General features: G+C 52.0%; 52 protein-coding genes (2 of these 52 running past the window's edge). 40 read left to right on the top strand and 12 right to left on the bottom strand.

The features are described 5' to 3' along the window. The 6 genes from thrS to CKV68_RS01720 all read left to right on the top strand — a co-directional run. On the top strand, positions 1 to 1,061 hold the 3' portion of the coding sequence (gene thrS, locus CKV68_RS01745) for a threonine--tRNA ligase (RefSeq protein ID WP_013911659.1). 1,009 nt of this gene lie to the left of the window's left edge; only the last 1,061 of its 2,070 coding nucleotides appear in the window; its start codon lies beyond the left edge, outside the window; it ends in the stop codon at positions 1,059 to 1,061. A 170-nt stretch (positions 1,062 to 1,231) separates the two neighbouring features. Beyond that, positions 1,232 to 1,825 (top strand): ATP adenylyltransferase, encoded by a 594-nt coding sequence (locus tag CKV68_RS01740; protein ID WP_013911658.1) that lies wholly within the window; start codon positions 1,232 to 1,234, stop codon positions 1,823 to 1,825. Further along, on the top strand, positions 1,818 to 2,507 hold the full coding sequence (gene pgsA / locus CKV68_RS01735; RefSeq protein WP_013911657.1) for a phosphatidylinositol phosphate synthase: 690 nt from the start codon (positions 1,818 to 1,820) through the stop codon (positions 2,505 to 2,507). Before CKV68_RS01740 ends, pgsA begins: the two co-directional genes overlap by 8 nt. Further along, positions 2,504 to 3,421, top strand: a complete 918-nt coding sequence (locus CKV68_RS01730; RefSeq protein ID WP_014836485.1) for a phosphatidylinositol mannoside acyltransferase — start codon at positions 2,504 to 2,506, stop codon at positions 3,419 to 3,421. Before pgsA ends, CKV68_RS01730 begins: the two co-directional genes overlap by 4 nt. Positions 3,422 to 3,516: 95 nt before the next feature. Next, positions 3,517 to 4,617, top strand: coding sequence for a glycosyltransferase family 4 protein (locus CKV68_RS01725; protein ID WP_013911655.1), 1,101 nt, complete (start codon positions 3,517 to 3,519; stop codon positions 4,615 to 4,617). Between the two features lie 5 nt (positions 4,618 to 4,622). Continuing rightward, a complete protein-coding gene (locus CKV68_RS01720; RefSeq protein ID WP_013911654.1) occupies positions 4,623 to 5,081 on the top strand; it encodes a LemA family protein in 459 nt (152 codons plus the stop codon). Positions 5,082 to 5,092: 11 nt separating this feature from the next. Here CKV68_RS01720 and CKV68_RS01715 read toward each other — a convergent pair whose 3' ends face one another. The 3 genes from CKV68_RS01715 to CKV68_RS01705 are packed head-to-tail and all read right to left on the bottom strand — an operon-like array spanning position 5,093 to position 8,563. Then, positions 5,093 to 6,304: an aminotransferase class I/II-fold pyridoxal phosphate-dependent enzyme gene (locus CKV68_RS01715; RefSeq protein WP_095075481.1), complete on the bottom strand. Its 1,212-nt coding sequence runs from the start codon at positions 6,302 to 6,304 to the stop codon at positions 5,093 to 5,095. After that, entirely contained in the window at positions 6,301 to 7,035 is a 735-nt protein-coding gene (locus CKV68_RS01710; RefSeq protein ID WP_013911652.1) for a 6-carboxyhexanoate--CoA ligase, read from the bottom strand. The genes CKV68_RS01715 and CKV68_RS01710 overlap by 4 nt, the downstream gene beginning before the upstream one ends. 40 nt (positions 7,036 to 7,075) lie before the next feature. Next, positions 7,076 to 8,563 (bottom strand): hypothetical protein, encoded by a 1,488-nt coding sequence (locus CKV68_RS01705; RefSeq protein ID WP_095075480.1) that lies wholly within the window; start codon positions 8,561 to 8,563, stop codon positions 7,076 to 7,078. A 212-nt stretch (positions 8,564 to 8,775) separates the two neighbouring features. On the opposite strand from CKV68_RS01705, the gene CKV68_RS01700 reads away from it, so the two are divergent. From CKV68_RS01700 to CKV68_RS01650, 11 genes are all read left to right on the top strand, one after another. Further along, positions 8,776 to 9,636, top strand: a complete 861-nt coding sequence (locus CKV68_RS01700; RefSeq protein WP_014836480.1) for an acyl-CoA thioesterase — start codon at positions 8,776 to 8,778, stop codon at positions 9,634 to 9,636. A 279-nt stretch (positions 9,637 to 9,915) separates the two neighbouring features. After that, complete coding sequence (locus CKV68_RS01695) at positions 9,916 to 10,668, top strand: YebC/PmpR family DNA-binding transcriptional regulator (RefSeq protein ID WP_013911649.1); 753 nt, start codon at positions 9,916 to 9,918, stop codon at positions 10,666 to 10,668. A 354-nt stretch (positions 10,669 to 11,022) separates the two neighbouring features. Continuing rightward, on the top strand, positions 11,023 to 11,604 hold the full coding sequence (ruvC, locus tag CKV68_RS01690) for a crossover junction endodeoxyribonuclease RuvC (RefSeq protein ID WP_095075479.1): 582 nt from the start codon (positions 11,023 to 11,025) through the stop codon (positions 11,602 to 11,604). A gap of 150 nt (positions 11,605 to 11,754) precedes the next feature. Continuing rightward, positions 11,755 to 12,369 (top strand): Holliday junction branch migration protein RuvA, encoded by a 615-nt coding sequence (gene ruvA, locus CKV68_RS01685; RefSeq protein WP_029975561.1) that lies wholly within the window; start codon positions 11,755 to 11,757, stop codon positions 12,367 to 12,369. 21 nt (positions 12,370 to 12,390) lie between these two features. Next, positions 12,391 to 13,488: a Holliday junction branch migration DNA helicase RuvB gene (gene ruvB, locus CKV68_RS01680; protein WP_013911646.1), complete on the top strand. Its 1,098-nt coding sequence runs from the start codon at positions 12,391 to 12,393 to the stop codon at positions 13,486 to 13,488. A 45-nt stretch (positions 13,489 to 13,533) separates the two neighbouring features. Beyond that, the gene (gene yajC / locus CKV68_RS01675; protein ID WP_038621971.1) at positions 13,534 to 13,869 is read left to right on the top strand and encodes a preprotein translocase subunit YajC; all 336 of its coding nucleotides are present in this window, start codon (positions 13,534 to 13,536) and stop codon (positions 13,867 to 13,869) included. Positions 13,870 to 14,206: 337 nt separating this feature from the next. Continuing rightward, on the top strand, positions 14,207 to 16,075 hold the full coding sequence (gene secD / locus CKV68_RS01670; RefSeq protein ID WP_038621968.1) for a protein translocase subunit SecD: 1,869 nt from the start codon (positions 14,207 to 14,209) through the stop codon (positions 16,073 to 16,075). Continuing rightward, the gene (secF, locus tag CKV68_RS01665; RefSeq protein ID WP_013911643.1) at positions 16,072 to 17,193 is read left to right on the top strand and encodes a protein translocase subunit SecF; all 1,122 of its coding nucleotides are present in this window, start codon (positions 16,072 to 16,074) and stop codon (positions 17,191 to 17,193) included. The genes secD and secF overlap by 4 nt, the downstream gene beginning before the upstream one ends. A gap of 191 nt (positions 17,194 to 17,384) precedes the next feature. Then, a complete protein-coding gene (locus tag CKV68_RS01660) occupies positions 17,385 to 19,058 on the top strand; it encodes an ABC transporter substrate-binding protein (protein WP_414017489.1) in 1,674 nt (557 codons plus the stop codon). A gap of 158 nt (positions 19,059 to 19,216) precedes the next feature. Further along, on the top strand, positions 19,217 to 19,774 hold the full coding sequence (locus tag CKV68_RS01655) for an adenine phosphoribosyltransferase (RefSeq protein WP_014836475.1): 558 nt from the start codon (positions 19,217 to 19,219) through the stop codon (positions 19,772 to 19,774). Between the two features lie 75 nt (positions 19,775 to 19,849). Beyond that, on the top strand, positions 19,850 to 22,129 hold the full coding sequence (locus CKV68_RS01650) for a RelA/SpoT family protein (RefSeq protein WP_014525862.1): 2,280 nt from the start codon (positions 19,850 to 19,852) through the stop codon (positions 22,127 to 22,129). A 160-nt stretch (positions 22,130 to 22,289) separates the two neighbouring features. Here the strand turns inward: CKV68_RS01650 and CKV68_RS01645 are convergent, their stop codons facing one another. Continuing rightward, positions 22,290 to 22,550: a hypothetical protein gene (locus CKV68_RS01645; protein WP_095075477.1), complete on the bottom strand. Its 261-nt coding sequence runs from the start codon at positions 22,548 to 22,550 to the stop codon at positions 22,290 to 22,292. Between the two features lie 396 nt (positions 22,551 to 22,946). Then, positions 22,947 to 23,801: a peptidylprolyl isomerase gene (locus CKV68_RS01640; RefSeq protein WP_014525860.1), complete on the bottom strand. Its 855-nt coding sequence runs from the start codon at positions 23,799 to 23,801 to the stop codon at positions 22,947 to 22,949. Between the two features lie 211 nt (positions 23,802 to 24,012). Between CKV68_RS01640 and tpx the strand changes: the two genes are divergently transcribed. The 3 genes from tpx to hisS all read left to right on the top strand — a co-directional run bounded on the left by tpx (position 24,013) and on the right by hisS (position 26,562). Next, positions 24,013 to 24,510 carry a thiol peroxidase gene (gene tpx / locus CKV68_RS01635; RefSeq protein ID WP_014525859.1) on the top strand — a complete coding sequence of 166 codons (498 nt, stop codon included), beginning with the start codon at positions 24,013 to 24,015 and terminating at the stop codon, positions 24,508 to 24,510. 59 nt (positions 24,511 to 24,569) lie between these two features. Continuing rightward, positions 24,570 to 25,208, top strand: coding sequence for an MBL fold metallo-hydrolase (locus tag CKV68_RS01630; protein ID WP_095075476.1), 639 nt, complete (start codon positions 24,570 to 24,572; stop codon positions 25,206 to 25,208). An 82-nt stretch (positions 25,209 to 25,290) separates the two neighbouring features. Next, entirely contained in the window at positions 25,291 to 26,562 is a 1,272-nt protein-coding gene (gene hisS / locus CKV68_RS01625; protein WP_013911635.1) for a histidine--tRNA ligase, read from the top strand. A gap of 66 nt (positions 26,563 to 26,628) precedes the next feature. Here the strand turns inward: hisS and CKV68_RS01620 are convergent, their stop codons facing one another. From CKV68_RS01620 to CKV68_RS01610, 3 genes are all read right to left on the bottom strand, one after another. After that, positions 26,629 to 28,035 carry an L-serine ammonia-lyase gene (locus tag CKV68_RS01620; RefSeq protein WP_095075475.1) on the bottom strand — a complete coding sequence of 469 codons (1,407 nt, stop codon included), beginning with the start codon at positions 28,033 to 28,035 and terminating at the stop codon, positions 26,629 to 26,631. Between the two features lie 229 nt (positions 28,036 to 28,264). After that, positions 28,265 to 28,801, bottom strand: a complete 537-nt coding sequence (locus CKV68_RS01615) for a CE1759 family FMN reductase (RefSeq protein ID WP_014525855.1) — start codon at positions 28,799 to 28,801, stop codon at positions 28,265 to 28,267. Then, on the bottom strand, positions 28,789 to 29,391 hold the full coding sequence (locus tag CKV68_RS01610; protein WP_014836469.1) for a TetR/AcrR family transcriptional regulator: 603 nt from the start codon (positions 29,389 to 29,391) through the stop codon (positions 28,789 to 28,791). Before CKV68_RS01610 ends, CKV68_RS01615 begins: the two co-directional genes overlap by 13 nt. 182 nt (positions 29,392 to 29,573) lie before the next feature. Between CKV68_RS01610 and CKV68_RS01605 the strand changes: the two genes are divergently transcribed. From CKV68_RS01605 to CKV68_RS01595, 3 genes are read left to right on the top strand one after another with little or no spacing between them, the layout of a single operon-like run. Beyond that, on the top strand, positions 29,574 to 30,341 hold the full coding sequence (locus tag CKV68_RS01605; protein WP_029975435.1) for an ATP-binding cassette domain-containing protein: 768 nt from the start codon (positions 29,574 to 29,576) through the stop codon (positions 30,339 to 30,341). Positions 30,342 to 30,383: 42 nt separating this feature from the next. After that, positions 30,384 to 32,405, top strand: a complete 2,022-nt coding sequence (locus tag CKV68_RS01600) for a YhgE/Pip domain-containing protein (protein WP_014525853.1) — start codon at positions 30,384 to 30,386, stop codon at positions 32,403 to 32,405. 35 nt (positions 32,406 to 32,440) lie between these two features. Next, the gene (locus CKV68_RS01595; RefSeq protein ID WP_095075474.1) at positions 32,441 to 35,200 is read left to right on the top strand and encodes a DEAD/DEAH box helicase; all 2,760 of its coding nucleotides are present in this window, start codon (positions 32,441 to 32,443) and stop codon (positions 35,198 to 35,200) included. A gap of 43 nt (positions 35,201 to 35,243) precedes the next feature. Here CKV68_RS01595 and ypfJ read toward each other — a convergent pair whose 3' ends face one another. Then, the gene (ypfJ, locus tag CKV68_RS01590) at positions 35,244 to 36,119 is read right to left on the bottom strand and encodes a KPN_02809 family neutral zinc metallopeptidase (protein ID WP_041477360.1); all 876 of its coding nucleotides are present in this window, start codon (positions 36,117 to 36,119) and stop codon (positions 35,244 to 35,246) included. A gap of 318 nt (positions 36,120 to 36,437) precedes the next feature. On the opposite strand from ypfJ, the gene aspS reads away from it, so the two are divergent. The 15 genes from aspS (at position 36,438) to nusB (ending at position 53,840) form a co-directional block, all read left to right on the top strand. Further along, a complete protein-coding gene (gene aspS / locus CKV68_RS01585; protein WP_180956314.1) occupies positions 36,438 to 38,231 on the top strand; it encodes an aspartate--tRNA ligase in 1,794 nt (597 codons plus the stop codon). A 136-nt stretch (positions 38,232 to 38,367) separates the two neighbouring features. Beyond that, positions 38,368 to 39,699, top strand: a complete 1,332-nt coding sequence (locus CKV68_RS01580) for a phosphotransferase family protein (RefSeq protein ID WP_013911626.1) — start codon at positions 38,368 to 38,370, stop codon at positions 39,697 to 39,699. A gap of 186 nt (positions 39,700 to 39,885) precedes the next feature. Further along, entirely contained in the window at positions 39,886 to 41,223 is a 1,338-nt protein-coding gene (locus CKV68_RS01575) for a replication-associated recombination protein A (RefSeq protein WP_014525848.1), read from the top strand. Between the two features lie 232 nt (positions 41,224 to 41,455). After that, positions 41,456 to 44,128 carry an alanine--tRNA ligase gene (gene alaS, locus CKV68_RS01570; RefSeq protein ID WP_095075473.1) on the top strand — a complete coding sequence of 891 codons (2,673 nt, stop codon included), beginning with the start codon at positions 41,456 to 41,458 and terminating at the stop codon, positions 44,126 to 44,128. A gap of 365 nt (positions 44,129 to 44,493) precedes the next feature. Continuing rightward, positions 44,494 to 45,087: a Holliday junction resolvase RuvX gene (gene ruvX, locus CKV68_RS01565; protein WP_014525846.1), complete on the top strand. Its 594-nt coding sequence runs from the start codon at positions 44,494 to 44,496 to the stop codon at positions 45,085 to 45,087. A 3-nt stretch (positions 45,088 to 45,090) separates the two neighbouring features. Further along, positions 45,091 to 46,239, top strand: a complete 1,149-nt coding sequence (gene mltG / locus CKV68_RS01560; protein ID WP_095075472.1) for an endolytic transglycosylase MltG — start codon at positions 45,091 to 45,093, stop codon at positions 46,237 to 46,239. Between the two features lie 114 nt (positions 46,240 to 46,353). Next, a complete protein-coding gene (locus CKV68_RS01555; protein ID WP_032802994.1) occupies positions 46,354 to 47,229 on the top strand; it encodes a shikimate dehydrogenase in 876 nt (291 codons plus the stop codon). Between the two features lie 59 nt (positions 47,230 to 47,288). After that, entirely contained in the window at positions 47,289 to 47,819 is a 531-nt protein-coding gene (locus CKV68_RS01550) for a prepilin peptidase (protein WP_095075471.1), read from the top strand. Between the two features lie 82 nt (positions 47,820 to 47,901). Continuing rightward, positions 47,902 to 49,116, top strand: coding sequence for a chorismate synthase (gene aroC / locus CKV68_RS01545; protein WP_197697115.1), 1,215 nt, complete (start codon positions 47,902 to 47,904; stop codon positions 49,114 to 49,116). A gap of 8 nt (positions 49,117 to 49,124) precedes the next feature. Continuing rightward, positions 49,125 to 49,721 carry a shikimate kinase gene (locus tag CKV68_RS01540; protein WP_095075469.1) on the top strand — a complete coding sequence of 199 codons (597 nt, stop codon included), beginning with the start codon at positions 49,125 to 49,127 and terminating at the stop codon, positions 49,719 to 49,721. A gap of 50 nt (positions 49,722 to 49,771) precedes the next feature. After that, complete coding sequence (gene aroB, locus CKV68_RS01535) at positions 49,772 to 50,851, top strand: 3-dehydroquinate synthase (RefSeq protein ID WP_013911617.1); 1,080 nt, start codon at positions 49,772 to 49,774, stop codon at positions 50,849 to 50,851. Between the two features lie 2 nt (positions 50,852 to 50,853). Further along, positions 50,854 to 51,294, top strand: coding sequence for a type II 3-dehydroquinate dehydratase (gene aroQ / locus CKV68_RS01530; RefSeq protein WP_095075468.1), 441 nt, complete (start codon positions 50,854 to 50,856; stop codon positions 51,292 to 51,294). Positions 51,295 to 51,371: 77 nt separating this feature from the next. Beyond that, on the top strand, positions 51,372 to 52,466 hold the full coding sequence (locus CKV68_RS01525; protein WP_095075467.1) for a M24 family metallopeptidase: 1,095 nt from the start codon (positions 51,372 to 51,374) through the stop codon (positions 52,464 to 52,466). A gap of 160 nt (positions 52,467 to 52,626) precedes the next feature. Further along, positions 52,627 to 53,190 carry an elongation factor P gene (gene efp, locus CKV68_RS01520; RefSeq protein WP_013911614.1) on the top strand — a complete coding sequence of 188 codons (564 nt, stop codon included), beginning with the start codon at positions 52,627 to 52,629 and terminating at the stop codon, positions 53,188 to 53,190. Positions 53,191 to 53,198: 8 nt separating this feature from the next. Beyond that, positions 53,199 to 53,840, top strand: a complete 642-nt coding sequence (gene nusB / locus CKV68_RS01515) for a transcription antitermination factor NusB (protein ID WP_013911613.1) — start codon at positions 53,199 to 53,201, stop codon at positions 53,838 to 53,840. A gap of 86 nt (positions 53,841 to 53,926) precedes the next feature. Here nusB and CKV68_RS01510 read toward each other — a convergent pair whose 3' ends face one another. From CKV68_RS01510 to CKV68_RS01500, 3 genes are read right to left on the bottom strand one after another with little or no spacing between them, the layout of a single operon-like run. Beyond that, positions 53,927 to 54,352: a YbjN domain-containing protein gene (locus CKV68_RS01510; protein ID WP_029975426.1), complete on the bottom strand. Its 426-nt coding sequence runs from the start codon at positions 54,350 to 54,352 to the stop codon at positions 53,927 to 53,929. Then, positions 54,345 to 54,818 (bottom strand): YbjN domain-containing protein, encoded by a 474-nt coding sequence (locus tag CKV68_RS01505; protein WP_013911611.1) that lies wholly within the window; start codon positions 54,816 to 54,818, stop codon positions 54,345 to 54,347. Before CKV68_RS01505 ends, CKV68_RS01510 begins: the two co-directional genes overlap by 8 nt. A gap of 4 nt (positions 54,819 to 54,822) precedes the next feature. Beyond that, on the bottom strand, positions 54,823 to 56,202 hold the full coding sequence (locus CKV68_RS01500) for a TIGR01777 family oxidoreductase (protein WP_095075466.1): 1,380 nt from the start codon (positions 56,200 to 56,202) through the stop codon (positions 54,823 to 54,825). A 578-nt stretch (positions 56,203 to 56,780) separates the two neighbouring features. Here CKV68_RS01500 and pyrR point away from each other — a divergent pair. Continuing rightward, positions 56,781 to 57,353, top strand: a complete 573-nt coding sequence (gene pyrR / locus CKV68_RS01495; RefSeq protein WP_095075465.1) for a bifunctional pyr operon transcriptional regulator/uracil phosphoribosyltransferase PyrR — start codon at positions 56,781 to 56,783, stop codon at positions 57,351 to 57,353. Positions 57,354 to 57,355: 2 nt separating this feature from the next. After that, positions 57,356 to 57,671, top strand: partial view of an aspartate carbamoyltransferase catalytic subunit gene (locus CKV68_RS01490; protein WP_013911608.1) — the 5' portion only. It continues 626 nt past the right edge of the window; 316 of the gene's 942 nt are visible here — the first part of the coding sequence; its start codon is at positions 57,356 to 57,358; the stop codon falls past the right edge of the window.

Raw genomic sequence — 57,671 nt, 5'->3', positions numbered from 1 at the left:
ACGCGGACGGAATGTTCCCTCCCATGCAGCTCGACGGTGAAGTCGATGAGGACGGCAACGTTACCAAGCAGGCGCAGGATTACTACGCTAAACCGATGAACTGCCCGATGCACAATCTCATTTTTGCGTCGCGGGGACGGTCGTACCGTGAATTGCCTCTCCGACTTTTTGAGTTTGGAACGGTTTATCGTTATGAGAAGTCGGGAGTTATTCACGGCTTGACCCGTGCCCGTGGGTTCACGCAGGATGACGCCCACATCTACTGCACGGAAGATCAACTGGAAGCAGAGCTCACGTCGGTTCTTGACTTCATTATCTCGTTGCTCAAGGACTATGGTCTTGATGATTTCTACCTGGAATTGTCTACCAAGGATCCAAACAAGTTCGTCGGATCGGATGAGATTTGGGAACGTTCCACCTCGATCTTGGAGCGTGTGGCCACGCAGTCGGGTCTTGAGCTGGTTCCTGATCCAGCAGGTGCGGCATTCTACGGACCAAAGATCTCTGTCCAGGCTCGTGACGCGATTGGCCGTACGTGGCAGATGTCCACGGTGCAATTGGACTTCAACCTGCCGGATCGCTTCAACTTGGAGTACACGGCTCCTGATGGCAGCAAGCGCCAGCCGATTATGATTCACCGAGCTCTGTTTGGTTCCATCGAGCGGTTCTTTGGCGTGCTCTTAGAGCATTATGCGGGTGCTTTCCCCGCATGGTTGGCTCCGCACCAAGTTATTGGTATTCCTGTGGCTGATGCTTTTGTGGGACACCTTGAAGACATGATGGCGCAGCTGCGTCAACGAGGCATTCGTGCAGACGTGGATACTTCTGATGACCGTATGCAGAAGAAGATCCGCAATCACACCACAGGCAAGGTTCCTTTTATGGTTCTTGCGGGTGCTCGTGACGTTGAGGCCGGTGCTGTGAGCTTCCGATTCCTTGACGGAACTCAGGTTAACGGGGTTCCAGTAGAAAAAGCTGTAGAGATTATCGACCAGTGGATTCGTTCGCGGAACAATGACCAGCCAACAGAAGAATCAGTGAGCGCTCTGGTTCTTGATTAAAAAATCAAGCTACTGATATTAGATGGTTTTATCAGAAACACCGTAGCTGCCGAGCCCATTCTGTAGGGTAAGCGACTACGGTGTTTCTGTAGGTCGTAAAGCCGTTGTTATATACAGCATTGTATGGCACCAGCTTACGTAGTTTGTGAATGCTGAAGGAGTTCGCGGATATGCCCTCGTATGGGGAAAACGAGACGTACACGGATCAAGGTGTTGGTATATCCGACGGCCTAGAACGACTGTGGGCACCGTACCGGATGTCCTACATCCGTAACGATGGGTCTCGCAACCAACGTGACGTCAACGAGCGGCCAGCTAATCCGTTTATCCGAATCCCTGAACTTAGCGACGAAGAAGGTTTAATCGTCGCGCGCGGTGAACTTGTTTATTGCGTGCTTAATTTGTTCCCATACAACGCCGGACACATGATGGTTGTGCCTTATAGACAAGAGCGGAATCTAGAAGACCTTACCGTGGAAGAATCCGCAGAGCTTTTTTCTTTTGCTCAGGCCGCAATTAAAGTGCTTAAGAAGGTCTCTGCTCCTGACGCTATCAACCTCGGTTTTAACCTGGGTAAGGCGTCGGGAGGCTCAGTAGGAGAGCACTTGCATATGCACATTGTTCCGCGGTGGACGGGTGATGCAAACTTTATGACGATCATTGACGGAACAAAGGTACTGCCTCAGCTTTTGCGGGACACTCGCTCGCTTCTCGCACAAGCATGGGATGAGATGGAAGGTATTCCAGGAGTCGCACATGCTTAGTGTTCATGGTAGAAAACCTGCAGCTGTCATTGTTGAGCCAGTGGCGCAGTGTTTCAGCAAAATGGGTTTATCTCCTAACAGCGTTACTGTGTTGGGCACAGTCATCACCGTAGCTATTGCAGTCTTTCTGATCCCTACTGGGCATTTAGTAGCTGCTGCATTATTGTCAGGCCTTTTTGCAGCCTTTGACATGGTCGACGGAACTATGGCCCGTATGCGAGGCGGCGGAACAAAGTTTGGTGCGACTCTCGATGCTTCATGTGATCGCATTACTGATGGTGCGCTTTTTGGCGCCATCACGTGGTGGCTCGTATATAGCTATGACGCTCACAAAGCATTAGTGGCGGCGTCTTTTGTTGTACTCATCTGCTCTCAGGTGATCTCTTATGTCAAGGCCAGGGGAGAAGCCAGCGGATTCTCTATGGTCGGTGGGCTCGTGGAGCGCCCCGAACGCCTTATCATTGGCCTTATTGGAATCGGATTGACAGGTTTTGGAGTTCCGTTCGCCATAGATGTTGCCTTGTGGATTCTTGCTGCAGGAAGCATTTTTACGGTGGCGCAAAGGCTGTTTATCGCATCCCGATCAGAATATGCTCAAGACAAGATAGCTCCTCCAGCTGGGGCACATGAGCATCCGCGTGGGCAGGCCGTTGATGCCAGAGTTGCGCAGGAAGACGCATGAGTCGCCATGTATCCTGGCGTGTGAACGCAGTAGAACAGGTGACATCGTGGGGATATCGCGCTGGTTGGGCTGTTGTTCGAATGTTACCCAGTCGGGTGGCTGACTCGATTTTTGCTTTTGGCGCTGACGTAGTTTCTCAGCGCGGTGCGGGGATGGAACAGCTGAGGAAAAACTTGGCGAGGGTGGTAGGCACTGAGAATGTGACTAAAGACCTAGTCCGGGCATCCATGCGCTCTTATGCGCGATACTGGAAAGAGGCTTTTTGTCTTCCTAGTATGGTCGGTGACCCTAGAGTGATGCGCCGGTTGGACAACTGTATGCGCGGTAAAGAGAATTTAGAAGCTTCTGTGCGCTCGGGTCGAGGGGCGATAGTGGTACTGCCGCATTCTGGTAACTGGGATATGGCTGGAATGTACGTGGTCCATACATTTGGTCCTTTTACTACTGTGGCTGAACGGCTAAAACCTGAAAGCCTTTACCGGGCATTCGTAGCTTTTCGAGAGACCTTGGGGTTTGAGGTTTTACCGTTAACCGGTGGTTCGGCGCCTTTTCCTGAGTTGAAAAGCCGGCTGAATGATGGCGGTATCGTTTGCTTGCTTGGAGAGCGTGACCTGAAGAAAACAGGCATTGACGTGGAATTTTTTGGCGAGCTTACACGCATGCCTGCAGGTCCTGTGAAACTAGCTATGGAGACTACTGCAGCTCTTCACGTTGGGCATGTGTGGTTTGAAGGAGATGGCTGGGGGATAAGCATTTCTCCAGAAGTGCGGGTCACTGATGTGAGTTCGACAGTGCAACGCGTTGCTGACATAATGCAGGAGAATATTGCGGCTCATCCAGAAGACTGGCATGTGCTGCAGCCGTTGTGGATTGCGGATCTGGATCAGAATCGTTTTCAGGCGGGACTGTCTTAGCCCATCAGTCAGTAGGGACCGTCGTTTGCCTCGGTGCTTTCTGTTTCGGATGACCGCCTGACATGACCAATGCCTAGTGGAACAAAGGAAGATACATGCGTATAGGAATCGTGTGCCCCTATTCCTTTGACGAACCCGGCGGGGTTCAAGCCCATATCCTTGATCTTGCTCGTAAACTCATCGATATGGGGCACCATGTCGGCGTCATTGGCCCCTGTACAGAATCAACAGAGGTACCTGATTTTGTCACCAAAGGCGGACGCTCGTGGCCAATTCCCTATAACGGATCAGTGGCACGGCTGGCTTTTAGCCCAAAGACTTTTAGGCAAGTCCGTGAGTTTATCCAGCAGGGGAAGTTTGATGTACTCCATATCCATGAGCCGAATTCTCCGAGTTTTTCTTTAGCAGCCTTAAAAGTAGCGCGGGGGCCGATCGTGGCCACCTATCATGCGTCGAGTAGCAAGTCGACTCTTTTGACGCTTGCTTTGCCGTTTTTGCGTGGTTCGCTGGAGAAGATTCGCGGCGGGATTGCTGTCTCTGAAATGGCGCGTCGATGGCAAGTGCAGATGCTAGGTGGCGACCCTGTGTCTATTCCCAACGGCGTGGACACATCGCTTTTTGCACAGGCTCGTAAAAGTGCCTCTTTGAAAAGCCTGAACGATCCAGTGGAGATCGTGTTTTTGGGGCGTATCGACGAGCCACGAAAAGGCTTGGACATCCTTTTGCGGGCTGTAGAGCAGCTTGATTGCGGCGTCCATGTCACAGTTATCGGTGGTGGAACGCAACGCCATAACACTGAATCCGTGGAGTTCGTGGGAAGGGTCTCGGAGGAACGCAAAGCTGAGATTTTGGGTGCTGCTGACATCTATGTGGCGCCAAACACCGGAGGCGAGAGCTTTGGCATTGTGTTAGTCGAAGCTATGGCGGCCGGTTGTGCGGTGGTAGCAAGCGATCTGGAGGCTTTTCACGCAGTGTGCGATGCGGATTCTCCGGCACCGGCTGGATTATTGTTCCGCAACGGAGATGCGTCTGCGCTGGCGTCTGCGCTGCGCCTGCTTATCGACGCCCCAGATCGTCGCGAACAGCTAGCGAAATCCGGTGAAGCTCGGGCCCAACAATATGACTGGGAACGAGTTGCCTCCGAAATAGTTCGGGTTTATGAGACTGTTGCTGATGGCACGAAAGTGGAGGTGTGATTGCTATGAGTACCGTGTTGATGACGGTTATCGCAGTCCTACTCACATTTATCGTGGTATGGGCATGGATGATGGCGCAGCGACTGAACCGACTACACATTCGCACAGATTCGGCGTTGCAGGCGTTGCAGGCAGCGCTTGATCGTCGTGCTGCGTTGGTGGCTGCATTACACCCTGAAGCTATTGGGGATGCCCAGGCAGCGCAGAAGATTCAGTTGGGTTATGAGACGTTTGCTGATAGAGCGGAAAAGGAGCGGGCAATTTCTGCCCGTATTGCTGCGATTGGCGAGTCCGCAGAGCCGATGATTGTTGATGCGGAAGTACGGCTTTCTTTAGCGCATCGCTTTTATAATGACGCGGTTGCAGATACCCGTGCGTTACGGACACGAACGCTCGTGCGCTGGCTGCGCTTGGGCGGCACAGCGAAGTTACCCGAGTTTTTCGAGTTCGCCGATTACGTATAGTGCAGGAGCACTCATCGAGTGATTGTAGGGAGCAACCGCTGGATGGCTTCCGCAAGTCGCCTGAGCTGCTGAGTTGTGTGGGCTGCGGTGAGCGTGACCCTCAGGAGAGCTGAGTGGTGCGCCACAGTGGGATACCTGATAGCAGGAACAAAGAATCCTTCATCGGCAAGTGATTGAGAAATACGTACAGCGCGCACGGAATCACCCACGTGAATAGGGATGATTGGTGTCTGGGGTGCGGGTATACCAAGGAGCCGGCTGAAATACGCGATGTTGTTTTGTAAAGCTTCTAAGCGTTCAGGTTCATCTTCGATCACCGAAAGGGCAGCGGCCACACCGGCAACGGTTGCAGGCGTCGGAGACGTAGAAAAGACATAGCTTCGGGCCCTATTGCGTAGCAGCGTTGCAACCTCATGATTGCACAGAACAAAACCACCTTCGGATCCTAGGGCTTTGCTTGCGGTGCCGATGAGAATTTCACGAGTGAGATCAATGCCGGTGTGTTCGGTGCTACCTTTTCCCGTGGGGCCTAGCGCGCCGATCCCGTGAGCGTCGTCAAGCAAAAGCCAAGCTTTATATTTGCTGCAGAGAGCTCGTAGGGCGCTAATATGTGCGACTTCACCGGTCATGGAAAAAACAGCGTCGCTGATAACCAGGGCATGAGGAGTTGTGTGCTCTTTGAGCAGGTGTTCGAGCGCTTCCATGTCGTTGTGAGGATACACGTGTACCTGAGCCTTGGACATGCGGCATCCGTCAATAATGGATGCGTGGTTGAGCTCATCTGAGTATATGGTGGTTGAGGCCGTGGCAATTGTGGATATTGTCGAGAGATTAGCTTGGTAGCCTGTAGCAAAGAAGACGGCATCTTCAACTTCAAAAAACGCTGCAAGCTGTTGCTCTAGCCCCGAGTGAAGATTGGTGCCCGTGGTCAGTCTGCTACCTCCGGATCCTGTGCCAAAGTCATGGATGGCCTGGATCGCAGCTTCTTGTACTGCGGGGTGGACTGACAAACCAAGATAATCTGAGGAGGCAAACAAACACATCTCGGCGCCTTCAATAAGGGTCATTGGTGTTTGTGGGCCATCGAATCGCGCGGGAGTCCGTAGCAGTCCTTGCTCAGCCCAACGGCGGTTTTTCTCTTCTGCAAAGTCCCCGAGGGAGGATGCTGATGTGGAATGCGGGCAGGAAGACGCTGCGGGAGATGGAGAATCTGGAAGAGTCATAAAATTAAAACCGGGGTGTTTTCTATGTAATCGATTGCTGCGGCAACGCTTGCTTTCTTCGACTCTAGGATGAATACCCTTCCACCCAGGGGAGAACCCAAACGCTTCATAGTGTGTACCCGAGTATAAACGCCGTTGAGGGAAACATACCCAGTGGTGTAATCGGGATCGTCTGAGATGCAGATCTCGGCGATGATTCCCGGCGCGCTCATAACTTTAGAGGATAAGGTGAGGGCCTCGTGGTAGTGGTTTTTCTTTGTTTCTGATTCTGTGCTGTGCGGAGCTGCTGGTGTTGGTGATGGTGCAGCGCCGAAGTTGGAGGCACGGACACCTCTTTTATGGTCAGGCTCTAATCGACGCGCAGAATGAGCATCTAGTAGCACAGCCCCGCGCATGTTACGGATACTGAGAAGCAGTTTTAGGGCTTTGTACGCAACTTCAGAGGAGCACACTGTTGCAAGCTGTTGGTGTACAAAGCTATGAGCATCGTTGCAGTTCGCCGCTTGATATTCTCGTGTGAGAAGCCGGGGTACACGTTGAATGTCGGAGTCTGCAATATGCGTTATTTTTGTGGTGATTGAGTCTGGGGTGCCTTTTGCATGGTTCATTGCGCGTTGGATGAACTGCTCGGTGATGCGGGGGACATCTGTGGGGCAAGAAACAAGAGTTTCGGCCCCGGAGATGTGTTGACCTTGGAGGCTCGCCCGCATCCTAACGCTGTAAAAGGTCATAGTTGTGTAAGTATAAAGCACCGATTTGAACGATGTTCAATCATTTTCCTGTGTTCTGACGCGGTGTCTGCGGCGTATTAGGGGGAAAAGTAACGGGCCTGCCGGAATATGATGACTGATCGGACACTATGCGTGGTGCCTGTGCGGCCCAGTCCGTAGCTTGCTGTACAGCATGTGAGTGCGTGCCTACGGGGAGATGCGCCTGGGGAGAAGGCTTTTCTGTTGCCGGAAGCGGTGCGATCTCTGTAGTGGGACTTTCTTCTGCGCGCTCTGGCGATGGTGGCAGTGCTTCGGCAGCCTTTGTAGTTGCTAGCGTGGGGTCGCGATCTACCACGGAAGCCCATATCGCCCACACGAGAGCAATGACAGTAGCCACGAGGTACAAGACATTGCGGATTACCAGCGCATTAACGCCGTTGGTGTGGTCAAAGGGGACCTGCATAATGCTGGGATAGTTTTGCGGGTATACCTGCCAACTGAAATAAGCCAGCGCTATCATGAACAGGGCCTCGATAACCGCAAAGACGGACTTAGGTTTAACCAATAAGGCAATAGCGACGAGCGGACCCACCCAGATAATGTACTGAGGTGACAACACCTTATTGGTCACGATTAACAGCAGGACAACCGCAATCGACCAGCATAGCGTGGGATATGCCCGCCACGTGCCAAAAAGAAAATGCTTGAGTGCCCACAAGAAAGCAAAAACAACGGTAGCTCCCATAAGCCATGTGCTTATAGTCGCCGCGGTGTCCACCCCAGGGCCTACAATTTCAAAGCTTTTCGACGTCGCGTAGAAGACCTCATACTCTTCAGGCGAGGCTATTGCCCGATACATAAAGAGGGTGGCTGGCAAAGACTCGATCTGTAATCCGCGATCGCTCTGATATGTCAGCGGTGAAAGAAGGCGTTCCCATCCACCTTGGATATAAACGATAGAACCGAAGGCTACGAGGGCAACCGCAAAGGAAAGGAGACGCAACCAACTTTTGCCTGAGGAGAATTTTCCTACCAGGCCAGCGGCAAGGACTCCAGGCCACAGCTTCATGCTTGTTGCGAAGGCCAGCACCCAGGAGGCCACATACGGATGCGAAAACAGTGATAACGCGGCCAAGCCCACAAGTACGCCAGGCACGATATCCAGTCTGAGAATGAATACCTGCATAGTCGCCAGGCCAAAGAGGCACCAATAAAGAGCGGCTATGATACGGCCTCGCCACCGCGAGGTGACCAGAAAGGCGTAGAAGAGAGCGTCGACAAGCAAACACATGATGACAAAACCAATGATGAAATGCTCTAGATTGCTGCCGGTAATCCATCCGAGCAGGTTAATGGGCCATGTGCCAACTTCGGGATACTCTTTTAACGCGCCGGGAACGAGGCGGAACACGCCGACAAAATAGTATTTTACGTCGCCTACGGGGCTGGTCTCTTGTAAAACGAGCCGCACTAGCGTCACTCGCGAAGCCACCCACAACAACCACAACACAAGACTCACCAAGGCGGTACTTGGTATCAGTTTTTTCACTACGTGCACCCTACGACCAACGGACAGCATACGTAAGAAAACATACCGCACCCCCAATAGTATTAGGCGACCGGACACAATGAGGGGGGATAAAAGTTAGCTAGGGGTACCCATGTCTAACCATATGAATATAGCCCTGAAATTGGGTCGGGGTGCGGGTAAATTTGGCGAAAAGGGTTAGAGAAAATACGCGGATAACGACGAGGTTTTCTATGAGCAAAATATATGAAGTGTTAAATCTGGAAAATATTGATAGAGATATTTTCCGTGGTCCCGCGGTAGCGTCTTCACTTACTCGAACTTTTGGTGGTCAAGTAGCTGCACAAGCATTGGTAGCGGCTACTCGGACGGTTCCTACGGATGCCTTTATTGTGCATTCCCTTCACGCATATTTTGTCAGCGCCGGAGATTCTTCGCAGCCCACGATTTTTCAGGTTGATCGGGTAAAAGACGGTAGGAGTTTTATTGCTCGTCATGTGACTGCAATCCAGGACGGACGCCCTATATTTAGCATGCAGTCGAGCTTTCATCGGCGAGACGACGCCGGGCCGGAACACTCCGACCTCATGCGCCGGGTCCCTCATCCAGAAGACGTTCATGTAGACAGAGAAGCTCTCCCCGCCAGCTCTAGGGCCCTCCTGGATGAGTGGGGGGATTGGGACATTCGAAAAGTATCCGACACTGACTTTGACCACAACCCCTATACCGCAAGTCAGCAGGTGATCTGGTTCAAGTCAAAAGAAGTACTGCCTGACGATGAAACCTTTCATATCTGCACACTCGCCTATATGTCTGATATGACGTTATTGCATTCTTCGTTGGTTCCGCATCCAAACGAACGCGTCAAATTAGCATCACTAGATCATGCGATGTGGTTTCTTCGCCCGTTTAGGGCAGACGAATGGCTTCTTTATGATCAGGTTTCTCCTTCGGCGCATGCAGGTCGCGCACTCACTCAAGGACGGATTTTTAATAGCTCTGGTGATCTTGTTGCTATGACTACCCAAGAGGGACTAACAAGAACTATCTCGGCTGCCGAAGACCCGCTTCCTTTTGTTGTTCCTGAGGCATAAAGAGAGCCACGCGGATGGCCGGGAAGGTCTGCGTGGAGGCGAATGCGGACCAAAACCTAGGTCGAACACTAAAAAATTACGGATTCTGCCGTATAATGGCGCCGTTGCGTTACATGACGACGTCGTACGTTCGGTTTTATGGCATTGCGGTTATGAGTTTGCTGTCTATAAAAATGCAACTCGTTTAGGCAAAGCTAGTAATGGCATCGGAACCAACATATCAGTGCTCACCTTGTAAGAAGTGGGGATTGTACGGCGCACCACTATGAAAGGGAGTCAATGTCAGGCCACTCCAAATGGGCTACCACCAAGCATAAGAAAGCTGCTAACGATGCTAAGCGTGGTAAAGAATTCGCCAAGCTGATCAAGAACATCGAGGTTGCTGCACGTACCGGTGGCGGAGACCCCTCTGCGAATCCAACCTTGGATGACATGATCAAGAAGGCTAAGAAGGCCTCTGTTCCCAACGATAATATCGAGCGTGCTCGTAAGCGCGGATCCGGCGAAGAAGCCGGTGGCGCTGATTGGCAGAACATCATGTATGAAGGCTATGGCCCCAACGGAGTCGCAGTACTTATCGAGTGCCTTACCGATAATCGCAATCGGGCGGCCTCTGAAGTTCGTACCGCTATGAGCAAAAACGGTGGAAACATGGCGGAATCCGGTGCGGTTTCCTACATGTTTAAACGCCGCGGCGTTGTCATAGTAAACAAGGGTGAGCTTACTGAGGACGACGTGCTCATGGCCGTGCTGGACGCTGGAGCGGAAGAAGTTAACGAGATCGGCGATAAATTTGAGGTGCTATCCGCGCCGGGCGATACTCCTGCTATCCGCGATGCGCTCACGGAAAACGATATTGAGGTAGAGGACGCAGACTCTGATTTCCGTGCAGACGTCCTGGTTCCTCTTGAGGCGAACGATGCTCGGAAGATTTTCCGCTTGATCGATGCTCTTGAAGATTCTGATGATGTTCAGAATGTGTTTACCAACATGGATCTCAGCGATGAGGTTCTTGCAGAGCTTGATATCTGATAGATAACTCACCAGTTATTAGCCCACCGCAGTCAGTGCTATGGATACTGTGGTGGGCTTTGCTCTTGCCTTAGTTGGTGGCTGAGAGCGGACTCGCTGTGTCTTTCAGGACCTATAAAACGAAGAGTTTCGCAATTATGTGCTAAATTTAGGGGAAGTGTGGAATCCGTGGCTTGCTAGGAAAACGGAAAGCGTCGGAAAGCAATCGTGTTCTAAGCGGACTGTTATTTTTTAAATAACCACGGACAGCCATGCAGGAAAGTATCGTCTTTCCACTGTGGTGATGCATACGAATATTTGGCAACAATGGCCTTAGGTGTGAATCCCTAAGCGCACTGATAGGGGAACATGGGAATGAGCGCCGAGGGCTTACGCGTGATGGGAATAGATCCTGGCCTTACTCGGTGCGGCCTATCTGTGGTGCAAGCTGGGCGAGGTCGGCAAGTGATGCCCATTGCTGTGGGAGTTGTACGGACACCGCCTCAGGCTGACCTCACTGTGCGCCTGCTAGAACTTAGCGATGCGGTGAACGAATGGATGGATGAATATCAACCTGACGTCGTGGCCATTGAGCGGATTTTTGAGAGGGGCAACGTTTCCACTGTTATGCACACCGCCCATGGCGTTGGTGTGCTGGTGTTGGCAGCAGCTCAACGTGGAATCGATGTACACATGTACACGCCTAGTGAAGCTAAAAAAGCTATCTCAGGAAATGGGCGGGCAGATAAGAAACAAATGACCGCAATGATTACGCGGATTTTGGGTTTGAGTGAACCTCCCAAACCTGCTGATGCCGCAGACGCGTTGGCACTTGCAGTCTGTCACTGTTGGCGTGCACCAATGCTGGAAATTCAACGTAGAACTGAAAAACAGAGTACAGAACAGAAAAAGCGATTGGCGCTGTTAGCTAAAAATGCTGCGTCAGATAACTCATAAAAAGCCAGAGTCGGTTCCGCACAATCCGTAAACTGACAATTTTGGCGATACGATTGATGAAAGAAAGCTGACTCGCTGCGGACTGTCTCTTGATGAGGCGAACAATTTTCCCATCTGTGTGGAAAAGATTTTCAATGAAAGGTATTAACCATGATCGTTTCCCTTCGCGGGACTGTAGCCTCCATCGGTCTTGGTAGCGCAGTTATTGAGTGCAACGGGGTCGGATATGAAGTACTCGCTAGTCCCAGCACCTTGGCGCACATGAGCAGGGGAGAAGAGTGCTTTGTTCTGACCACCATGGTGGTCAGAGAAGATTCCCAAACCCTTTACGGGTTTGCCAGCGATGAAGCTCGGCAGATGTTTACGCTGCTGCAAACAGTCTCTGGTCTAGGACCAAAACTGGCTTTGGCAGCGCAATCGGTTTTGTCCGCAACAGATCTAGCGCATGCGATTGCTAACCAGGATGCAAAGACTCTCCAGCGCATACCGGGAGTGGGAAAACGAGTTGCAGAGCGCATCATCGTTGACCTCAAAGACAAGGTTTCAGCGTTTATTACCGCTGGAGATGCTGCTACTCCCGCGCCGGGAGGAGTTTCTTTAGCAACCAACGATGTTGCTGCGCAAGTACTTGAGGCTCTCCTCGGCCTCGGCTTTACAGAAAAAGTTGCAGAACCTGTGGTGATTTCCGTGTTAGCTGATTCTCCGAATGCGACCACGTCCCAGGTGCTGCGTCTAGCCCTGAGTGCGCTGGGCAAAAAGAAATAGGACGAGGGGCTGCTATAACGCATGGCAAATGTAGAAAAGACTGAATTCAACATTGTTCCGTCTGGAGGTCGGGTTTCTGAAACCGGTAGGCCTCAGGACACCCCAGTGGACGCGCGGCAGCAGGCAGGGGAAAACGACACAGAAACAACACTGCGGCCAAGAAGCATTGATGAGTTTATTGGCCAGCCTAAAGTTCGGGACCAACTTAATCTTGTGCTGACAGGCGCAAAAAACCGTGGTGTGACCCCAGATCATGTGTTGCTGTCCGGTCCACCTGGTTTGGGCAAAACAACGATGGCAATGATCATCGCCTATGAACTAGGGACGAGTTTGCGAATGACCTCAGGTCCGGCGTTGGAGCGCGCCGGTGACCTGGCGGCGATGCTGTCTAATCTGATGGAAGGCGATGTACTTTTTATCGATGAGATTCACCGGATGGCGCGCCCTGCAGAAGAAATGCTGTACATGGCGATGGAAGATTTTCGGATTGACGTAATCGTGGGCAAAGGGCCAGGAGCAACGTCGATTCCGCTCGAACTCGCACCGTTTACCCTTGTGGGTGCTACTACTCGTTCTGGAATGCTTACCGGTCCATTGCGAGACCGATTCGGTTTCACCGCGCAGATGGAATTCTATGAAAACTCTGATCTGACTAAGGTTGTGCTGCGCGCCGCTAAGATCTTGGGCGTTACTATCGACGATGCCGCCGCCGTCGAAATAGCTTCGAGATCTAGGGGAACACCTCGTATTGCTAACCGGCTTTTGCGTCGGGTGCGGGATTTTGCGGAAGTCCATTCTGATGGACATATCGATGTAGAGGCCGCACGCGCAGCTTTAGTGGTGTTTGACGTGGACGAAAAAGGTCTTGACCGCCTTGATCGTGCGGTCTTGGAAGCGCTTATTAAAGGCCACGGGGGAGGACCAGTGGGTGTAAGCACGCTCGCTATCGCCGTGGGTGAAGAACCCTCAACCGTGGAAGAAGTCTGTGAGCCCTATCTGGTACGTGCCGGGATGGTAACCAGAACAGGGCGTGGACGTGTTGCTACGGCTGCAGCATGGCGGCACTTAGGATTAGTACCTCCTGAAGGCCTCGCGCACTTTAGCGACGAGCACAGCTAGGAGGCGGCTACCGTTAGTGCCCCCTTTCTGGCAGACTGAGGTCCTATGTCTACTAATTTCATCTTGCTTATCGTCCTTCTACTAGTTCTCGTGCTTCCGTCGTTTTTGTTCCAGCAGAAGCAGAAACGACGCATACAAGAGCTCAAGGATCTACAAGATAACGTGATGATCGGAGACGTCGTTGTTACCACGGCTGGATTGCACGCTACGATCCGGGGCATCGACGCTGACACTGTTGAGCTTGAGACAAGCCCTGGCGTGGTCAGCACATATGAAAAGTTTGCTGTGGTGAAGAATCTGACTGCAGAGACCAATAAAACAACTGCGGAGGCTAAGACGGAAACTCAGGAAGACGACAATTCTCTGGATCCGCATAACTAAACGCTGGTTGCTAAGCGTCTCATGGAATGCAGCGTGTCAGTGTTCTGGGACGTAACGAGCGTAAAAGATTTTTAATTATTAGGGCCACCTTAACCGGGTGGGGCGCATGACATCCTGCCGGAGTTATGCCGTACCATTAGCCGAGGATATTTCTGTTAGCGTTTTCTCAGGCGTGGAACGGAGTGGTTGGGGCGTCGGTTTTACCGTGAGTCTCGGCCAGTATCACACATAGATTTGATTTTGCTGACGACGAGCCCTCGTGCATGTTTGCTGAATCATCGTCGCTCTCTTCTGTACATAAAAGGGGAGAGCAGAATTGTTAAGAGGAGAACTTCAATTGCCTTCGCAATCACAGAAGGCGGCTAAAGGATCCAGAGCGTGGCCCAAGCAGGCACTTGCTCTTTTCATCCTGATTATCGCCGTGATCTATGCATTGATCTTTGCCACAGGTGACCATAAGGCCACGCCAAAGCTTGGTATTGACCTGCAGGGCGGTACCCGCGTTACTTTGGTACCACAAGGCGCAAACCCGACTGATGAACAGTTGCGTCAGGCGCGGATGATCCTCGAAAACCGTGTGAACGGCATGGGAGTTTCAGGCGCAAGTGTTGTCACAGATGGCAACACCCTCGTTATTACTGTCCCCGGTGAAGACACTTCTCAAGCACGTGCACTTGGGCAAACGTCTCAGTTGTTGTTCCGTCCTGTTGCAACTCCAGCCCAGCCAGATACTGCAAAACTGTTGGAGTCTTTGGAAGCCATGGCAAACCGCTGGGTCTCTATCGGAGTGCTTAACGCCGATGAGGCAAACACTGCGCTTGAGAACACCTCCAAAGCTTTAGCTAAGGCTCAAGGTAAAGAGGAAAAAGACGCAAAGGCTCCCAAAGTTACCGCCGCTGCGCCTGAGGCCCCAGCTAATTCCATCGAAGCGGAGGCCTTCCGTAAGAAAGTCATTGATGCGTTGAAGAAGGATCGGCAGTCGACTGATGCCACAACGCAGCTGGCTGCGAGTTCTTTGCTCAAGTGCACAGACCAGCCAGATCCGCTTCAAGGAACTGACGACGCAGCTCTGCCGCTGGTTACGTGTGATCCCAGTAGCGGACGTGTGTATGTGCTCGATCCAGCTCCTACTCTGATCGGTGAGAATCCGGAGAACAAGGATGCGAAGCGTCTTACCGGCAACGAGATTGATACCAACCGTCCGATCACCGGTGGTCTTAACAGCCAAACAGGCCAGATGGAGATTGGTTTCTCCTTCAAATCAGAAAATGGCGATCAAGGTAGCGCCACCTGGGCTGATTTAACTCAGAAGTATCTGCGAAAGCAGGTCGCAATCACCCTTGACTCACAGATCATTTCTGCTCCTGTGATCCAGTCTCCCACGCCAGTTGGCTCAGCGACGTCGATCACCGGTGACTTTAGTCAGCAGGAAGCTCAAGAGCTGGCTAACAACCTGAAATACGGAGCACTCCCACTGAGCTTCGCAGGAGAAAACGGTGAGTCCGGTGGAACCACCACCACCGTTCCCGCGTCGTTGGGAACTGCGTCGTTGAAGGCCGGTTTGATCGCAGGACTCGTGGGCCTGGCATTAGTAGCAGCATTCTCCTTCTACTTCTACCGGTTCTTTGGAATCATCTCGATCTTCTCTCTGTTCACCTCTTTCACTCTGGTGTATGGCTCTTTGGTCTTGCTTGGCCGTTGGATAGGCTATTCATTGGATCTCGCAGGCATTGCAGGTTTGATTATCGGTATCGGTACCACAGCTGACTCCTTTGTGGTTCTTTATGAACGCATCAAGGATGAGGTGCGGGATGGACGCACGTTCCGTTCAGCAGTTCCGCGTGGCTGGGAGCGTGCTAAGCAAACGATCATCACTGGTAACGCTGTCACGCTTATTGGTGCGGTTATCATCTACATCCTCGCCGTGGGTGACGTTAAGGGCTTCGCGTTTACCCTGGGTCTTACCACGCTCTTTGACATTGTGGTGACCTTCTTGGTTACTGCGCCGTTGGTGATTATGGCTTCACGTAAGCCGTGGACCTCTCAACCAAGCGCGAATGGAATGAGCAAGATCTTTAAGATCGCCCAACAGCGTGAACAGGAGCGGAAGTTGCAGGATTCCGCAGTAACCGACTCCGAACAGGGGATCGTCGGGGCATCCGTCGACTCCAAAGAAGCTGATAAGCATGAGGGAGACAACAAGTGAGTTCCAAAGGAGTTCTAAATAAGCTTTATACAGGTGACGGTGGTCTTGACTTTGTAGGAAAGCGCCGGACCTGGTACTGGGCAACTGCGGCAATTTTGCTTGTATGCCTTGTCAGCATCGCTCTTCGCGGGTTTAGTCTTGGGATTGACTTTGTTGGTGGCACAAAAATCAACATGCCGGCAGGAAACTTGGAAACTACCTCAGTGTCCAAGACCTTTGAGGAAGCTACGGGCGTTGAGCCAAAATTAGTTCAGATCGTAGGCTCTGGTGATACCCGAATCCTGGAGATTAATTCCAAGCGGCTTTCGGAGGAACAGATCGGTAGCGCCCGCCAGGCACTTTTTGAGGCCTATAAGCCTGCTGATACTTCCGGGAAACAAACTCCGGATGCTATCGGTGATTCCACGGTGTCAGAATCGTGGGGTTCCACGATCACTAAGCGGATGCTGATCTCCATGTTCGTCTTTTTGGTTGCTGTGTTTATCTACATTGCTGTGCGCCTGGAACGCGAAATGGCAGTGGCAGCTATCGCGGCGCTTCTGGTGGACTTTGTCGCTATCGCTGGTATTTATGCCCTCCTGGGCTTTGAGGTTTCTCCCGCAACAATCATTGGTCTGCTTACGGTCCTCGCATTCTCGCTGTATGACACCGTCATTGTCTTTGATAAAGTTCGCGAAAATACAGCCGGTTACTTAGGAAACCGGTCGAGAACGTATGCAGAGCATGCAAATCTAGCAGTGAACCAAACTGTGATGCGCTCCATCTCTACTACCGTTATCTCGGCGCTTCCTATTCTTGCGCTGATCGTGATTGCTGTGTGGCTATTGGGAGTGGGAACGCTCAAGGACTTGGCACTCGTGCAGCTCATCGGTGTTATTGAAGGAACATTCTCCTCCGTCTTCCTTGCAACCCCCATCCTTGTGAGCCTGAAAAACCGCTCGAAGGAGACAAAAGCGCATAACGCAAAGGTTGCTGAGCATCGAAATTTGCGAAACGGAGCTCAAGACTCCACGGAGAGTTCTGATGATGCGCATGACACTGAGCTTTCCGACGCTCACAAGCGCACCGTAAGTTCTCCCACATCTACGGGTGCGAGCTGGCGGCCACAGCGTCGTTAGCGCACAACAGTAGAATAGCTGCCCCTTGTCCCTGTCTGGACAAGGGGCAGCTGTGTAGAAACTGCTCAACGGTATCGGGTGTAGGGGAAGAATATAATAAGGATTGATGTGGCCAGGGTATTGCGTTCTATACTTTTTGATATGGAAGCGTAAGCTTCTCACTCATTGAGCTACATGAAGGGCCCGTCTAATTGAGAGCACCAAAAGACCACGGACGTAGCCATACGCGTCGGCCATTGTCGGTAAACCATGGTTGGACCATAGGTTTTGCTTTGAAAGCTCTTGCCGCAGTACTTGTGTCCTCAGTTCTTTTGACGGCTTGCGGTAGCGATAGTACGCGGGATGGAACAGCAGGTAACGGCAAGCATTTTGGGTATGCCGTAGACGATTACCTAGTGACCACAAACGCAGGCACCAATGTTGGAGTTTCTACGAATGCCCAGCTGATGGCCGGAAGACTCTATCCCTCGGCCTATGTTTCGGGGCCTAAAGGCCAATTGATTCCCAACAGAACTTTGGTGGAAACCCAGGTCCTTCCGGGGCCTAATCAGCAGGTTATCTATAAGATTGCTGATAGTGCCGTGTATTCGGATGGAAAACCTGTAACGTGTGACGCTTTTCTTTTAGCTTTCACCGCAGGCAGCATGAACTCTTTGTTTGAGTCACACATGCCCTTAGCTCAGCAGGTTGACCATGTTGAATGCACAGCTGGCTCAAAGCAAGCGACAGTAGTATACAAAGAAAACTTTGGTGCTCGATGGCGCCAGCTTTTTGGTGCCGGTGTTCTCATGCCTGCACATGCAGTGGCTGCTAAAGCGGGAATAAGCCTTGAAGAACTCAATAGGCTCCTCAAATCTAGGGATTATGCAGCTTTAACTAGAATCGCAGAGATCTGGAACAACGGTTTTAATCTGAAGCATTTTGATCCAGAACTCCAGGTTGCCTCTGGTCCTTTCAAAATAGAGTCGGTCGGAGACAAGGGCGAAGTAGTTTTTGTCCGTAATGATCTATACAACGGAGAAAAAGCTGCGCTAGATCGGCTGGTTGTGTGGCCGCGTGGCATTGATCTTAACGAGTTGCGCAACAAAGGCAGTCTGCAGATCGCAGATGTGACTAATACGGATTTGATTAGTTGGCTCGATCGTAATGATTCCCACAACCCTTATACAGTGGCAGCAGAAACTGGTTTGTTAACGGATTCGTTGATTTTGGGCGACGCTGGAATATTTTCAGATGTAGAAGCACGTCGTGCTTTGGCTGCATGCGTGGATCAAGCAAGCGTAGCTAAGGCTTCAAGTACAGCGTCGGGAGTAGACGTCCAGCCAGTCTATGCGAGAACCGTGCGCGCAACTGATGCTGTCAATGCACAATTAAGGGACATTATTGAGCCTCATGTCCACGTTAATATCGATGTAGCTAAGAGGCTAGAGGGCAAGACCATCAAAGTGGGATATGACGGCCCAGATCCTCGAAAGAAAGCTATGGTCGAGGAAATTCGTAAGTCGTGTGCTGCTGCTGGAATTACGATTGAGGATGCGGCCAAAGAAGCTGCGTCTTTGGCTGACCTGAGCCATACTCACGTTACAGATTCCGGTGTAGGCCTTGTCGAGGAGGGCACTATCGACGCCATCTTGATGGCAGTCGATCCATCATCGGAGTATGCAGACGTGGCTAGCTTGAGCAATAACGTCCAAGCAACGCGAGCCGCGGAGCGACGCTCTTGGGAAGAAGTACCTACTATTCCTTTGGCTTCCCAGCCCCGAGTGTTTGTAGTGGATAAGGCAGTGGGTAACGTGGTTACTAATACAGACTTATCTGGAATTGGTTGGAATATGGATCGCTGGAACGTAGTGGGGGCTCGATAGCTTTAGTTCGTTTTTATGACTCGCTGGAGATAATGCTGAATGCGGCGCTTGAGAGGGCGTCGACAAGCATTGTTTTTGCCGCGATTCCCGCTGACATCACGGTAGGGAGGCACAATTTCTACCCCCATCATTTGAATACGTTGCTCCAAGGATAAAGCATGAGCCACCAGACTTATATGAACGCACGAGATGCGCTTGCCTCGAAGACGAGATTTGTGCCGGATTTTCCTGCCCCTGGCATTCTTTTTGAAGACTTGACCCCTGTACTGGCAGACCCTGAGGCATTTCGGCTTGTCGTTGATGAGCTGTCGGCAGCGGCGAAAGCAATGGGGGCGGACCTCATCGGCGGATTGGATGCACGTGGTTTTCTTCTTGGTTCGGCGGTTGCGTATAACACGGGTAAAGGAATCCTCGCTATTAGGAAGAAAGGCAAGCTTCCTCCTCCTGTGCATACTCAAGAATACGCGCTTGAATATGGTACGGCTGCCCTAGAGTTACCAGGTGAGGGGATTGATCTTCAAGGTAAAAAGGTAGTCCTCATTGATGATGTTTTGGCCACAGGCGGTACACTCGTAGCAGCGAAGTCGCTAATTGAGAATTGTGGTGGAACAGTTGCGGGTTATGCAGTTGTCCTAGAAGTAAAAAACCTCAAAGGGCGAGAGCGTCTCAGCGATGCACCTCTTGTAGTAGTAAATGAGCCGGAGACCATAAATTAAGTTCCGGGTAGTGGATGGATACAAGGGGCTTCCTTATCGGCCCTGCGTATACGGAAAGGGCATATGGGTGCGGTGATGGCGCAAGAAAAACGACCGCAAAAGCAGCAGAGCTCGATGCGGAGCATGTCGGCGCGTTTGGCGCGAAGCCTAACGGGGAACCGAGTCCGCGTGAATCCGGTATTGGAACCATTATTGGCCATTCACCGGGAGTTCCATCCAAAGGCCGATCCCGTGCTTTTAGATCGGGCTTATACTACCGCGGAGCACCTTCATGAGGGGGTGTTCCGAAAATCGGGTGATCCGTACATCACCCATCCGCTTGCCGTTGCAACGATTGCTGCGGAAATCGGCATGGACACCACAACGCTGGTAGCAGCGCTGCTCCATGACACCGTAGAAGATACTGATTATTCTTTAGAAGACCTCACGCGCGACTTCGGAGAAGAAGTAGCGCGGCTTGTCGACGGCGTAACCAAGCTGGACAAAGTCGCCCTAGGCGCCGCTGCGGAAGCAGAAACAATCCGTAAAATGATCGTGGCTATGAGTCAGGATCCTCGCGTGCTGGTGATCAAAGTAGCCGATCGTCTTCATAACATGCGTACTATGCGTTTCCTGCCGCCGGAGAAGCAAGCAAAGAAGGCGCGTCAGACTCTTGAAGTAATTGCGCCGCTGGCTCACCGGTTGGGAATGGCCAGCGTGAAATGGGAGCTTGAAGACCTCTCTTTTGCAATCCTTTATCCCAAAAAGTATGAGGAAGTCGTGCGCTTGGTTGCTGACCGGGCACCGTCGCGGGACCGGTACCTCAAGGAAATTACGTCTCAGCTGCAACAAGCTTTGAGGGAAAACCATATTGAAGCTGAGGTTATGGGGCGGCCAAAGCACTACTGGTCGATTTACCAGAAGATGATTGTTCGAGGGAAAGACTTTGAAGATATCTTTGACCTCGTTGGCATCCGCATCCTCGTAGACAGCATTAATAATTGTTATGCAGCGATTGGTGTTGTCCATGCCCTTTATGCCGCAATGCCAGGGCGATTTAAAGACTATATTTCTTCGCCCAAATTCGGTGTTTACCAGTCTCTTCACACCACGGTGATGGGGGACGAGGGTAAACCACTAGAGGTGCAGGTGCGCACCCATGAGATGCACTTCAATGCTGAATATGGCATTGCTGCGCACTGGCGTTACAAGGAGACCAAGGGTAAAAACAGCGGTGAGCAGGCCGAGATCGACCAGATGTCGTGGATGCGGCAGCTATTAGATTGGCAAAAAGAAGCAGCTGATCCTAACGAGTTCCTGGATAGCCTACGTTATGACCTCACCAGCAAACAGATCTTTGTTTTCACTCCCAAAGGCGATGTAGTCAACTTGCCGGTGGACTCTACTCCTGTAGATTTTGCTTACGCAGTGCACACAGAAGTGGGGCATCGATGCATCGGCGCCAAGATCAACGGCAAACTCGTAGCGCTTGAAACTAAGCTCAAGTCCGGCGATCGAGTCGAGGTCTTTACCTCGAAAGATCAAAACGCTGGTCCCTCGCGCGATTGGCAAGACTTTGTTATCTCTCCGCGCGCTAAAGCTAAGATCCGGCAATGGTTTGCCAAGGAACGCCGCGAGGAATACCTTGAGGCTGGGCGCGATGCCCTTGCCGCAGAAGTGCAGCGGGGCGGGCTTCCTATGCATCGCCTGTTTACCGCGCATTCAATGAAGCAGGTGTCGACGGAGCTGCATTACCCCGATGTGGACGCTCTCTACACAGCCATTGGCTCGGGATCAGTGTCCGCAGCGCATGTGGTTAACCGGCTTATGGCCACATTTGGCAGCACAGATGACGCTGAAGACACCCTGGTGGCGCGTACGCCTTTTAGCGAGCTCGTTAACTCTAAGACTCAGGTCACGGACAAAAACGGCATCCTAGTCGAGGGAAGCCCCGACGTTATGGCAAAGCTGGCTAAATGCTGTATGCCAGTTCCCGGAGACGATATCTTTGGCTTTGTCACACGTGGTGGCGGCGTATCGGTGCACCGGACGGACTGTACCAACGCGGATAGCTTGAAAAACGAGCCCCAGCGTCTTATCTCTGTCTCGTGGGCGTCGGAAGGCGGCTCGGTCTTCGCTGCTACACTGCAATTGGAAGCACTGGATCGCGACGGTCTGCTGATGGATCTGACCCGGGTGATCAATGAGCAACGAGTCCAGGTTATTGCCATGAGCTCGAATGCTTCTGACGACCACGTGGCTACTGTGCGCTTTACGTTCTCCGTATCAGACACGAAACAGCTGGGATCATTGATGACTCAGCTGCGAAACACTGAGGGCGTTTTTGACGTCTACCGGTTGACTTCGGGCGGGTAGACGCGCGTATACGATAGGGCCGCCTTTTTAGCACAAGGCGGCCCTATTGCTATAAGCATGGCAATGAAGCGCCACGAAGCACTGCGTGAAAAAGACATAAAAATATCCTCCCCGTAACAGTAGCGGGGAGGAGAGCGGCCAGGGCCGCGTTATTCAAGATTTACTTGAAGAACTTGTCCAGGCGACCAGCGAAGGTCAGGATGGTGGTGATGATACCGATGATTGCGGAAACAACGCCGATCCACTCTTTGATATCTTTTGCCTTGATATCACTGTCGGAGCTGCTGGAGCTTCCGGTCTCTTTGACTACAGCGGAAGGCTCTTGGGAGTCCGCAGCGAAAGCTGGGGTGGAAAGGGAACCTGCTGCAATGGCGGTAGCGGTAGCAACCGAGATGAGAGCCTTGCGGGAGAGGAGCTTCATAGCTAATGGGTCCTTTAGGTTAAGGGAAATCTAGACTGACGGTGATGGTAGTCTAGTCGCACACCTTTGCGCAACTTTTCTTTTTCACACGCTGTCAGGGGAAATGAGTATCACCTTACTTATGTGTGAAAAGTAGGGAGTCTGCAAAGATTGCATTTCCGATTCGGGGGAATGGTGAAACTTATTTCAGGTCAACTATATATTTATGTCAGCATTTGCTCAACTTTTATTAAGTTTTTAGCTGTGTGTTTTGCTTCATGTAGTCATGTGGCAAAAAGTTTAAGAGCCTTATTGAGTCTCCGCTGTATAACGGGATCTCAATAAGGCTCTCGGGTTATTGTCCTCAGGATGACCTATATAAGGTTCTCCTTGAAGCGGGAATGGCTGTGTTGTTTTCTACGACTTCACGGTTGCTTTTTCGATCTTAACCTCTTCAGCAGGCGCGCCATCAGTAGCTCCGCCCTTGACGCCTGCTTCTGCGATGGCGTCGAGAGTCTTCAGTCCGCTGTCCGAGATCTTGCCAAAGTAGGTGTAGTTCGGTGGAAGTGGCGAGTCCTTGTAATTGAGGAAGAACTGGGAGCCGTTGGTGTCGTTGCCAGCGTTGGCCATGGCGATGGTTCCACGCCCATAGACAACCGGCGTGGTTGCGCCCTTCATTTCATCCGTTGGGTACTCGTTGGCAAATTGGAAGCCTGGGCCGCCGGAGCCAGCGCCGCTTGGGTCGCCGCACTGGAGGACAAAGATGCCGTTGGTGGTCAGACGGTGGCAAACGGTGTTGTCGTAGTAGCCTTCGGAGGCTAGATGCTCAATAGCATTAACTGTGCACGGGGAGACCGAGCGGTCCAGTTCTAGTCCCACGTCGCCTTTATTGGTCTTGAGATCAACTGTGACCGTGCCTTTGGTGGTCACATCAGAGGTCTTGGGCTTGGATACTTCTTTGGAAGCCTTGCCTGCATCCTTGTACTCACAAGATACGGAATCGGGGAGGGCTTTTTCACGTGTGAGCGATAACGGTTTGAAATCCGGCTTTTCTGGCGTGGTTGTGGCGGCAGAGGAAGACTCTGCGGAAACCTGCTCCTCGTTGGACCCAGAAGAATTGGCCCAATAGATTCCACCGACGATAGCTAGAACAGCTACCGCAGCCGTGGCTACAACTCCGAGGGGCTTGGTCTTCTCGGAGCGATCCCGCGACTTAATTTCTTTTTCTAGCGCGCGCATTGATTCTTCGCGACGCTGTTTATTATTGCTCACAGGTTAGTTTCCTTACGTTTTGTTGAACTTTGCGCGGATGAAGTCGCGAATTATTCTAACCTGAGCCTAGTGGGCGGCAACACTTGATTAAAACTGATGCCGTTATCTAGGTCGATATCTAGACCGATGTGAAAGCTGAATCTGTGAGGAAGCTCAGGTTTTTCTGACCTCACTATGGCGAAGTTTGCCGTCGACACCTATTGTGGCTGGCATGGCAATGACACATTTTCATGGAACTAGCGTAAGCACCAGTGGAAATCTCCCGGATGTGGGGGAACAGATTAAACGATTCACGCTCACAGGGGTTGACCTTGGTGATCTCAATGAGGCTACTTTTGCGGGAAAGCGCATTGTTTTTAATATCTTCCCGTCAGTAGATACTGACGTGTGCGCAGCATCCGTTCGCCGCTTTAACGAGCTTGCAAGCGGAATGGATAACACAGTTGTCTTGTGTGTCTCTATGGACCTTCCCTTCGCTCTTAGCCGCTTCTGCGCTGCAGAAGGCTTGGATAATGTGATCCCGGCATCGGCTTTCCGCTCCGATTTTGGTCAAGACTTTGGTGTTGTTCTAGAGGATTCGCCATTGAAAGGCCTGTTTGGGCGAGCTGTAGTAGTTACTGATGAACAAGGCGTTGTTCATCATCGAGAGTTGGTTTCAGAGATTACTGAGGAGCCAAATTACGACACGGCTCTAGCTGCGCTGCGCTAGGTCTATCAAAGCGGGCGATTCTTCGTGTTCGGTACGGTAGGGGCCTAAAGTAGGGTGCTATGGAAATTCTTGGCTTTGCTACGGGTCCCTATCAAACGAACTGTTATGCCGTGGTTCATGACAATCAAGCCAGTGTTATTGATCCTGGGATGCATGCGCAGCCTCAGATTGAGGCGTTTCTTGCTGAGCAGAAGGTATCTCTTGTTCAGATAGTGCTCACGCACGGACATATAGATCACGTTCGTGATGCAGCAGCATTGGCAAACAAGTGGGGCGTTCCAGTGTATATCCACGATGCAGATGCCGCTTTCCTGGATAAAGGTAAAGGAATGTCCAAAGAGTCTCTGTTGCTTTTTGCTGTCGAGGATATGCCGTTACCTAATAACGTCCAAAGCCTAGAGCACGGGCAACGCATTGAACTTGGGGGAGAAAAGTTTGAGGTGCGGCATGGACCTGGACATTCGCCAGGTTCTGTACTTTTAGTGGGTTCGGAGTTCTGTTTTTCAGGAGATATTCTTTTCAAGGGATCCATCGGGCGGACTGATCTGATGCACTCCGACCCTCAAGCAATGCAGGAAACTTTAAAAAATCAAGTCCTTTCCCTTGATAATTCTCTTCAGATTTTGCCGGGGCACGGCCCAATGACAACGATGCGCGCTGAACGGATGAACAATCCATACTTGCGCCCCTTTGTCTAAAAACCCGCTAGAGGCCAAGCATGTGCGCGATTGTGTGAACCCACTGCGCGTTCTTGGCTACTCATGACTAAAGTGGTTCGTTGTGAGTACAAAGAAGCTTCAGACAATCTCGGCACCGAAAGGCGTGCCTGACTATATTCCGCCGGTATCGCCGGAATTCCTTGGTGTTCGAGACACCTTCGCGCATCAGGCCCATCTTGCCGGTTACGAGCACATCGAGCTTCCTGTGTTTGAAGAGACAACACTTTTTGCTCGGGGCGTCGGTGAGTCAACCGATGTTGTGTCCAAGGAGATGTATACCTTTGCTGATCGCGGAGAGCGCTCCGTGACATTGCGTCCTGAGGGCACCGCCGGCGTTATGCGGGCAGTGATCGAACACAACCTTGATCGCGGGCAGCTTCCGGTAAAGCTCAATTATTATGGCCCCTTTTTCCGCTATGAGCGTCCGCAAGCTGGCCGGTATCGACAGCTGCAGCAAGTGGGTGTCGAGGCGATCGGCATTGATGACCCAGCGTTGGACGCAGAAGTCATTGCTCTTGCTGACAGATCTCTTAAAGCCATCGGACTGCAGGGATATAGGCTGGAACTAACCTCGCTTGGCGACGACTCCTGCCGCCCGGCGTACCGTCAAAAGCTCCAGGATTTTCTCTTTGCGTTGCCTCTCGATGAAGAAACTCGCCGCAGGGCTGAGATCAATCCGCTGCGTGTTCTCGATGACAAACGCCCTGAGGTGCGTGAGATGACGGCTGATGCACCTCTCATGCTGGATAACCTTTCTTCTGAATGCCGCGAGCACTTTGAAACGGTGACGGGCCTTCTTGATGACCTTGGGGTGGCGTATACAGTCAACCCACGAATGGTGCGCGGCTTGGATTACTACACCAAGACCACGTTCGAGTTTGTTCACGATGGCCTTGGCGCACAGTCGGGCATCGGTGGCGGAGGCCGCTATGACGGCTTGATGGCACAGCTTGGAGGACAGGAACTTTCTGGAATCGGTTATGCCTTGGGCGTTGATCGTTGTCTGTTGGCACTTCAAGCAGAAGAAAAAACTGTTACTGACGGATCCCGTGTTGCTGTTTTTGGCGTTCCGATGGGAGCAGCGGCCAAGCGGAGTATGGTCGGCATCGTCGATAAGCTGCGTGCGCAGGGGATCTCTGCGGACATGTCTTATGGTGACCGTGGCTTGAAAGGTGCTATGAAAGGTGCCGATCGTGCGGGAGCTCGTTTTACGCTTGTGGTGGGAGACCGAGAACTGGAACAAGGCGTTGTTGCAGTAAAAGATATGGTCTCGAAGGAACAACGCGATATAGCTATAGACGAGTTGGTAGCTGATCTAAAAGCACGTCTTTAACCATGCGATAGGCAAAGGCCTTGCCCCCAGAAACATCTGCTCTGGGGTCAAGGCCTTCAACTGTAATTAGCACTCGGTAAGGTTAACTGGAAGTCCGAGGTTAACTGCCAGGCCTCCCATGGAGGTCTCTTTATACTTTGTGAGCATGTCTCTGCCGGTATCTGCCATCGTTTTGACAACTTCGTCGAGCTTAACGCGGTGAGGCCCGGTCTCAATAAGCGACAAGCGTGCTGCGTTGATGGATTTTACGCCGCCGATTGCGTTGCGTTCGATACAGGGGATCTGAACTAAGCCAGCTACTGGGTCGCAGGTGAGGCCGAGATTATGTTCAAGTGCTATTTCTCCTGCATGCTCTACCTGCTCGGGGGTGCCGCCCATGACTTGGCATAGGCCGGCTGCTGCCATTGCTGAGGCTGAGCCAACTTCTCCTTGGCATCCGACCTCTGCTCCTGAAATGGAAGCGTTAAGTTTAATGATCACTCCTACCGCTGCTGCGGATAGGAGGAAGTCGCGGTGCCAATGAGGGGACAAATCTTTGCGGAAGTCCCGGGCGTAGTGCATGACTGCCGGAATAATGCCTGCCGCACCGTTGGTAGGGGCTGTGACAATGCGGCCGCCTGCGGCATTCTCCTCGTTGACCGCAAGAGCGTAGAGGTTGACCCACTCCATTGCGTGCAGTGCATCGTCGTGAGCATTATCTATGCTGCGTTGAAGGTACTCATGGAGTTCAGGTGCGCGGCGTTGGACGTCAAGACCACCTGGCAAAATGCCTGGCGTTTTAATGCCCTGGACTACGCATTCCTGCATGGCTTCCCAGACTGCATCAATGTGCCGGATGACGGGTGCTGCATCTCCATGGATTGCTATCTCGTTGGCCATCATGATCTCTGCTACGGAAAGACCGGATTGCTTGCATACGGATAACAGCTCGTCGCCTGTATGGAACCGATACGGTAGGGGGTCTTCTGAAGAAACCCGGGAGGTCGTGGATGCCCCAGAGCCAAGGGGCTCTTGTTGCGCCTGGAATTCCTGCTTGGTCAGGATGAATCCGCCGCCGACGGAGAAATACACCTCGGGGTCGGCTAGCTGGTTTCCCTCGACATCATAGGCGATAAAAGTCATCGCGTTGGGATGCTCTGGAAGAGGCGTGGGATCAAAAATAAGCTGGTAAGAGACAGTGCCGTCAGGGCCAGTGACTGTGCCTTCGGTGGCTACTGGTTCGCCGAATGCTGGGGCAATATCGGGAGTAGTAGTGGTTGGTTCATAACCTACAAGGCCAAGTATGGTTGCGCGGTCAGTTCCGTGGCCGACTCCGGTCGCGGCAAGAGAACCGTGCAAGGTGACGGAAATTTTTGCCTCTAAGAGTTCTGGATGTGCACTGGAAAAATGGTTTGCAGCGCGCATCGGTCCTACAGTGTGTGAGGACGAGGGGCCGATGCCGATGCTGAACAAGTCGATGATGCTGATGGTCATCTGTGCTCCTTTTAAAACGGGTGAGTGAGATCCATAGTAGAGATAGAGCACAACAAAATCAGCCCCCGAATGGCGGTGATATGGCGTCTAGCGATCTATCAGCTTGTGATTGTGGCACTACCTAAGTCTGTTTTCTGGGGTAATGCAGGGTGTGATGATTCTACATTCATAGTCAGAATTTATTGCTATTGCCGTGTGATCAGAAGAAAACACCGTATTTTTTGGAGTCCTAGGGGGTTAAAAGAAGCGCAAGCTCGTGTGCAGCGCGGCGGATTCGGTGACAGAATGCATCGGAGTTTTCCGGCAACCTGTCGTGTGGTGTGGCCAGAATTGCAGTGGGAACAGTTGCCGCTTTGAGATACGTAAACAAGGGACGTACGGCGTATTCAAGGACGAGCGCATGTCGCTGGGAGCCTGCATTAGCGGCGATGATCACTGGCATTTCATGAATGTCTTGGGGGTGTAACACGTCAAAGAACATCTTGAAAAGGCCAGAATAGCTGGCTTTAAACACCGGGGTTACCGCAATGAGAGCGTCGGCAGATCGTACAGAATCGATAGCTTGCTGTAATTGCGCAGAAGTAGCATTCTCTGTCACTGAGTGTGCGAGATCGACCGCAAGAGTGCGTAACTCTATGATCTGTACGGTGAGTGTTTGTCCTGAGGCTGCAACTTCTTTGCGAACCTCACTGGCGATTTCTTGAGCGAGAGCTAAAGAACTTGACGGTGTGGATAACCCTGCGGACACAATGGTCACTGTTCGCACGATGAAGAGGCCTCCTTAGCAGATATTCCGGCGCGGCACCCGGCTAGATAGATCGTGATGAGATGTTTTGTTGAGGGGGCTGGGTGCGTCCCCATATCAAAGTGTGGGGGCGCACATAGCGCGATTATTCCAGTGTAAAAGTCAATGCCGGAGATACTGGAATGGATAAGGCCTGTGGTACGGAGATTCGTGTCGATTCTGCGAATCTGGGTGAAAAGTGCTTCGCGGGGCCTCATAAAATCGGGCGGAAGTTGTTTTTCCTCCGGTTGGACCAGCGCAGGGATGAGTATGTTGAGGCCGACGGCCGTGATGAGGTTAACCAGCTCATTAAGCTGGTTTAGTGCAGTTTCCTGATCGCAAGGTGGATTGTCGGCTATGCGCTTGAGTTCAGCTATTCCTCTGTCGGCAATAGCGATGATGCAGCTATGGACTAGGTCGTTGCGGGTGGGGAAATTGCGGTACAAGGTGGCAATGCCTACTCCGGCTTCTTCGGCTACTGATTCAAGCGTCATGTCCTTTCCATCTTTAATAAGTAGGGACATCCCGGCTTCAATGAGACTGTTACGTCTACGCATGGCGTCGGATCGCATTATGGGTTTCCTTGTGCTGGGAGAGGGTAGGGGCTTTGATGAAGCATCTGTGCGCGGGTCTGTTTGACATTTGCGCGGGTCTGTTTGACATTGCAGTACAGGGAGAGAAATATGTTGGTGACTCCAATGTGGAGGGTAACATCTCACTTTGGTTCTCGTAAACCAGTGAAGCAGAGGAATAAATGAACCCGTCTGAAGCACATACGTCATCGCAGGCTCCCGACAAACCAGTGGTGCTGACCGCTCGAGACCTCGTACTCACTAGCGGTACTGAATTACCGTATCTCGATGTTGAACCGGGGCTGACATTGCTGCACTGCGGTCGCGAAAACTCGGCGACCACGTTGTCATTGACCCTGGCTGGGCGTATGAAGCCTAAGTCGGGGACAGTGGTGCTTAACTCGGCATCAGGAGAAAAGACTACTCCGCGACAGCTCCATAAGCATGTGGCTTTGGCTGGAATCCCTGAATTTGATTCCCTGGAACGGCTTGTGCCGGTCAAAGCCGTGGTGCGCGAGCAGGCAGCGTGGACAAGTAACTGGTGGCGTCGGGTGCCTTCGTCGATTGAGAAGATCGATAGCTTTGTACAGGCGGCAGAGCTGCTTGGTATCCAGGTCACTGAGAGCTTTGGCAAAAAGAAGGTCGGTGACCTCGACCCGCTGGAGCGTTTTGCATTGAGGATTGCTTTGGCATTGACGTCGCGACCTGATGCGGACCTTCTTATCGTGGATGATATTGACCAGATCAGGAGTCTGCGTCTACGAGCGGATCTCTTACGGCAGCTGAAAGTAGTATCCGAGGTACTTCCGGTAGTCACGGTATCTGCTAACTCGGACGTCGATGGAATATGTGATGCAGATATACCGGTTGCTGGTGCGTTAAAACGGGCACAGGATCGGGAGAAAAATGTACTCGATAACCTGCTGCAGCTGGGGGAAAGCAATGAATGATATGAAGCAACAACGCCAACGGATAGGAAAGGGGATAGGCCAGTGAACCTATTCCATATTGGAACCGAGTTTCGTCGGTTCGGCCATGGCAAGCTTCCCCCGCTGGCTATCGTGGTTATCGTTTTGATGCCCCTGCTGTTCGGTGGCCTTTTTGTCTGGTCCTACTGGGATCCGATCGGGCGTCTTAACAAGCTTCCTGTGGCTGTGGTCAATTCTGATCAAGGCGCAAAAAAGGACGGCAAAGATATTAAAGCCGGTGACCAGATTGTGGAAAACCTCATCAACAATCCGGCGGCTAAATTCATTGAAGTTGATCCGGAGACGGCAAAAGAGGGCATAGCTAACGGCACCTATTATTTTGCCATCGAATTACCCTCTGACTTCTCTGAAGCAGCAATTAGTGCGGGTACGGATAAGCCACACCAAGCCAAGCTCAATGCTGTGTACAACAATGCCAATGGCTTCCTGGCCACCACGGTGGGAAATCAGGTAGTGGCACGCGTGCTAGCAAGCGTGAATGAGCGTCTTGGAGCGCAAGTAGCAAATCAGCTGTTGGTAGGGTTTAACACAATCGGTAGCGGGTTGCATGCGGCAGGCGATGGCGCGCATAAGCTTGCCGACGGCACGGGAACCGCAAAAGACGGTGCACAAAAACTTGAGGACGGTACGAAGCAGCTTCATAACGGCATCGATACTGCAGATCAAGGCGCGCATAAGCTTGCCGACGGCGCGAAGCAGCTTCATAACGGCATCGGCACGGCAAAAGATGGCGCAGATGCTTTATCTTCTGGGCTGCAACGTCTTAATACCGCGACAGATACGTTGGGTGATGGAGCAGGACAAGTATCGGCGGGCGTCGATAAGCTTGTGGGCGTTGCACGTCAGGCAAGTAGCGCCCAGGATCAGCTGACTATTCCGCTGGTCAACTTGAGCGCACAACTACGGGCAACAGGTATTCCACAAGCAATTGACTTAGCAAATAGCGCGGATGCAATCATTGCGTCCATTAGCGCTCAAGGCATAGGTGGAAACTCTGAAATTATTGGGCAGCTCAATAAGCTTTCCCAAGGCGCTGCGGAGATTCATCGCCAGCTCTCAGACCCCGCAGCTCCTTACCGCTCTGGTGTCAACCAAGCAACAGACGGGGCACAGAAACTCTCTACTGGTCTACACAAACTTTCCGATGGATCCGAGCAACTTGTCGTGGGAACGCAGACTCTTGCGGATGGAACGAGCCGTCTTTCTGAAGGCTCCCAGCAACTTACCGTTGGCGCTGCACAATTGAGCTCTGGGCTAGTCAAACTTTCCGAAGGCTCTGGTGAATTAGCTCTCAAACTCAACCAGAGTGCAGATAAAGTTCCTTCTTTCGGCGAAAAAACAATAGATGATGCCGCCCGGAATGTGTCGACCCCAGTCAAACAAGAAGTAACCAAAGATACTATGTCCCTCTTCGGCGTGGGACTCTCACCAATGTTTATTGCGCTCGGGCTCTTCATGGGTGGAACTGTCACGTTTATGCTGATGCGTCCCTTGCAGCGTCGAGCCATCGAAACCGGAGTAGCCCCCTTCAGAGCGGTACTCGCATCGTATCTTCCTGCAGTCATCGTGGGTTGCTCCCAGGCGACGGTGATGTTCTTTGTGCAGCGCTACGCGATCGGTCTAGATGCACACAATGAGATCGGTCTTTGGGCAGCCATGTGCGTATCCTCTATGACGTTTATGGCTATCACTCAAGGTCTCAACGCAGTCTTTGGCTCTACCGTAGGCCGGGTACTCTGTATCGCCTTTATGTCCTTGCAGATTGTCTCCTCCGGCGGACTATATCCACCGGAGACACAGCCCGCACCACTGCGCTGGTTCCATACGTATGATCCAATGACCTACTCGGTAAACCTCCTGCGTCAGATGATCTACGACACCGATATGACGTTGGATCATAGGGCCCTTCAGTCTTTGCTCGTGCTCTTCTTCATCGCCGCATTATTCCTTACCTTCTCCACCTTTGCGGCGTTACGGGAACGGCAAATGAAGATGAAGGACCTACACCCAGAAGTTTCCGTCTAACGTTAAAAGCAGGCAGTGACCTAGACTTCTAATACATGGATCGTAGTCACCTCGCCGCTCTTCGAGGCCGCGCGCAACAGCTCATCTCACTCAAAGATCGAGCCGTTGCCGTGGCCTCATATGTTTCTGGAGACCTCCCCACAGCTCGAGCCGTACACATGGGGATTGAAGCCGGATCGGTGCGATTAATTGACACGTCCACTATCACGTGGCCATACGGGCTCTACTTACACGCAGAGTTTGCAGAGGACAAAGACACGATACTGGCCACGGTGCAGAGCTATACCGCACTCATTAACCCGCTGGTCCCTTTACTAGATAAGTCCGCAAACGCCGCAAGCGGCCGACTTTTCAGCTTTTTTACTTCCACTAACATCGCTGCCGCGCAACAAGCAGCAGCCGAGCTTGAACGTCTCCTATCCAACCCCGCCATTGATAGCGCCACGCTAAGCATTACGCATATTCTTTCGCGTGCCGACGAAGCCAACCACGCCCAACACTTAGGCGTGCACCTCACGCCAGGTATCCACGGCACGCCAGAACGCTACCTTGCCGCTGCCCGTGGTTCCCTGGCTCAGGCGCTTGGGATAGGCGAGGGGATGGATACCGCGACTTTCGATTCTCTCGACCGCAACTATGTGATTCCTGCCAGGAAACTAGTAACCCACATTGAAAATGACCCCAATTCTGTGCCTAATCTGCGCATCCATGCAGAGCACATCGCACGAACAATCACATCGCGTCAAGCCTCCGAACTTGTACGCGGTCTACCGCTGGATGCACTGAAAGAAGTAACCAACGAGCGCCTAAGATTTACCGGACTGGAGAGCGTAGGAGTTTTTAGTGTGCTTGACGTGCTCTCAACCCCAGAGACCACGCTCACCCAAGTATCCGGAATCGGAGCCGCCACAGCCAAAAGGATCAAAGGCGCTGCCCAGACGCTTCACTCTGAAGCTATGGCAGCACCACTGACAAACCTCGGAGACACCCGTACCCCCGAACTAGTGCAGCTGCTACAAATACTGGCTCGCTTTGAGCAAGCCGACAACCTGTCGGAAGAACAACGCAACAGAAGAGACCGACTCATCGGATACTTCCGTGGCACGCCACACGACATCGCACTTATCGGCGCCCCCTTCCTCGTGGCTCGTGCGACAAACCCCACCGGACTTATCGATCCTTCCTCGCCGCAGATCAGCACTAACGCAGATTATGAGCAGTTCATCGAAGACATCTCGTGGGCTAACGCAGCACCCCAAACATTTGCCACACCTCCCGTAACAGACCCTGGGGAAGCCGTGTGGGAGGACTATCAGACGCGCCCGGCACACTATCAAACCCTATGGTCTGCTTTACGACAGGTAGAAAGCAATGAATCAGGACAATCCGCTCTACCAGAAGAGACAATCGCCAAGATACGAGCTCTTCGCCTCGATCAATCCCTGCTCACAGAGCTCTACCTTCGCGGATACCAAAGCTTTGGCGCCAAATTTGCCCTAGTTCAAAAGAAAGTCATCCTTGGCGATGAAATGGGCCTAGGAAAAACAGTCCAAGCTATCGCTGCCGCAGCACATATCGTCGCACAAGCCGACACCGCAGAAGACGCACGAATACTCGTTGTAGTTCCAGCGTCCCTCATCGTTAACTGGCGCCGAGAATTCGGCAAATTCTCAACAATCCCTGTCCACGTGGCCCACGGAGAGCTCAAAGAATCAGCCCTTTCTACCTGGACCGCCAAAGGCGGGGTGCTGATCGTCACCTATGAAGGCGCGCGATCCCTGCCAATTCCCGCACCAACGATAGCCATCATTGATGAGGCACACTTCATCAAAAATCCCGCCGCCCAGCGATCACAAGCCGTCAAAGCACTCATCGAAAAATCCGAATATGCACTGCTTATGACAGGCACTCCACTAGAAAATCGACTGAGCGAATTCCGCCAACTAGTCACTTACATACAACCAGACCTACTGACTCACAAAGACAACCTCCGCCCACAACAATTTAAAAACGCAATCGCACCAGCTTATCTCCGTAGAAACCAAACAGATGTCCTCGATGAGCTCCCCACAAAAATCGAGACAGATGAGTGGATCGATCTCACAGAACAGGACCTCGCGGAATATAAACATGCCGTGGCAGAAGGCAATTGGATGTCCGCGCGCCGGGCTGCGATGGTTGCGCAGCGTCCGCTGTGCGCAAAAGTTGAACGAATCATCGAACTAGCTGACGAGGCCGCTACTGAGGGGAAGAACATCCTTATTTTCAGTTACTTCCGAGACGTCCTTGATCGCCTACACCTTGAGTTTGGACAGCGAAGTGTCGGAATCATCAACGGCGATGTTGCCCCGATTAAAAGGCAAGAGCTTGTGGACGCGCTTGGAACCAACGGACAAGACGTTTTGTTGGCTCAGATAGGCGCCGGAGGCGTAGGACTTAATATCCAAAAGGCTAGCGTGGTCATGCTCACCGAGGTGCAGGTGAAGCCTGCGTTAGAAGATCAAGCTATTGCCAGAGCACATCGCATGGGACAGACAAAACCAGTAAGCGTGTATAGGCTGCTCGGAGACGAGACCATCGACGAACGACTACTGGAGATCAACGCTCAGAAACGTAAGCTTTTCGACGAATACGCGCGCGAAGCAGCATCGGCAGACATACACGACGCGGTCGATGTGTCTGAAGCTCAGCTGGCTAAAGATATTTTAGCTGCCGAGCGCGTGCGGCTTGGACTGGATTCTGCTGAGCCTCTTGAGACCGCAGATATTGCAGAAAAAGTGGCAGATTCGGAATAGGATCCTGGTCTAAAGAGTCAGGTCAGTGCCTATCTTGGGGCGCTTATTTGTAGACGTTGCGCTGGAGGAAATCGCAGGAGCTCATCTTCCCTGAGCGATACCCTGCAAGGAACGCCTCTTGGCGCTGTTGCGAAGAGCCGTGTGTAAAGGATTCTTTGTTGACGCGTCCGGTAGCGCGCTCTTGGATATTATCGTCTCCCACCGCACGTGCCGCGTTGATAGCGTCGTTAACCTGCGCTTCGGTGATTGGCTCCAAGAAAGCGTTCTCGCCTTTATCTGCGTAATGTCCCCAGACCCCTGCGTAACAGTCTGCCTGAAGCTCGATTTTCACTGCATTAGAATTGGGGCCGGGATCGTTGTAATTGGATAGGCCCAGCGTGCCCTCGATGTTTTGGATGTGGTGGCCGATCTCGTGGGCAACGATGTATTCCTGTGCAAACGGAGTGTTTTTACCGCCATATTTGGACAGTTGATCGAAGAAACTCACGTCAAAATAAGCAGTCTGATCACTAGGGCAATAAAAAGGACCTGTAGCGGCGGAGGCAGCGCCACACCCCGTGTTGGTGGCGTTGTTAAACACAACTAGTTGAGGTTTTTTAAAGGCTAAGCCGGCTTGAGCCGGGAGTTGTTCCGCCCACATTTGGTTGACGGAAATGCCGGTGAACTCTACACGGCAATCTGCGTGCTGATTCGCGTCATCAGTCGTTTTACAGTGCTCCAATGTGCCAGAGCTTTGAGAGGTTTGTGGCTGGTTTGTGTCGCCCAAAAACTGACCCAGGTCAGAGGGATTTCCACCCATGAGCAAAAAGATGCCCACGAGGAGGAGAGTTCCGATGCCGCCGCCGGCCGCGATTTTTCCACCATTACCGCCGGAACGCGCAAGGTTTTCAGGCTTTTCTATACCGCCACGGAAAGTCATAGAATTATCATGCCACACGACTTGACTCTTTCATCGGCGCTCAAGAGGAAAAGAAGGAAAGATTCAGCAAGACTTCACCTAAAAGCCGAGAAAAGAAGAGGAATCCGTCAAAAGAATGCCCCCTGTCACGTGCTTGCGCTAGTCCAGGTTCTTGCGCGGCCTCACGGGCAAAGGTTTCCGGTATCTCTCTGGCTCGTCAATTGCGGAATAATAATTGTGGCGCCCGCTGTCGCGCGGGGCGTACCTCAAGGGGTAGAATCGAGCAGTTGATAAGCAAAGGGCGGATTGAATCCGCACAAGCGAAAGGATTTGGTGCACGTGTTGCGCACTCATCTCGCGGGTGATCTCCGTAAGGATACCGCTGGGCAGACTGTTACCCTCACTGGTTGGGTTTCTCGCCGTCGTGATCACGGTGGCGTTATCTTCATCGACCTAAGGGACTCTTCTGGTCTTGTGCAGGTGGTCTTCCGTGAGAACGACGTGGCCGAGAAGGCTCACCATTTACGCAGTGAGTTCTGTGTCAAGGTTACCGGTGTGGTGGAAGCCCGCCCCGAAGGATCTGAGAACCCTAACCTAGCGTCGGGTGAGATCGAGGTTAACGTTAGTGATCTTGAGATCTTGAACGAAGCAGCAGCACTGCCGTTCCAAATCGACGATGCATCCCAAAGCGGCGGAGAAGTGGGAGAGGAAGCGCGACTGAAGTATCGTTACCTCGACCTCCGCCGTCCTACACAGGGTGGGGCGCTACGTTTGCGTTCTAAAGCTAACCAGGCAGCACGCCGAGTACTCGATACCCATGACTTTGTGGAGATCGAGACTCCTACGCTGACTCGCTCTACCCCTGAAGGTGCACGAGACTTCCTGGTACCTGCTCGTTTGAAGCCGGGCTCATGGTACGCGCTTCCTCAATCCCCACAGCTTTTTAAGCAGCTGCTCATGGTCGCAGGCATGGAGCGCTATTACCAGATTGCGCGCTGTTACCGAGACGAGGACTTCCGTGCTGACCGTCAGCCGGAGTTCACCCAGCTTGACATCGAGATGAGCTTTGTCGACCAAGATGATGTCATTGCTCTTGCAGAAGAAATTGTTACCGAGCTCTGGAAGCTCATCGGTTACAACATTCCTACCCCGATTCCGCGCATGACCTATGCCGACGCTATGCGTCTTTATGGTTCTGATAAACCAGATCTGCGCTTTGACATCAAGATCGTAGAGTGCACCGATTACTTCAAGGACACCACTTTCCGCGTTTTCCAAAACGAATACGTGGGCGCTGTGGTCATGGAAGGCGGAGCGTCGCAGCCACGTCGTCAGCTCGATGCATGGCAAGAGTGGGCTAAGCAGCGTGGAGCAAAGGGCCTTGCATACATTTTGGTAGGAGAAGACGGGGAACTGTCTGGCCCGGTAGCCAAGAACATCACTGAGGCAGAACGCGCCGGAATTGCTGAGCATGTTGGGGCAAAGCCAGGCGACTGCATTTTCTTTGCGGCTGGTGATACAAAGAGCTCTCGCGCCCTGCTCGGTGCAGCCCGTGGTGAGATCGCCCGTAAGCTGGACCTTATCAAGGATGGCGATTGGGCCTTTACCTGGGTTGTCGACGCACCCTTGTTCGAGTCTGCTGCGGACGCTACCGCTTCTGGTGACGTAGCTCTAGGCAATTCCAAGTGGACAGCTGTGCACCATGCCTTTACTTCTCCAAAGCCGGAATGGATGGATTCCTTCGACGAAAACCCAGGGGAGGCTACGGCCTACGCTTACGATATCGTGTGTAACGGCAACGAGATCGGCGGCGGTTCGATTCGTATCCACCGGCGTGATGTGCAAGAACGCGTATTCAAGGTCATGGGTATTACGGAAGAAGAAGCTCGTGAGAAGTTTGGCTTCTTGCTTGATGCCTTCGCTTTCGGTGCGCCGCCACACGGTGGAATCGCCTTTGGTTGGGATCGCATTGTCTCCCTGTTGGGCGGCTTTGATTCTATTCGTGACGTCATTGCGTTCCCCAAGTCCGGCGGCGGAGTTGATCCACTAACTGATGCTCCTGCACCGATTCCGCTGGAACAGCGTCGTGAAACAGGAGTAGATTTCAAACCTAAGAAGAAGTCTGCGGAATAGTTTGGTTTTACGCGATTCTGCATTTTTGTGAGAATTACCGAGGCTTGCCTCGATCATCATCCGAGTCGTTGTGTTTGGTTGTGCACCTGCAGTTCGACTCGGATGTGGCACGACATGCTCGAGGAGGGCAGTGCACATGGGCCGAATGAGCAAGAACAGCAAACTTGGAGTCCAAGTGGTCGTTGACCATGCTGAAAACAAAACATCTGTCGAATCTATAGTGGAAGCAGCGCAAGAGCTCCTTTCAAAGCGATATGGCGGACGGCAAGAACTACTAGAAATAGAACAACTAAACGGCTCAGGTACCGCGATTGTGCTAAGAGCTAGGGTTGCGCCGTCGCCGTTTTTGCAGCAGCGTTCGGTAGTCCTTAAATACATTCCCCCAACGGGGCGACTTATCGACGAATCCACGTTAATGCGGGAAGTGGTTTCTTATCAGTTCACGACTTCCTTGAGCGAAGAAGTCCGACCTGGCCCTGTGCTATTGGCGTATGACGTTGACGAACATATCCTGGTCATTTCAGACTCTGGTGATGGCGATACGTTTGCTGACCTACTTGATAGCTCAAACGCAGATTTGCGTATTGAGATCCTCCGTAATCTGGGAGAAGCGATAGGCAAGCTGCATGTGGGAACGGCATCCAAAGAGCAGGATTTTGACATCCTCTTACATCGAATGCTGACCAAATATCCTGAGATCACGGAGATGCACGATTTCCGTGAGCGCTTACTCCGAATGTATATCGAGGTAGGCATCAAGCTCATTGAGCAACAGGGGATCGTTGTCCCAGAAGTGGTAAAGGAATTTGCTGATAATGCCCGGCGTCGTTTGACCTCGGGGCAGCATCGAGCGTTTACTCCTTTTGACTTGTCCCCAGACAACATCATTGTTTCCGATAAGACGCATTTCTTAGACTATGAGTGGGCAGGGTTCCGGGACGCTGCTTTCGACGTTGCATGCGTGGTGGCTGGTTTTCCGCAGTTCCTTTTTGCACGTCCAGTCATGGATGATGAAGCAGACATCTTTATTGATTCTTGGGCGCAACAAGTAGCTGGCATGTGGCCCAACGTTCGGAATCTCTCGCGGCTCCATGCCCGTATTCTTACAGCATTGGTTGGCTGGGCGTTTTCTTCCGTGGCCATGATGCACATGGGATATGACAATGAGGCGTTTGAGGACCTCTACCAGGGCATGGTGTCCGATGGAGCCGAGTCCATGAACGTTGATGCAATAGTTTCGAGACTGACGACTTCGGGTAATACGTTGTTGCACGACATTTTCCATATTTCTGATGAAGAGGACGAGGAAAACGCCGTTTTTGATGAGGACAGAGAAGCTCTGGTCCTCATCAGAAGAGATCTGTATGAAACATTTGAAGCCCTGTACAGGTTTGCACGTCGTGAGTCAGATTCACGATTCCCCGTCGTAGCGGATTTTGCAGGTAAGCTTGTAGAAAAGCTCGATTAACAGTGTTGAAACTAACGCTGGGCAAACAAAGTGGCTGATTAGTAAGTCCTCATTATGTAGAGGTGCTAGGGATATACTGGCGCCTCTATGTTTTTTCGACGGGCCCACATTAATGCCTCAAGAATTGGGACTTAACGTGTAACTGTCAGGTTTGTGCTGAATTCACAGAGGAGGGGCGAACACATCATGGAGGATCTTTTTAGCACCGGGAACACAGGGGACAGTGTTAAACCTGAAGTCTTCGCAGCCGGTGCACATTCTCCTCTCGCTGCGAGAATGCGTCCACGTTCGCTTGATGAGGTCGTGGGGCAACAGCACCTACTGGGACAAGGGCGGCCACTACGGCGCCTCATCGAGGGCTCAGGTGAGGCATCCGTGATTCTGTACGGGCCACCGGGTACCGGCAAGACGACGATCGCGTCGCTTATTAGTTCGGCCACCGGCCATCATTTTGTTGGTCTATCGGCGTTGAATTCCGGTGTAAAGGAAGTGCGTGCTGTCATCGAGGAGGCACGACGCAGCCTTATACATGGCAAGAGGACTGTTCTGTTTATCGACGAGGTACACCGCTTTTCTAAAACACAGCAAGATGCGTTACTTGCTGCAGTGGAAAACAGAACCGTACTTCTTGTCGCTGCCACTACAGAGAATCCTTCTTTTTCTGTCGTTTCTCCACTTCTTTCCCGCTCTTTAGTATTACAACTGCAACCATTAGACCCGGATGCTGTTAAAGAAGTACTCCAACGCGCCATCGTTGATCCCCGCGGGCTAGGAGAGCGAATTCAGGTAACGGATGAAGCTCTTGAACAACTGGTGCTGTTAGCGGGTGGAGACGCACGCAGGGCGCTTACATATCTTGAGGCTGCAGCAGAAGCGATTCCTGATAATGAGCCGCTCACGGTCGACGCTATTCGCGAGAACGTAGACCGCGCTATCGTGCGTTATGACCGCGATGGCGATCAGCATTATGACGTGACCAGTGCCTTTATTAAATCAATTAGAGGCTCAGACGTGGACGCTGCGTTGCATTATTTGGCGCGAATGATCGACGCAGGGGAGGACCCGCGATTTATCGCTAGAAGGCTGATAATTCACGCGAGCGAAGATATTGGTATGGCCGATCCCTCTGCACTGCAAACAGCTGTAGCTGCGGGACAAGCGGTTCAGATGATAGGAATGCCTGAGGCTCGGATAACGTTGGCTCAAGCGACGATTCATTTAGCTACTGCACCGAAGTCCAATGCCGTGATTTGTGCAGTTGACGGCGCTCTCGCTGACATTAAAAAAGGAAAATTCGGACCAGTACCAGCACATTTACGTGATGGACATTATGCGGGGGCAAAGCAGCTGGGAAATGCTGTGGGGTATAAATATCCGCACGATGATCCGCGTGGTGTGGTGCAACAACGTTATGTGCCGCCTGAGCTAGATAATGCAGTGTATTACCAACCTACGGAACACGGGGCAGAAAAGCGGATTTCTGATTACATTGGTCGGCTTCGTCGCATGATTCGGCCCTCGTAGCGGTGTCCTTCTTGGTTATTTTCGAGGGGGCTCGGTGGTAATTCTGGGAGCCCAGCATGGAATCAGCGCTGCGAGCGGGTAGAGTAGTAGCCCGACTGCCTAGATTCTCCCGCGTAGGGTGATGAAGGGCCTCATGAGGCGTGGTGGCGTGTGATGCTGGACGCGTCGAAAAGCTGTTGCTGGCCTCGTGAGCATTACTAGATTCTCAAGACAACAAGCGAGGAACACTGCCGTGCAGACCCATGAAATTCGGGAACGCTTCACCAATCACTTTGTTAAAGCTGGCCACCAGGCTGTGCCAAGTGCGTCGCTGATCTTGGATGACCCGAACCTGCTTTTTGTTAACGCCGGTATGGTTCCTTTTAAGCCATACTTCCTTGGCCAACAGAATCCGCCATTCCCTAACGGCACTGCTACGTCGATCCAAAAGTGCGTGCGTACTCTGGATATTGAAGAAGTCGGAATTACCACCCGTCACAACACGTTTTTCCAGATGGCCGGCAACTTTTCTTTCGGTCAGTACTTTAAAGAAGGCGCAATTACCCACGCATGGTCGCTGCTTACAGATCCCGTAGCTGAAGGCGGATTTGGACTTGATCCAGAACGCCTCTGGGTCACCGTTTACCTTGACGATGATGAGGCCGCCGATATCTGGAACAAAAAGATCGGCATTCCCGCAGAACGCATCCAGCGGCTGGGCATGGCAGATAACTACTGGTCAATGGGTATCCCAGGACCTTGCGGTCCGTGCTCTGAGATTTATTATGATCGTGGTCCTGCGTATGGCAAAGAAGGCGGACCAATTGCCGACGACAACCGCTACATGGAGATCTGGAATCTGGTCTTCATGCAGAACGAGCGCGGCGAAGGAATCGGAAAAGATAACTTTGAGATTTTGGGTCCGCTGCCTAAGAAGAACATTGATACCGGCCTGGGCGTTGAGCGAGTCGCCTGTATTCTCCAAGGCGTAGACAACGTCTATGAGACGGATTTACTGCGTCCAGTGATTGATGTAGCGGAGAAGCTTACGGGTGCGTCCTATGGCGAGGGCGCACCGCAACAAGACCTCATCCGATTCCGTGTGATCGCGGATCACTCGCGTACTGGCATGATGCTGACCCTCGATGGCGTCACGCCAGGTAATGAGGGGCGCGGGTATATTTTGCGTCGGCTTTTGCGTCGTATTATTCGTTCCGCTCACCTTCTTGGAGCCAAGGGCACTACCTTAGAACAATTCATGAACACCATCATGGATACGATGACTCCGTCTTATCCTGAGATCGCGGATAACCGTGAGCGTATTCTCAAGGTCGCTCTTACAGAGGAGAAAGCCTTCCTCAAGACCCTTGCCTCCGGAACACAGCTTTTTGAAGAAAAAGCAGACGAGGTGAAAACCGAAGGTAAGAAGCTTCTCGACGGCGCATCTGCCTTCAAGCTGCACGATACTTACGGTTTCCCCATTGACTTGACCCTGGAAATGGCTGCTGAAGCTGGCCTAGAGGTAGATACCGCTGGCTTTGATTCGCTCATGGCTGAGCAGCGTGCGCGCGCTAAGGCTGATAACCGAGCTAAGAAGCACGGACACGTGGACCTGAGCATCTACCGTGAATGGGTAGATGAGCATCCGACCGAGTTCACAGGATATAGCGAGCTCAGCACGGAATCGAAAGTGATCGGTATGATCGCCGGAGGGGCCAAGGTCAATGAGGTCGCCACTGGTGATGAGGTCGAAATTATCTTGGAGGCATCTCCGCTGTACGCCGAAGCCGGTGGTCAGATAGGGGATCGTGGCACCATCGTCATGGGCGACACCATAGTCAACGTCAACGATGTGCAGAAGATTGGTAAGAAACTATGGGTGCACAAGGCAACTGTGGTTCAAGGTGGATTAAGCACCGGGGATACGGTTTCTGCGAACGTCGATAAGCAATGGCGCCATAGCGCGCGTCAAGCGCACTCGGCTACGCACTTGATTCACGCGGCACTGCGTGACGTACTCGGTCCTACTGCTGTTCAGGCAGGTTCTTTGAACCGGCCAGGGTATCTTCGCTTTGACTTCAACTACACTGAGGCCCTTACCGCTGACCAACTCGCGCAGATTCAGTTGATCACTAATCAAGCTGTAGACGTTGACTGGGCCGTGAATACCATTGAAACTTCGCTTGATGAGGCGAAAGCTATGGGCGCCATGGCTCTGTTCGGTGAGAACTACGGCTCTACCGTGCGTGTTGTAGAAATCGGTGGCCCATTCTCCATGGAACTTTGCGGTGGAACTCACGTTGAGCATTCCTCACAGATTGGTCCAGTGGCTATCCTAGGCGAGTCTTCTGTGGGCTCTGGTGTGCGTCGTATCGAGGCGTATTCCGGCCTTGATTCTTTCCAATATTTGGCAAAAGAACGGGCGTTGGTTGAGGGGATCGCTGCCTCGATGAAAGCCAAGACGGATGATGTTCCTGAGCGGATCGCATCTCTTACCCAGAAGCTCAAGGAAGCTGAAAAAGCCGTGGCCGATCTTCGCGCAGCACAATTGCGTAATCAGGCCGCGACACTTCTGGCAGAGGCCGATGAGGTTAACGGAGTAACCGTTGTAGCCCATCGTTTGACAGAACACGTTTCTAGTAACGATGTGCGTGCTTTGGCTATTGATCTGAAGTCACGACTAGGGGAAAAACCAGCTGTGATCGCGTTGATAGCGGAGGACGGCACAGGCAAGACTCCATTTGTGGTTGCCGCAACGAAGGCGGGAGTAGCGCAAGGCATGAAGGCTAATGAGCTGGCCAAGGTGCTCGGTGGCTACATCCAAGGTAATGGTGGCGGTAAACCAGATATGGCTCAAGGATCTGCGCGAGACATCGCGGGCTTTGAATCTGGCGTCGCGGCTATTAAAGATGAAATCCGCAGCTAGTCGCAGTACGACGTACATAACGTAGGTCATACGATACAAGGAAAGGGCACTGGCTCTCTAGGAAAATGAGGTTTCTCTAGAGGTCGGTGCTCTTTTATATATGGTGGGGTTGAGGCGCTGGGTTAGTGGTAGAAAAACAACATTTTATGGAACTGCCTATGTGTGCAAACTTGAGACTGAATAAATGATCGTTGGACGATCACGGTCACAAAAAGGTAACGTTGTTATGTCCCGTTCCATTCTTTGGAGCACAGTTTTTGAGTGATTCACCTTTTGTGCAGGTATACGCATTCTTTTTTTGAGAATGTCGCGACATGCATAGGTGTTCAGTCCATGTTTTAGCTATAAGAATTCAAAGGATACCTATGCCGATTACCCCCGATACCCCTGGTATTGATGATCCCGGAAATGGGCGACGACTGGGTATTGACGTAGGCACCGTGCGAATCGGTGTGGCTGCATCTGATCGAGATGCTCGATTAGCAATGCCAGTGGAAACTGTTCCTCGTAAAACGGGACTGAGGGATCGAGATCAGGGTGACATAGACCGGCTGTTGGAGCTTATCCGTGAGTACAGTGTGGTTGAAGTTGTAGTAGGGCTTCCTCGGGATCTCAAGGGAAACGGTTCTAAAAGTGTCAAACATGCCAAAGACATAGCTTTTAGGATTTCTCGACGCCTCCAAGCCGCTGAATCTTCGATTCCCGTACGGTTAGCTGATGAGCGGCTTACCACGGTTGTAGCCACGCAAGCGCTTCGTGCTTCTGGTATTTCCGAGAAAACAGGGCGCAAAGTAATCGACCAAGCCGCTGCGGTAGAAATTTTACAATCGTGGTTGGATGGGCGACACGCATATAAAGAGCGGAATGATATGGCAAGCTCGACAGAAGAAGGCAGCACAGACGCGTTAGCCATTCCAGAGACAGCTTTGAATCCAGAATCCCCGAATGAAAGGCGTTGATCGATGCGAATGGAAAGTAAGTATGTCAAGCGCCGTCAGCGTGGCCTAGCTGTTTTAGTAGCAGCGCTTGTTTTGATCATCGGTGCTGTTACTTATATTGGTGTGCATCTTTTTAACGGTGGATCAGATTACAAGGGTGCTGGTAACGGAAATTATGAGTTAGTGGAGATTCCTGAGGGCTCTTCTCTTTCTGAGCTAGGACCTGAGCTAGAAAAACGCAAGGTAGTAGCAACAAATAACGCTTTCCAATCCGCAGCATTTTCCCACCCCAACGCTAGCCGCATTGAGCCGGGTTTTTATAGGTTGCAGCAGCATATGAGCGCTGCTGAGGCCGTTAATGCTCTTCTTGATCCTGCTAATAAGGTCGAGGCCCTGGGTATCCCCGGCGGCGCTACATTATTGGACGTCACAGTTGTTAAGGGGAATACCCGCAAGGGTATCTACTCGATGATCTCCGATGTAACCTGCACCCAGGGATCTACAAACTGCATTGCTCCAGAGGAACTCCAAAAAGTGGCGGGCACAGCAGATCCTTCGGAGCTGGGAGTTCCTGAGTGGGCGGTTGAAGCAGTAAAAACTCGAGGTAATGATCCTAAGCGCCTTGAAGGACTTATCGTCCCCGGAACATACATAGTGAACCCCACGAGTGATGCTAAAGGAATCTTGAATGATTTGATTACCCGTGGCGCTAAGGCATTTGAAAGCACGGACATAGAAGGACGCGCCGATGCCATGGGTATTAAGCCATATGATCTGCTTACCGCAGCATCACTCGTAGAGCGAGAAGCACCTGCGGGAGACTTTGATAAGGTTGCCCGAGTGATCTTGAATCGTCTGGCTAAGCCGATGCGACTGGAATTCGACTCCACAGTTAACTATGGACTGAGCGAGCAAGAAGTTGCGACCACGGATGAAGATCGCGGAAAAAAGACTGCATGGAACACATATGCTATGGAGGGGCTACCAGCTACTCCCATTGCTAGCCCTTCCAAAGAAGCTATCGACGCAATGGAAAACCCAGCGACTGGCGACTGGCTCTACTTTGTTACAACCCATCGCGACGGAACAACGGTATTTAGTAATAATTTCGACGATCATCAGCGAGCAACGCGCGATTCGATCGAAAATGGCGTTCTAGATAGTAACCGTTAAAAACGGACACAGATCCTGGGATAGTACATAAGAAAACCTCCGACCATGTTTTAGGTGGCACTTTTATAGTGAACATGAGACATGGGACGGAGGCTCTTTCTATACTTAGCTATCATGACTACACCGTCTGCATTGTCTGCGTCTTCAGAAACAATCACACACCGCGCTGCGGTACTGGGCAGTCCCATTGAGCATTCTTTATCTCCTACACTGCATAATGCTGGTTATCAGGCGATGGGCTTAACTCATTGGGATTATGGTCGAATCTCGTGCACAGAGACGCAATTGCCCGATGTAGTTGGCAACGCAGACAGCACTTATCAAGGTTTTTCTGTGACTATGCCGGCAAAGTTTGCGGCGTTGAACTATGCCACAGAAGCCACGCCTAGAGCCGTCCGGATTGGTGCAGCGAACACATTAATTCGCAGCGACACTGGATGGCTTGCGGATAATACAGATGTAGATGGGGTGACAGGTGCCCTTAGTGAATTATTTGACGGTGACCTCACCCCGCTTCAGGGAGCGCATGCGCTCGTTCTTGGTGCAGGGGGGACAGCTAGGCCTGCTGTGTGGTCCTTGGTCCAATCTGGGATTAAGCACATCACGATAGCTAATCGTAGTGAACGTAGCGCGGAGTTTTATCCTCTGCTAGAGGAAACGGATGCGTCCTTATCCTTCGTCCGTCTTGATGAGGATATAAGCGAGTTCACCGCAAAGTCTGTGGTAACAATTTCTACCATCCCGGCTCAGGGAAGCAGCCTGCTAGCACATCAAGCTATTCACGCCCCGCTTCTCGACGTCATCTATTCCCCGTGGCCCACCCCCTTAACACAAGCGGCAAGCGCTTATGGCACTCCTGCGGTAGGCGGGCATGTCATGCTTGCGCATCAAGCCTTTGGACAATTCAGGCTCTTTACCGGAAAAGATGCTCCGCGCGATGCAATGAGATCTGCCTTGTATCGGGCGCTGCGCATAGCTCCGGAGGAATAAACCGGTAAGGGGGGGGAACCTGCGGACGTCGAAAAGCTAAGAACGCTAGTGTTAGCAGCATGGGGGAGCACCATAGCGTATTAATGCTGAAAGAGTATTCTGATGCAGCGGTAGTACTCGTTGTCGTGGCATGGGCAGGGGGTCTGTGCCTTTACGATGTGCGGCATCGCACTCTGCCGGACGTACTCACTATTCCCGTGGCTATAGGAATTGTTGTGGGGTCCGTAGCGGTTGGCCAGCCGGGCTGGTTATTGGGGGGAATGATGTGGGCAGGGATGTATCTTTTATTAGGGCTAACCTGGCAAGGTGTTATAGGCGGCGGGGATATTAAATTAGCACTTACCACCGGCACCATTGCTGCCATGCATTCGCCGTTAGCCGTAGTATGCGCGATGACAACGGCTCAGCTCGTTACCCTATTCGCAGGGGTCATTATGAGCTTTTATAGGAAGCTACACAGCGCGCAGGCGTGGGGCGAGAAGATGAAGGACCGTAGCGTCGAAGACTTTGTTCAACAATGCGCCGTACGTATTCCTCATGGGCCGGCAATGCTCCTGGCCACGGCTTTCTTCTATATGGTTACCCCCTAAAGGTGTCTCATGAGGCGGGATAGGCGTCATTTTGGGCACCGAAAGAGGGCTAATGTCATACCTTCATGTCATAATGCGAACCATGCTTCGTTGGACTACTTCAGGAGAATCTCACGGCCAGGCGCTCATTGCCATGCTTGAGAATATGCCCGCTGGTGTCTCTCTTTCTAGAGAAGACATTTCTGCTCAACTCGCGCGGCGCCGGCTCGGATACGGGCGAGGTGCTCGGATGAAATTTGAAGCCGACGAGGTCACGATTCTTGGCGGAGTCCGACATGGTAAGACCCTGGGGAGCCCGATCGCTATCATGATCGGTAACACTGAATGGCCTAAATGGACTGCCATTATGTCTGCCGACCCATTGGATCCCCATGATCAAGAAGCCGCTGCCGCGATGAACTCTGGTCGTGGCGCTCGGCTGACTCGTCCTCGCCCAGGTCACGCTGATTTTTCTGGCATGATCAAATACGGTTTTGATGAGGCACGACCAGTTCTTGAACGGTCATCTGCTCGGGAGACCGCTGCGCGGGTAGCTGCAGGAACCGTAGCTCGAGCGTTCTTGCGCGAAGTGTTCAATGTAGACGTGTTATCTTATGTCGTTTCTATCGGGCGCTCTGAGCCATATGAGGGACCGCTGCCTGCAGTGGAAGACCTCGACAGAATCGATGCGTCGCCAGTGCGTGCAGCAGATGCGGCATCAGAAGCCTCGATGGTGAGCGAGATCGAGCAAGCAAAGAAGCAAGGGGATACGCTCGGCGGAATCGTCGAAGTAGTGGTTTCTGGCCTCCCCATTGGATTGGGCTCGCATATCTCTGGTGACAACCGTCTTGATGCACAACTGGCAGCTGCGTTGATGAGTATTCAAGCCATTAAAGGGGTTGAGGTCGGTGATGGCTTTGAAGAGGCACGTCGTAGAGGTTCTGAAGCTCACGATGAGATTGTGCGTACAGCCGACGGTATTCAGCGTCTGAGCAATCGAGCAGGTGGGTTAGAAGGTGGCATGACCAACGGGGAAACCCTGCGTTTGCGTGCAGCTATGAAGCCGATATCAACAGTTCCTCGTGCTCTGAAAACTATAGATATGGCAGATGGAAAACCTGCGACAGGAATACATCAACGCTCGGACGTCTGTGCTGTTCCCGCAGCTGGAGTAGTCGCGGAGTCGATGGTGGCATTGGTATTGGCTCGTGCCGCATTGGAGAAGTTTGGTGGAGATTCAGTTGCAGAAACTAAACGGAATGTAAATTCTTATTTAGAATATATACAGAACCGACTATCCTTTGGCGTAGAAAGCTAAGAGGGGAAATGCTTGATCAGATTAAGGCTCCTGATGACTCTGCGATGAAAGACCTTGAGGAAAGTGCCGTGGAGCAGCCTATTCCCAGGACGCGTCCTTTAGCGGTGCTTGTAGGACCACCAGGTGCGGGAAAAACCACAGTGGGGAAGCGACTGGCTAACGCACTACACACTACTTTTGTGGATACTGACGCATTGATAGAGCAGTCCGCTGGGCAACCGTGTGGTGTGATCTTTAGCCAGATGGGCGAGCCTGAATTTAGAAAACTCGAAGAGAACAAAGTGCGAGAAGCCCTCGGCACCTCTGGTGTAGTCAGTTTGGGCGGCGGCGCAGTCTTAAGCCCTCTCACACGGAGCTTATTGCTCGGACACACCGTGATATGGATAGATGTGAACCCGGAGGAAGGAGCTAAGCGAACAGGTGCAGATAACTCCAGGCCGATTCTTCAATCGCAGGATCCTATCGCACATTATCGTGAGCTCGTTGAGTCTCGTCGTTCGCTGTACCGGGAGGTGTCGCGGCATCGCTCTAATACCACGGGAAGAGGCCCGCAACGAGTAGTCGCAGACATACTGGGTTATTTAGAGTCCATCAAAGAGCACTAATACAGAAGCTATTCACGCTTTCCTTTTCACGCAGTACAAGACGGGAAAATATGCAAACGATTGAAGTCAATGGGGCAGCACCGTACAAAGTAACGATAGGGCATAGTCTTTTTGAAGACGTTGCCAAACGCGTGAAAGAAGTGGGGGCAGTGCAGGCTGCCATTGTTACCCAACCAGTGATGAGAGATGCGGCTAAGGAACTAGCGCGGATCATTGAATCTCAGGGCCAAGAAGTAACAATCATTACAGTTCCCGATGCTGAAGATGGAAAAACCCTGACCGTGGCTGGCGATTGCTGGGATACGTTGGGGAGGAAGACCTTTGGGCGGAAAGACGTCATTATCGGTCTTGGCGGTGGAGCCGTGACTGACCTTGCAGGTTTTGTCGCGGCATGCTGGATGCGTGGGATAGCCGTGATACAGGTGCCGACCACCCTCTTATCAATGGTGGATGCTGCCGTGGGGGGAAAAACCGGGATTAATACGGCGGTGGGAAAGAACCTCGTGGGCGCGTTTCATGAGCCTTCTGGTGTTTTTATTGACCTAGACATGATCGCCACGCTGCCGGACCAAGAAAAAATCTCGGGATCAGCAGAGATCATTAAGACAGGATTTATCGCGGATACTAGGATCCTCTCGCTCTATGAGGAAGATCCGGAAGCCTGTTTCAGCGTGGAAGGATATCTTCCTGAACTTATTGCTAGGTCTGTGTCCGTAAAAGCTCGTGTAGTCGCTTCAGATTTGAAGGAAGCAGGCTTGCGGGAGACTCTCAATTACGGGCATACCTTTGGCCATGCAGTAGAGCTAAAAGAAAATTTTGAATGGCGGCACGGTAATGCTGTAGCTGTGGGAATGATGTTTGTGGCAGCACTGGCCCGTAATCGAGGCTTGATTACGGATGAGCTATACCTGCGCCATAAAAATATCCTTAGCTCCGTGGGGTTGCCTACAGCTTATCCAGAAGGACATTTTGATGAGCTCTACCAAGCCATGCTGCGAGATAAGAAGAATCGAGATGGTCGTATCCGGTTTGTTGCCTTGACTGGCGCGGGGAAGACTACTCGTATAGAAGATGCAGGGAAAGCCGAACTGATTGCTGCATATGAGGCTCTGAACACAAGGAGTGCATAGCCATGAATATTCTGGTTCTTAATGGCCCCAATCTTGACCGGTTGGGCAAACGGCAGCCGGAAGTCTATGGCCGGACCACGTTAGCTGACGTAGAAAAATCGCTCGTGGAGCGGGCAGCCGCGTTGGGTGTGACAGTTGCCGTTAAACAATCCAACCATGAGGGAGAACTCATAGAGTGGGTGCACGAGGCTGCGGATGCTGGTTGGCCTGTGATTATTAATCCTGGTGGATTGACTCATACCTCAGTGGCGCTTCGTGATGCTCTCGCAGAAGTCCATGAGGGGGCGGGTTTTGTAGAGGTGCATATCTCTAACATCCATGCGCGAGAGGAATTCCGCCATCACAGTTTCCTTTCTCCTATTGCGCGAGGAGTCATAGCTGGTTTAGGAGTGATGGGATATGAGCTAGCCCTTGAGTATGTGGTGGCCAATAGCCATTCTTGAACTACACAAGAGTGAGGCGTTACGGAGCACCTAAAAGCACGAATTGTCTAAAGATCAATTTCAGATGGAGAACAGAAATGGCTTTGCACGACACACGATTTGAGACGCGTCGTAGAGCACTGGCTGCTGAGCTAGCCAGTCAGCGCATCGATTCCATGTTGATTACGCACCTCACACACGTGAGGTATTTATCCGGATTCTCGGGTTCCAACGCTGCCCTCCTTATCAACAAGGACCTGTCTGCTCGTATATGCACGGATGGTCGTTATACCACGCAGGTAGCGGAGGAAGTTCCTGATATTGAGGCTTTGATCAAGCGTAATTCAGCTCAAGAGTTGCTCGCTCAGGTTGACGGGCCACGTCGGATTGGCTTTGAGGCTGACTATGTTTCTTGTGCGCACAAGGAGGCGCTGCAAAAGAATTGTGGCGACGACATCACGTTAGTTCCTGTTTCCGGAGTGATCGAAAATATACGGTTACGCAAGGACCCACATGAGCTTGACCGGCTCCGCGAAGTCGCGGATATTGCTAACTTGGCGTTTCAAGAGCTTATCGACGCCGGCGAGATCGCAGCAGGCCGTACCGAAATGGAGGTCGCAGCAGATCTGGAATACCGGATGAGGCTTAAGGGCTCAGAGCGTCCCAGCTTTGACTCAATCGTGGCTTCCGGCCCTAACTCAGCTAAGCCGCATCATGGAGCTAGCTCTCGGGTTATCCAGGCAGGGGACATTGTCACGATTGACTTTGGAGCCCATGCGTATGGCTATAACTCTGATACCACTCGCACCGTTATGGTGGGGCATGCGACGGATTTTGCACAAGAGATTTATGGCATTGTGCTCGAAGCTCAATTGGCTGGTTGTGCTGCTGCTGTACCCGGTGCGGAACTAGTAGATGTTGACCGCGCTTGCCGAGCTGTGATTGAAAAATCCGGCTATGGTGATTTTTTTGTGCATTCCACCGGCCATGGACTTGGTTTAGATGTGCACGAAGCACCTTCCGCAGCGCAGACGGGTACCGGAGTGCTTGAAGAGAACATGACATTGACTATTGAGCCTGGCATTTATGTTCCAGGTCAAGGAGGAGTGCGGATCGAAGATTCCCTCATCATTAAGCATGGTGGGGCGGAAAATTTGACCAAGCTTTCCAAAGATCTGTTGATTCTCCCGTAAAACGAAAATACACAGTCGCGTGCTGGTTTACCTAAGGCGTTGGTGTCTCACTCATGGATATTAAGGGCACCCTCGTTATGATTGCATCAGGTTTCATGGTGTACCCTTGGTAGGCTATTGACAGCACTAGGCTTTCCAACCACAGAAAGAAGTTCTAAGCGTGGCAACCACCGCTGATTTCAAGAACGGTCTTGTACTTAAGATCGATAATAAACTGCAGCAGATTATCGAATTCCAGCACGTCAAGCCAGGTAAAGGTCCTGCGTTTGTTCGTACCAAGCTGAAGGACGTTGTTTCGGGCAAGGTTACGGATAAAACCTTCAATGCTGGCGTGAAGGTAGAGACTGCCACGGTTGACCGCCGTGACATGACGTACCTCTACAATGACGGCACCAGCTTCGTGGTCATGGATGAAAAGAACTATGAGCAGGTAGAACTTGCTCCTCACATCATGGGTGAGGCTGCCCGTTTCCTCTTGGAGAACACTTCGGTCCAGGTCTCTTTCCATGAAGGAGAGCCACTGTTCGCAGAGCTTCCTGTGTCCGTTGATCTTCGTGTCGAGCACACTGATCCAGGCCTGCAGGGAGACCGCTCTACTGGTGGAACTAAGCCTGCTACCTTGGAAACTGGTGCAGAGATTCAGGTTCCTTTGTTCATCGAGACCGGAAACGTAGTCAAAGTTGATACGCGTGACGGCTCTTACTTGTCTCGTGTTAATAACTAGTTGTGGGTATGAGCGAATCTGAAACGAAAACCTCCGAGGCTGGGAAGGCCTCGGAGTCCTCACGAGTACGTGGGCGTAAGCGCCATGGTTCCCGGTATAAGGCGCGGCGTCGTGCAGCGGAAGTTCTTTATGAAGCCGAGGTTCGAGACGTAGACCCAGTAGCGATCGTAGAAGATCGAATTTCTCTGTCCTATCACCAGGATCTTGGGGTTGCTCCGGTTGCTGCTTATACAAAAGAGATCGTGGCGGGTGCTGCCCAGGAACTTGATCGTATCGACGGACTTATCGCTGCGAACCTAGCTGAGAACTGGGAACTTGATCGTATCTCTGCTGTTGATCGAGCTATCTTGCGCGTTGCGGTATGGGAGCTCATCTTCAATGAGGACGTCCCTGTTGCTACTGCAGTTGTTGAAGGAGTGGAACTGGTAAGTCAGTACTCAACTGACGTGGCACCTGCTTATGTCAACGCTTTGCTCGATAGCATTGCGCAGAATATTGAAAAGCATCGTGCCGAGCCTACTGAAGCACCCATGGAAGAACCGTTGGAGCAAGAAGATTCAGCGGACGACACCATGGAAGTTGCAGTAGAGGATTCTTCGGCGACAGCAACCGACGAGGATCGTATCGTTCCTGAATCAACTCCGGAGTAACGTAAAGAAAATACGCCGGAGAGTGCCGTCAAAGACCAAGGCCGTTCCCATCGTTGAGAGGGAGAGCGCCCTTGGTCTTATTTTTTTTAAGGTGCTGCTTCTGTGAGTGAGCTAGCAGCCGCGTCAAAGGCGTCGAAAAGCTTAAAAACTATGTTGATTGATGTCTCTAGGGCTGCACCTAACTGCTTATCTGTCAATCCGGCTGCACATGGGTTCTCTACCTCGGCTCGAAGGAGCGGCGGGGTTGTTCTGTCTACAACGGTCACCGAACCCACTACTGTTGAATTATTAACGCTATTGGCAGCGATGCATAAGCCTGAGATCTCACCGGTTGGACAAGCTCGGTCGGAGCGTATAACGAGGGTTGAAGGCAGTGCCATGAACACAAATTCTGCGCCGTTAAGATTTGCCATTGCGATTCCTCGCTGTGGATCAATCACTCGTAACGTGATCCCAAACGCGGACATCGCCGCAGTCACTCGATCCAGATTTATAGCTAGCGGCTTAGACATCAGGATTCTCCCAATTGACGAGGTGCGGGAAAGCAACATCAAAGTGATTCCATAAACCGACGAAAGCATCGATGGTGGACACCAGGAAAGCACCGACCTGGTTGAAACTAGCGCCCTCGGAAACTCGCAATACTCGGTGGGAAAGGACCTGTAGGTTGCGCTCGGGTGTCTCATGGAATTTTACTGTCGGTAGCAGTGCAGTGAGATTCCACTCGTTAACGTGCGCCAATAGCTGGGGGGCTTGATCAACTGGAACAAACGCACGCCAATGGCTTCGTGCCAGAAGATAACCATCGGAGATACCGAGGCTGATGGAATTATTGATAAAACCGGTGTGCAGCATGTCTTCATCTCGCACATAGTGGAGGTTTTCTTGGATAAGGACGGTCTCTAGTACGTCAAGGCTGAGCGGTCCGACGTCGAGTCGGTCGTGCTCCGTTGTCGGGGTGGTATGAGAAGTATTCATGCTGTTACCTTGCGGTGGTATCGGGATCATCAGTTAGATGTTCCCCGCCTAATTCATGTGCTAGGCAGGCATCAACGTGTAGGTAGCGGAATATGTGATCGATCTGGAGCATCCGGAAGGGGGAGACTCGTTGATTAGCAAAAGCAACTTCTTCCGCTCCCTGAGCGCCCAGAATCAGTTTGGGGCCGATCGATGGAATAGGAAACTTGGATGGACGTTTGAGCTGAGCTCCCAGGGCTTTGGCAAAATCCTGGTTACGAATAGGGTTGGGCGCAACAGCGTTGATGGGGCCAGACATGGAGGGGTCGACTAGCGCTCTCACATAAAGATCGCACAGGTCATCTATGGAGATCCACGAGACCCACGGGGCGCCACCTTCAAAAGAACCCCCTAAGCCCACGGAGAAAAGAGTCTTAAGCACGGGAAGTACTCCGCCGCGACCGCTCAGAGTTGCCCCTGTACGTAGATAGACTGCGCGCTTACCAGCTGCTGCAACTGCTGCGCTGGCAAGCTCCCAATCCTGAACAACGTCTGCGAGGAAACCGGATCCTACGGATGAGCTCTCATCCAGCACTTCATCTTCGCGTTGGACTCCATAAAAACTTATAGAGGACGCTTGTATAAGGATGTGGCAGGTAGAACTCTTGGCAACCAACGCGGCAAGATGCTGAGATGGCTCGACACGGGAATCGCGAATCGCTTTTTTGCGAGAATCCGTGAATCGTCCGGCTATTGGCTCACCTGCGAGGTGCACTAGGGCATCCACCCCCTCAAGGAGATTGCTACTGGGGTTTAGAGGATCCCATAGACGTTCGCCGTCAGATGCATGCGAGCGAACAAGCGGAATGACCGTGTGCCCTAAAGACGTCAGTTGAGCGCGAAGTGCTTTGCCTACTAAGCCGCGAGAACCGGTCATGGCTACGGTCAAAGTGGTCGTGGCACCTGAATTGCGCTGTTGTATCTCTGTAAATCTTTGGCTTGCTGCAATGTCGTGAAGTAGCTGTTGTTGGCGATATGCGAAGAAAGGGGTGAGCGTAGATTTTGGGGCGCGGGTATATACCGTATCCGTGATCGCTGTGCCATCTGTATGATCGGAAAACTCATGTACGTGCCGCCAATGAGCTAACGCTTTAATTGGAGACGTCACACACACATCGGTGAATCTGTACCCTTTGACGTATCCCGATAAGTCATGTCGGGCTTCCCAGCGAAGTCCTGCAGGAAGTGAAAAGACAGTTGTCCCTGCTGCTAAATCAGGGGTTTCTTGTGTGGGGGTCAGTGGAAAGAAAGGGGGAGTAAGACGCGCAATAGCACCTGGTCGAGTATGCCATGTCCAAACATCGTTGCGGGAAGCTGGGACCACGTGGGTGGTGCTAAAGCTCATGTGACTCCTTAAACATGGCATGGGGTACAGCTATATCGTTAGGTCAGCATCCTAGGGCAATACTTGAACGAGTGTATTCGTTAAGTGGGTACTGTGTGGGGATTGGAGGGGCGTACTGTTTAAAGATCTCGTTATGTGTTGAGCGGCTGTACGGGATTGTAATAGCTATAACTTCCCTAGATTTCTGCATCCTAGAGTAGCGGGTGATTTTATTTTGGCTAAAAACTAGTATGTATAGCGCTTAAAGTTCTGTGCTTTAGGAGGGGGTTCTGGGGTGCGTGGGAAAACTACACTGTGATGCTTGTGAACTCGACTTTTCTAGATGCTGTCCAGCATAAGGGGGTATCTCCATCATTGGGATATAGACAAATGTGCAGCCTTGGTATCGGATCGAGAAATTAAGTGCTACTATCTCTTGCAGTCACGGTTTTGCGCCGTGTTTTCGCCGGACATCGCATAGTGCTCACGGACTCTCTATGGAGAATCTCGTGAGTGAAAGAGATGGCTTGTGAGCTTATAAATATATATGTTCGACATCCTTTAACAGACCGCACAGAGAGGCGGGAAAGGAGGTCACGATGAGCGAAAACTCGCAAGGGATTATCGAGCTGCTTGGCAGCGACGATGTCTCTCGAACTGTCGCACGCATCGCGCACCAGATCATTGAAAAAACAGCTCTTGATTCTGAGAGCTCTTTACCGGTAATACTGCTGGGCATTCCGTCCGGAGGTGTTCCTTTAGCGCACCACTTGGCTGCGAAGATTTCTGAATTCGCCGGTGTCGCTGTTCCCGTAGGATCTTTGGACATTACGCTGTACCGGGATGACCTGCGGACAAAACCCCACCGTGCGTTACAACCGACTCTGATTCCTCAGGGGGGAATTGACGGTACGCACATCATTATTGTTGATGATGTTCTCTATTCAGGCCGTACCATCCGTGCCGCATTAGACGCTCTTCGCGACATTGGACGTCCAGAGACCATCCAATTAGCTGTTCTCGTTGATCGTGGACATCGTCAACTGCCTATTCGTGCTGATTATGTAGGCAAAAACCTTCCGACTTCTCGTGAAGAAGACGTGAAAGTCCTGGTCGGGGCAATTGATGGCCGAGACGCTGTCATCCTGACTCGTGAAGCATCGGAGGCCTAGCCATGAAGCACCTTCTGTCTATCTCAGATCTCAGCAAAGACGAGATTCTCGGAATTATGGATGAGGCTGACCGCTTCCGCGAAGCACTCACTGGCCGTGAGATTAAAAAGCTTCCTACTCTTCGTGGTCGGACTATCTTCACGTTGTTCTATGAGAACTCTACGAGAACTCGTTCTTCTTTTGAAACCGCTGGAAAATGGATGAGCGCTGATGTTATTAACATTTCCGCTAGTTCTTCTTCCGTGAAAAAGGGGGAGTCGCTCAAGGACACCGGCTTGACGCTGTCCGCTATCGGGGCTGACGCGATCATCATCCGGC

It is taken from the genome of Corynebacterium ulcerans, from assembly GCF_900187135.1.
GTDB classification, from domain to species: Bacteria; Actinomycetota; Actinomycetes; order Mycobacteriales; family Mycobacteriaceae; genus Corynebacterium; species Corynebacterium ulcerans.
This window is presented reverse-complemented; position numbering and strand designations above follow the sequence as displayed.

Bases quoted from the DNA above. Each gene is read 5' to 3' on its own strand.
- CKV68_RS01610 (WP_014836469.1), bottom strand. From the start codon at position 29,391: ATGCGATCCGACGCCATGCGTAGACGTAACAGTCTCATTGAAGCCGGG.
- aroC (WP_197697115.1), top strand. From the start codon at position 47,902: ATGCTTCGTTGGACTACTTCAGGAGAATCTCACGGCCAGGCGCTCATT.
- ruvB (WP_013911646.1), top strand. From the start codon at position 12,391: ATGGCAAATGTAGAAAAGACTGAATTCAACATTGTTCCGTCTGGAGGT.
- CKV68_RS01580 (WP_013911626.1), top strand. From the start codon at position 38,368: ATGGGCCGAATGAGCAAGAACAGCAAACTTGGAGTCCAAGTGGTCGTT.
- CKV68_RS01720 (WP_013911654.1), top strand. From the start codon at position 4,623: ATGAGTACCGTGTTGATGACGGTTATCGCAGTCCTACTCACATTTATC.
- pgsA (WP_013911657.1), top strand. From the start codon at position 1,818: ATGCTTAGTGTTCATGGTAGAAAACCTGCAGCTGTCATTGTTGAGCCA.
- CKV68_RS01645 (WP_095075477.1), bottom strand. From the start codon at position 22,550: ATGAAGCTCCTCTCCCGCAAGGCTCTCATCTCGGTTGCTACCGCTACC.
- CKV68_RS01555 (WP_032802994.1), top strand. From the start codon at position 46,354: ATGACTACACCGTCTGCATTGTCTGCGTCTTCAGAAACAATCACACAC.
- tpx (WP_014525859.1), top strand. From the start codon at position 24,013: ATGGCAATGACACATTTTCATGGAACTAGCGTAAGCACCAGTGGAAAT.
- ruvA (WP_029975561.1), top strand. From the start codon at position 11,755: ATGATCGTTTCCCTTCGCGGGACTGTAGCCTCCATCGGTCTTGGTAGC.
- nusB (WP_013911613.1), top strand. From the start codon at position 53,199: ATGAGCGAATCTGAAACGAAAACCTCCGAGGCTGGGAAGGCCTCGGAG.
- CKV68_RS01595 (WP_095075474.1), top strand. From the start codon at position 32,441: ATGGATCGTAGTCACCTCGCCGCTCTTCGAGGCCGCGCGCAACAGCTC.
- CKV68_RS01650 (WP_014525862.1), top strand. From the start codon at position 19,850: ATGGCGCAAGAAAAACGACCGCAAAAGCAGCAGAGCTCGATGCGGAGC.
- CKV68_RS01740 (WP_013911658.1), top strand. From the start codon at position 1,232: ATGCCCTCGTATGGGGAAAACGAGACGTACACGGATCAAGGTGTTGGT.
- pyrR (WP_095075465.1), top strand. From the start codon at position 56,781: ATGAGCGAAAACTCGCAAGGGATTATCGAGCTGCTTGGCAGCGACGAT.
- CKV68_RS01715 (WP_095075481.1), bottom strand. From the start codon at position 6,304: ATGACTCTTCCAGATTCTCCATCTCCCGCAGCGTCTTCCTGCCCGCAT.
- CKV68_RS01505 (WP_013911611.1), bottom strand. From the start codon at position 54,818: ATGAATACTTCTCATACCACCCCGACAACGGAGCACGACCGACTCGAC.
- ypfJ (WP_041477360.1), bottom strand. From the start codon at position 36,119: ATGACTTTCCGTGGCGGTATAGAAAAGCCTGAAAACCTTGCGCGTTCC.
- CKV68_RS01575 (WP_014525848.1), top strand. From the start codon at position 39,886: ATGGAGGATCTTTTTAGCACCGGGAACACAGGGGACAGTGTTAAACCT.
- CKV68_RS01510 (WP_029975426.1), bottom strand. From the start codon at position 54,352: ATGTCTAAGCCGCTAGCTATAAATCTGGATCGAGTGACTGCGGCGATG.
- mltG (WP_095075472.1), top strand. From the start codon at position 45,091: ATGCGAATGGAAAGTAAGTATGTCAAGCGCCGTCAGCGTGGCCTAGCT.
- CKV68_RS01605 (WP_029975435.1), top strand. From the start codon at position 29,574: ATGAACCCGTCTGAAGCACATACGTCATCGCAGGCTCCCGACAAACCA.
- CKV68_RS01630 (WP_095075476.1), top strand. From the start codon at position 24,570: ATGGAAATTCTTGGCTTTGCTACGGGTCCCTATCAAACGAACTGTTAT.
- CKV68_RS01725 (WP_013911655.1), top strand. From the start codon at position 3,517: ATGCGTATAGGAATCGTGTGCCCCTATTCCTTTGACGAACCCGGCGGG.
- CKV68_RS01655 (WP_014836475.1), top strand. From the start codon at position 19,217: ATGAGCCACCAGACTTATATGAACGCACGAGATGCGCTTGCCTCGAAG.
- yajC (WP_038621971.1), top strand. From the start codon at position 13,534: ATGTCTACTAATTTCATCTTGCTTATCGTCCTTCTACTAGTTCTCGTG.
- CKV68_RS01620 (WP_095075475.1), bottom strand. From the start codon at position 28,035: ATGACCATCAGCATCATCGACTTGTTCAGCATCGGCATCGGCCCCTCG.
- ruvX (WP_014525846.1), top strand. From the start codon at position 44,494: ATGCCGATTACCCCCGATACCCCTGGTATTGATGATCCCGGAAATGGG.
- CKV68_RS01540 (WP_095075469.1), top strand. From the start codon at position 49,125: ATGCTTGATCAGATTAAGGCTCCTGATGACTCTGCGATGAAAGACCTT.
- CKV68_RS01710 (WP_013911652.1), bottom strand. From the start codon at position 7,035: ATGACCTTTTACAGCGTTAGGATGCGGGCGAGCCTCCAAGGTCAACAC.
- CKV68_RS01695 (WP_013911649.1), top strand. From the start codon at position 9,916: ATGTCAGGCCACTCCAAATGGGCTACCACCAAGCATAAGAAAGCTGCT.
- ruvC (WP_095075479.1), top strand. From the start codon at position 11,023: ATGAGCGCCGAGGGCTTACGCGTGATGGGAATAGATCCTGGCCTTACT.
- aroQ (WP_095075468.1), top strand. From the start codon at position 50,854: ATGAATATTCTGGTTCTTAATGGCCCCAATCTTGACCGGTTGGGCAAA.
- CKV68_RS01730 (WP_014836485.1), top strand. From the start codon at position 2,504: ATGAGTCGCCATGTATCCTGGCGTGTGAACGCAGTAGAACAGGTGACA.
- CKV68_RS01550 (WP_095075471.1), top strand. From the start codon at position 47,289: ATGGGGGAGCACCATAGCGTATTAATGCTGAAAGAGTATTCTGATGCA.
- aroB (WP_013911617.1), top strand. From the start codon at position 49,772: ATGCAAACGATTGAAGTCAATGGGGCAGCACCGTACAAAGTAACGATA.
- CKV68_RS01700 (WP_014836480.1), top strand. From the start codon at position 8,776: ATGAGCAAAATATATGAAGTGTTAAATCTGGAAAATATTGATAGAGAT.
- CKV68_RS01500 (WP_095075466.1), bottom strand. From the start codon at position 56,202: ATGAGCTTTAGCACCACCCACGTGGTCCCAGCTTCCCGCAACGATGTT.
- CKV68_RS01525 (WP_095075467.1), top strand. From the start codon at position 51,372: ATGGCTTTGCACGACACACGATTTGAGACGCGTCGTAGAGCACTGGCT.